The organism is Candidatus Omnitrophota bacterium (assembly GCA_028712255.1).
GTDB lineage: Bacteria > Omnitrophota > Gorgyraeia > Gygaellales > Profunditerraquicolaceae > UBA6249.
This window is the reverse complement of sequence record JAQTQJ010000004.1, coordinates 1-57,671: the sequence shown is the minus strand read 5'-3', so window position 1 is coordinate 57,671 and position 57,671 is coordinate 1. Positions and strand designations below refer to the sequence as shown.

The following is a 57,671-nucleotide window of genomic DNA, read 5'->3' as shown; positions in this document are numbered from 1 at the left end:
GTTTACAAGGAAGTGCTGGAACTTATGCCTTGTTTGCAAAATTAGTGAATATGATAAAGGGCATGAGCCATAATGATCTGCGTGAGAATATTTCTACTATTATTGAAGCATTAATCGCCTCAGATATCACCATCCAAGAGGTTTTTACTCTGCTAAAAGAGATTAAGGGCACAGTAGAAAAGCTCGATAATAAAGAACGAATACTTGCAATTATAGCCAAGGCATTTTCTAGACTAGAAAGACAAAGAGAGGCAGGTAAGTTATTTGAAGATATACTCATTAATGTAGAAAAGTTTCCCAATTCATGGTCTAAGGGAACAGAGTTATTAGATATTACAAATGCATTAGTTGAGTCAAAATTACCAGAAGAAGAAGTTTATGCTTTATTGCAAAGAGCGCAACGTATCGCAGAGAAACTTACTGATCCTGAAGATAAGGCGGAAGCCTTGGCTATTGTAGCCGCCGCCTACTTTAAGATGATCAGAATTGCCGATGCAGAAAACGTGTTTAAGAAAGCGCTCTCGATAACAATCAAAATATCAGATGTTACCCGAAAAGGGCAGGTTTTTGATAGCATACTTAAGAGCTTCGTCGGGACAGATAAATTCTTAGTCCGGCCAGAAAAATTGCAGGAAATATTTGATATTGTGATCAAGCAGTTGGATCTAGGTAGTGTTCTAGAAAGATTATTGTTCCTATCCCATGAAGTTAAGGGATTGATAGAGAATGGGGATATAAAAGAAGCAGGGCGATTATGTAATAGCATACTGGAAGTTTTGGGGCAATTCAATACGGATTCTGTTGTTCGTAAGTCTATCTATCCAGGCTTATTATTTAATATAGCTCAAGGGTTAGCCCAAATAGGTGAAGTAGATGAATCCTTGAAGATAACCAGGAAGATTCCTGAAGACGAAGTTCGGATGAAATGTGAAGCTCTTGTTTCTGTAGCTGAGGCATTTGCTAAGGGAAATAGGATAGCTGAGGCCAAGGCAATCCTTAAAGAAATTCTTGAGCTCATAAATAATAATAATGTTCTGGTGCTAGAAAATTATTATGCCGCTATAGAGGTATTAGCGGAAGTTGAAAAGGTAGAATCTACTGAGGCTGAGCCATTAGCTCATCCGCAAGTGCAGCCAGCTGCGTTATTTAGCGAGACTAAGCCTGCGGATGCGCCGAATTCTATCATAATTACTCCGCAACCCGGCGGAGGTTTTAGCCTTATTAACCGTGAAGATAAAAATCGTGCCGCTCCATTTGCATATGTTCGTGTTCAGCGAATAGGGTCAACCGATGCCTTTATTGTGTATGAATCTAATGATTCTTTCTACATTTATAAGGGAGATCAACAGTTGTTTGACGGACGGCCCATAATAGGAACTACATACTCTGTTGTAGCCATAAAGGGTAATTTGGTGGTTATAGAGAAAATCGATATGTTGCCGTTGGGAACGCCAAATAAGAAGCATTATATTGTGCTCGATACCGCCTCAGGAGTAGAGCAATCGGAATCGTCAGAAGTTTTTCTGTCTGCTTCGGGAAGATTCTCGGTGCATAAACAAGGCAATAACATCCTTACATATAGTGATTATAACACAGCCCCAAATAGGGTGCCGCAAATAATCACGCATGATTCGTTGGGATTTCGCGTAGATGATAAGGCAGATGTGGTTATTCTCCAGGATAAGCAGGGCAAATACAGTTTATTTAGTCTAGGGCAGGGCAGGTTTTTAATCCAAGGCGCTGACCACATTGAAATTGATTCTTCCGGAGAAGTGGCGATATTTAAGGCCGGCAATAAATTGGATTATTTATGGTTAAATGAAAAAGAAGAAAAGAAAGATGAGATGTTTATATCAATGAGAGCTAAACATCGAGATCTTGAAGAAGGAGGTAAAATAAGAGTTACTTCTGACGGAGGCAAAACTTATTTACTGATAGTAAATAAGGATGGGAGACTTAAAGAGTGCGATGTATTTAGTAGAGCCAGCGGATATGCGGCTCCGGGTATATTTATTCATCGAAATATTTTTAAAGTTATTGAGGCAGGGCCGTCAACAGACCCGATATCTCGACGTTACTGGGAAGAATACGATTTAGAGAAGAAAACAATTTGGGATGAAGAGACAAATGGAATTCCAGAATCTTATAAGACGCATTGGGGAGAAGTAATGGCCTCAATTGGTTTTGAATATAATAGAGGTACTCCCATAGAACCATTGGGGAGCATTTTGCTGCAAGGTAATAATTTGATTTTTCGTAATTTTTCTCATTACGAAGGTAGTTTTTATTTACCAACTGGTGATCACGATGTGTGTATTTTAAATTTAGATTCCGGATTATTAACAGATATTAAACAAATACAGCCCTCTGATCGTGTGGTGTCGTTAGAAGGTGGCAAGGTTTGGTATCTTTTAAATGCAGAAAGAGGTTTTGAAGTAGTATATGCGATAACCGATAAGTCAAGGCCTGTTGCTTCGCTTTTTTTTGAGCATCAATTCTTTATAGAGCAAAATAATAACTTTATTCTTGTAGCTACTCATGATGGACGCATTCTTTTGGTTAATAATTTCGGCGAGATTAAGGGTGTTACTAAACAAGTACCTCAAAATTTTATTTGTGCAGACGTTAACGGCGAATATTTTGTGTTTGTTAATCCTCAGACCCAAGAGATAAGGTATCTGGACCCGCGCAAGGTATTTGTTCAAGCGCCTCAACCCGCTCAAGTTCAAGCGCAGGCAGAAGAGGCACAGATTAACGCGCAAGAGGTTATGGCAAAATGGAGAGATAATGTTTTCTCTCAGCGTGACGCTTTTATTGCTAGGGCGCAGGCTGCTTATCAGCCATTCTTAGATTTAATCCCGGAAGAATTCAAGCATCGGTCCGACTTTAGTCTCGGAGAAATGATTAAAGAACTTTATCTAGACCAAGAAGATGAGATTAATCGTAGATTCCGGCAAGCGCTCGAAAATAATCAGCCTTTGAACCTTGAAGAATTGCCCTTTGATATTTTTAGCCGAAGGATGCAGCAATTTTTGCGGGTTTTGCCCGGATTTCTTCAGGAAAGAAAAACTCAGCTTTCTCAAGAGAGAATTGAGGATCAATACGATTTTTATTTTGATTTGTTTTTTAGCCTTATCTGCATTTCTAAGGAGAGAGAGTTAAACATCGAACATCTTGAGATAGATAATCAACTTTTTGAAGCCCTTGCTTATGGCTGGGGTACTTATCAGGAAAAGATAGATATCTTACCCGTAATAATCAAATTCATCGCTGCGCTAAAAGAAGCAACTCCCGGTGAAGTTAAAAGGCTTACATCAATAATAAATTTTCTCTCAGGTGTTTCTCTTCAAGCTGCAAACCACGCCGATGGTGCTCATATCCTTGCCAATCAGATAAATAGGCTATTAGCCTTAAAACCAGAAGCCAGAGATAAATATTTATCTGATTTGTATAGCGCCTTTGAATTATTTGATGACGCAAACGAACGAAGATCATTTCAACTTAAGGATGCTCATAAGCTGGGTAAAGCGCGCCCCTTTGTGGTTTTTTTAACTAATAATGTCGAGCAGTTAAGAGAGAAGGAAAGGACTGAGCCTGAGGGTGTGGATGAATTTAATGCTAGAGGCCCGGAGGAGGCAGTAGCCTTGTCGCAGATTATTAAACTTGAGCAGCAAAGGCCAAAGAACGGGCTCGCGGATAAGGTTATGAGCGTTGAGCAACTTGTAAGAAGTATTTTTAATCTTCCTCAGTCTTCAGCAAAGTTAGAATCGGATATTTTACTTAATGCTACTGTGCAAAGAGAATCTGGCGCCTATACTGCTGAGATTGCCCAAAATTCCCGTGATGCTACGCGTGGTAAACACGGGGAGCTATTAGTAGATTTTTACCTTCAGCAAAACTCTCAAGGCCAAGAAGAGTATGTTGAAGAAGCTCGGGATAATGGGACCGGCGCCCTAGAAGAGGTGGCCTTGCTTATTCCTAAATCTACTAAGGCAGCCGCAGGCCAGATTGAACTCACCGGGTTCTTTGGCACAGGAAAATATACGCTGTTTGAAGGAGTGGACCGGCTTGAGATTATTACTAAAAATAGCCAACGCGCTTATATGTTTGTTTTTGCGGTAATTAGAGATTCTTCGGGGAGGCCAACCGCAGTTAAGTTAACGCGTATACGCAAGATAACTGATCCTAAAGTTGCTCAAGGCGTAACCGTAAGGCGGATCAAGTCATTGGATAATACCATACCCGAGCTGGACCAGATGCTCAGCCAGCGTTCCTGGAAGATCTTTGTTGGCCTGGCGCAGGATGAGCATTTTAAGGTATTTTTTATTGACCATGAAGGTAAAAAGCAGCAGCTCGCTGTAGAGAAAGATATCTTAGCTGAAGTTGAGTTTAAAGCAGTCCGTCCTCAGGAAAAAGATGAGACGAATTTTGGCCCTTTGCGTATTATCAGCGCTAAAGATATGCCCTTACAGATTGTGGATAAAGCAGGTTTAAGGGTTAGTGAAATGAAAGAAGAGTACTTAGCATTAATTCCTTCAGTTTTACGCCGGCATATTCAGGAGTTAGGGATTATCATCCAGATACCTCTACCGCTTATTCGTAATCGCAGCGCCTTTGAGCATGAGAATGAATTTCTTCCTCAGATTCAGCGCTACGTTGCTGTTGCCTTTTTTCAGGCAATCGCCTATAAAGCCCTTTCTCAAAGCAGCCCGCAATTTGTATTTGAAGGGTTTCCTTTAGACTGGGAGACCAATGATAGTTACTGGCAATCAATTAATCCTGCAAGCGATAGATGGATATTAGGGGTAGCCAATGATATAAACGTAGGCAGGATTGAGCGTATTTCAGAAGAAGCCTTAAGAGGATTACTTACAGAACCAGGGAAGTTAGATAAAGAAAAGAAGTTTACTAAACTTATCCTTCTCTTGGAAGTTTTCTCTAATAGGCAAAACTCTGATTCTAAGGTAAGCCTTCTAACGCGGCGCCTGGCGATTCAAGAGGAGACTAATAAGGCAATATTGGGTGCAGCTAAATTGCAAAGAGAATTATTAATGTCAGGAGGTTTCAATCTTGGAAGATTACCTTCTTTAAGCGATATTCCTTTTTCAGGAAATAAAGTTATGCAAGCCCTAGGTATTGCTTTGGGCCATGATCAAATGCAGCGTCCGGAAAGGTATATTCTCAACCCGAATGATTATAATGATAACGAAAGAGAATTAGTAACATTGGCTTGGGGGATAGCCCGTAATTTTGGCATCGAGCAGATAATTTTGTTAAATGATGAAGTGAGATTTGCCGGCGCTTTTAAGATTTATCAAGGTAAACACACGATGTTTCTTGCCCGCTCTATTGCCTCAGAGATTGGCCGAGCCGCTACTAATTCAACCGCGATAGATTCTGCTACTGATACGATTGTTCATGAATTAGGGCATCTGTTAGAGGAATTTATGCGTCAGGATAATGCAGGGCGATTTTGGCAGGAAGGTTATATTGCGCATCTGAGCGATTTTACCCACGATGCAGTAGGCACATTTGCTGAGGCGATGAAATACGCGGCGGCTGTATCTTTGAATAATGGGGACGGTTCTGTTTCTCTGGAAATGGACTCGGGAGAAACAGAACCGTCCCCAAGCTCTCTTAATCCCACTAGTCCCGATACAGGGATCAATCTTGCTTCTGGAACTATGCCTAACGGATTAAATAATACAATATCTCAGGGGGATGGCTCTGTTGAGATACAGGTTTATATTAATAATGGAGAAATTTATTATGAAGTAAGAAAGAACAAAGAATTGGTTAAAACAATAAGGGGCGATGATCCAAAGAAAGCATTCAAAGAAGCAAAACAAGTAGCAGCTGAAGCTCTTGCAGGAAGCAATGAAGCAACAGAACCGTCCCATATAACTTCAGAAGAAAGAGATAAAACATTACGTAGATATGCAGATACTCAGAGAAGCATTGATAAGGATGATGAAGAAAACTTAGGTCTTCCCAATGGCCTTGAGCTTATAATTTCCGGTGAGAGTCCGGAAATCATAAGATTTAAAGAAGAGATATTTAGTATGCTTGCTGAAGTAGGATTTGATCGTAATAATCCAGAACATTTAGAAATACTTAGTCAGGAATACGCTAAAACTCTAAAGGAGTATATTGAGGGAATGCGGCAAGGTGTAAGAACTGCTAAATACTTTGGCCTCGATGCAAAAACATCTTTCTCTCCGGATGAAATTAAAGATGCATGGCGCGATATTACAAAACTCATTGTAGATAAAATTAAAATGAAAATGAAAGCTGAGGCTTTAAGAAAGGTATTTCCTAGAGCGAGTAAAGAAATTTTTAGGGAGTGGGATTCTTACGGCGATATGCTGGGGAAATTGCTTATAGATGATACGCAAGAAGGTATTTTTGCGTTCTATGAGAAAGCGGGTAGGCCGCCAGTGCCTATTGCATGGGCAATGATTAGCAAAGACGTAGAAGGAAGAGTCACAAGGGTTTTATCAGCGCTTGATATTAATAGGAGTCAGAAAGGATATAAATCTTTGAAAGCTTCAATTTTGGCAGATCTTAAAGAATATTTAGAGAATGAGATTGCTAAACCGAAAACTACCGGCCCCATCAACGGCTCAACAAGTTCTTCATCAAATTCTGCTTTTGCTCCCGGCGGCATCGATAGTTCGACTACCCTCACCATCGATTCCCGACAAGGTGAGAAGCTTGGGGGAATCGACTTCCGCTTTCTGCCTATCGTTATCCAGTCTATAGATAGCCTCAAAGCAGGTATAAGGAGTTTGCCTCAAAGCACTCTACAAGGTATCAACCTAACCCAAGAGTGGTCAGATATAGAGCGTTTAGTTAATTCAGGGATCACCCCATCAGCAGAACGCCTAAAAGAGTATCTTGCTGCTAGCTGTTTTAAAGGTAGCCTGGATCAAGATACCAATAGAATAGTCTCTTGTATTGCAGATATCCTCAGGATGGAAGAAGAGAGCTGTTGTTTAACCGATCCAACACTTAAAGATATCCTGGTAGTGTTGGGATCAGGAAGAAGTGGAGAGGAATTAAGAATAGCGTTTAATAAATAGATCCTTCGTCCGCCACTAAAGCATTGGCGGACTCAGGATGACGGATGTAGGTAGATTACCGCTTTCGCGGGAATGACAAGGATTAACGAATCAAAAGGGGCGTTTTCCTTTAAGCCTACCGGCATAAAGGTTCCTCTAAAAAGCGCCCCTTTTTACTAATATTTAACTTCGCTTAAAATTTTTATATGGTAAAATATTAAGCGATGAAAAAAAGCATCTTTTTATCTTTATTATCCGGTTTATTTTTATCCTTTTCATTCTCCAGTTTCAATCTTTGGTTATTTGGCTGGTGTGGCTTGGTTTATCTTTTTATTGCCTTAGAAAATAAATCTCTACGCCAATCATTTATTATCGCTTATCTGTGCGGGATTGTTTTTTGGATTCTAACTATATATTGGCTTATTCATGTTACTTTAATCGGCCAAGCCGTATTGATTTTATACCTGTCTATTTATTTTGGCGTATTTGGCTGCGCAGTTTTTTCGTTACGATCGTTATCTCCTGCAAAACGCCTATTCTGCATACCAATTGCTTGGGTATTATTGGAATATATTCGCAGCTATTTATTTACCGGTTTCCCCTGGTCACTTATTGGCCTCTCCCAATATAAAAATTTACCGGTTATTCAAATTGCCGATATTACCGGTGCCTGGGGAGTTAGTTTCTTGGTAGTTTTGGTGAATACTGCTTTTTATTTAATTTTACGTAAGCAATCAAGAATCAAAACCTCTCTGATCATATCGGTAATTCTTATTTTATCTCTGGCATATGGATTCCATAAATTAAGTTATAAGCCTAATCTTGTAGCCGGTGCAAAACCATTAAAGATTTCCGTAATTCAGGGTAATATCCCACAGGATTTAAAATGGGACAAGCGGGCGGTTAATTTTATTTTGGATGATTATAAAGAATTGACGGCTCAGGCCGCTAACGACGATCCTGATCTGATTATTTGGCCTGAGGCATCAGTGCCTGGGTTTTGGGGGCAGGATGATCTCGAATTTGCCCAAGTTTTTTCCTTAGCCCGCCAGCTAAAAATTAATTTATTGGTGGGTGCTGTCTCACATTTTGAGCCGAATTATTTTAATAGCGCTTTATCTATAGATAAGTCCGGTGTGCCCCTGGCAATTTATAGCAAAATCCATTTGGTTCCCCTCGGGGAATATATACCGTTTAAAAAGAGTTTTCCATTTTTAGAGACGATTGTTCCTATTGGAGATATAGAGCCCGGGCGCGATTATACTATATTTAAGCAGCCTGCTGATTTTAGTGTACTCATCTGTTTTGAGGATCTTTTCCCCGAATTATCGCGCAAGTTTGTGAAGAAGGGAGCGCAATTTCTGGTTAATATCACCAATGACGCCTGGTATAAAGAGGGCAGCGCCCCTTTTCAGCATTTTGCCGCCTCAGTTTTCAGGGCGGTTGAAAATCGCGTATATCTGGCTAGGGCAGCTAACACCGGAATATCCGGTTTTATCGATCCTTTTGGCAGAATTTTGTCAGTAGTGCAAAACAGTCGTGGGTTTGAAATTTTTGTAAAGGGTTATAGCAGTCAAAATATTTATTTAATACCAGGCAAGCCCACTTTTTATAATCGTTATGGAGATCTTTTTGTAATTTTCTGCGCACTGTTTGGAGCTTGTATAGTAATATTTAATTTTTCTGCTAGAAAAAATTAAGTGATTTGAAATGAAAATGTATAAAAGATTAACAATTCAGCGTTTGAAAGTTGTCGACGAGTGTCATTGCGACCCTGAGCGAAGCGAAGGGGAAGCAATCCTTGAGATTGCTTCGTCGCTATCGCTCCTCGCAATGACACGATTATTTCTAAGAGCTGAACTGTTACATAAAATAAAACTATCAATTTTTCTGTCATTTTTATTGCTTAGCGGCTGCGCTAGCGTGGACAAATCTGGGATAATCTGGAAAGGTTCTATCGGCGTATTGGAGCCGTTTAAGAAGGATGAGCGGATTTTAGTCCTGGCTCCGCATCCGGATGATGAAGCAATCGCCTGCGCAGGGATTATTCAAGAGGCGCTCAAAGCGCAAGCCAAAGTCAGGATAGTTTATCTGACTAGCGGCGACCACAATGAGTTATCTTTTATCGTCTATGAAAAGAGGATAACCATGCGCCAGGGGGAATTTGTTTATATGGGGCAGGTGCGCCAGAAGGAGTCAATTAAAGCGATGGAATTTTTAGGCTTGTCTAAGGATGACCTGGTATTTTTAGGATACCCTGATTACGGAACCTTTGAAATTTTTTGTAAGTATTGGCAGGCCAAGAAGCCATTTCGCGACCGCCTGACCCGGATATCCAGCGTGCCATACAAGAACAATCCTTCTTACGGGGCTCAATATTACGGTGAAAGCATATTAAGTGATTTGACTAATCAGATTTTAGATTATAAACCGGATAGGATATTTGTTTCTCATCCTTCCGATGTTAATGTTGACCATAAAGCGTTATATCTATTCCTCCAGGTGGCCTTGAGTGATTTGGAAGGCAAGATTTCAACCCCAGCGGTTTATCCTTATCTTGTGCATTCTGTGGGTTGGCCCAAGCCGCGACATTATCATCCGGAGTTAGAATTATATCCGCCTGATAAATTTATCGGTTCTGAGATTGATTGGCTGCGTTTTGATTTAAGTTTTGAAGAATTGGACAAAAAATACCAGTCTATTCTTTTCTATAAGAGCCAGACGCAGTCGGCGGCGTTTTATTTATTGTCTTTTGCAAGAGAGAACGAACTTTTTGGCGATTATCCGGTTTTGGTATTAGAACCGCAACCTGCATCAGGGAATAAGGTTATTTCTTATTCTGGCGCTTCGGAAATGTTTAAAGAGGCCAGATCTTTGCAGCCTCTTAGAGAAATCGAGGAGTTGGAGGAGGATGGGTCTGTTAGTTATGCCCGGCAGGATGATTATTTTATCGTGCGCGTGGATAAGCCTAAAAAACTTAGCGCAAGGTTTGGTGTAATGCTCTATATTTTTGGGTATAGTAAGGATACTGCTTTTGCTCAGATGCCCAAGATACGCATCATTACCGGATTTGGCAGTTGTAAGGTATTTAATGGTAAAAATAGGGTTGTCGATCATGGAGTGTTGGTAGATTTTGGCAAGAATTTTTTAATTTTAAAAATTCCGCTTAAGCTTTTACAGTATCCGGATTACCTGCTTACTTCACTTAAGGCTTATCACGGTGATTTGCCTATTGATGCGGTGGGTTACCGTAAAATAAAGATTAATAAGTAAGCTATAAGCTATAAGCTATAAGCTATAAGCTATAAGCTATAAGCTATAAGCTTACCGCTTACGGCTTACAGCTTATTTAGGGTTTAAAATTATTCATAATTAACAAGGGGGGGGACACATGTTAGAACTAAAAGTTGTAAAGATAGATAAGCCTCTTGATATGAATTTTATTTTAGGACAGGGGCATTTTATCAAAATAGTAGAGGACCTTTATGAGGCTTTAGTCAACAACGTCCCAGGAATAAAATTTGGTTTGGCATTTGCTGAAGCATCAGGAGTATGTAAGGTAAGGACGCAAGGTAATGATACTTTTCTTGAAGAGTTGGCTGCCAAAAACATACTTGAGCTTGGTAGCGGGCACAGCTTTATTATTTTATTAAAAGACGCCTATCCGATTAATGTTTTAAATGCTATAAAGAATATCCCTGAAGTATGTAATATATATTGCGCTACTAGTAACCCTACGGAGGTAATCGTTGCAGAGAGCCAGAATGGGCGGGGGATATTGGGGGTTATTGATGGCCTCCCTCCTAAAGGCGTAGAGAATGAAACGGATGTTGCCTGGCGTAAGGACTTATTGCGTAAAATCGGCTATAAGCTTTGATTGTCCTTGCAAATTGAAGGTGGTTTGCTATAATTTGAATAACTTATAAATTAATATGGATTCCAAAAAAATTCGCAAATTCACCGGCCGTTTTGCGGCCAGGCTTGGTTTAAATATATGTTCTTTGATAGTCAGGGTTATTCCGACCGGCTGGCTCTATGCCTTTGCCAATAATATCGCCGCTTTAGCTTATATTTTTGCCGTAAAGCAGAGAAATATTGCTTTGGATAGCTTAAATATTGCTTTCGGTAAGGAAAAATCCCGACAGGAAATTGAGGCGATAGCCAAGGATTGTTTTATGTACATGGCTAAAAGCGCAGTTGAACTAATGTCCTTTTTTGATAAGTCCCAGGCTTTAAGAGAACGAATTGAAATTCAGGGACGTCTAAATCTGGATAAAGCATTAGCATCCGGAAAGGGTGTAATTTTAGTAAGTGCGCATTTTGGTAATTTCCCGCTTCTTTTGGGTAAACTGGCACTGGAGGGGTATAAGGCCGCAGGGATTATGCGGCCGATGCGCGACGCCAAAGTTGAAAAGATTTTCTTTGAAAAGAGAAAAAAATTTGGTGTAAGGACAATTTATAGCCAACCGCGTAATGAATGCGTAAATAATACAATTAGCGCTTTACGTAATAATGAATTAGTTTTTATACCCATAGATCAGAATTTCGGTACGGGGGGAGTATTTGTTAATTTTTTCGGAGAGAAGGCTGCTACTGCCACTGGCCCGGTGATTCTGGCGCAAAGGACAAAAGCTGCGCTTATTCCATGTTTTATTATCCGGCAGCCTGATGACAGGCATCTGATAATTTTTGAACCGGAATTAGAATTAAAAACAGGTAAGGATTCTCAAGATACCATATTGATAAATATCCAGAGGCTTACTGATATTATTGAGTCCTACATACGTAAATATCCTGCGGAATGGGGCTGGATTCACCGCAGATGGAAGAGTAAGCCTGGTTAATTCGTCCGCTACTAAATCATTACGGATTCATTAAGGAGGTGTTCCAATGGCGCAAGAGGAGAAGAAATGTTGCGGTACAACAGAAGAAAGTTGCTGTAGCTCTAAAAAAATGGTTTCTACACTTTTTAAAGTTATTCTAGGTTTAGCATTTTTAGTTTTAGGGGGATTGGCAATCCTTAAATATTGGAAAGCACTCCTCTTAATTGTTAAAGGTTGTATTGGCCTGTTCTTGATTTTAGCTGGCGTAATTACTCTAGCTATAGCCAAGGAATAACTAAAGGTTTTAAAAATTGGGGGTGGGCTTTTGATAAAAATGATTACCCTATCGCCTGTCAAAGCAGCTCTTTATTAACTAGTAGGTTTTTTAAGCTTATTTGTTATAAATGAAAAGTCTGTCTTTAAAGCTGCTCTCCTTATTTTTGTTTTCATTCTTTCTTGCCTCTTGTGCTCATTTTTACGGGATGAATGCACAGCAATCACTTTCCATAGGCATATTTTCTGCATCGATTCTGGGTACTCTTTTCTTTTGGGATTTCCGCCTAAGTTTTGCTTTCATCGGCACATCCGTTCTCTTAGTAACTAACACCATTGATTTGGAGCATGTCATTGAATTCTCCTCACTTGAAGTCATCCTTTTTTTAGTAGGGATGATGGTGATTATCGGGTTACTCAAGGATTCCGGAGTCTTTGCCTGGATCGTCAGTCTTATTCTGCGTATCCCCAAATTAACCGGAAAGAAATTTGCCTTTTTTATTGCCATTATTTCATTTCTGCTTGCTTGCACAGTCTCTGAGGTGATTTCGATTATCTTTATTGTAGCGGCCATCCTGGAGATCTGTGATTATTTTGAAACCGATCCGGTTCCTTTTATCATACTTTCCGTTTTAACCACAAATATTGGCTCTGCCGCAACGGTCTTAGGGAATCCTATCGGGATTCTTATTGCTTCTAAATCCGGCTTAACTTTTGAAGATTTTATTATAAAGGCTCTTCCTTTGGCTATATTTTGCTTTATAACCACTATCATTATTTCTTTCTTTTGGTATAGAAAATCTATTAAAACTCTCACTGAACAGATAGGCAAGTTTGAGGCTAATGATATTTTAATTAAGCTGATTTCTATACCGGCGCAGAAGAACTTAAAAATAAGTTTGTGGATATTCGGGGTCATGCTTGTTTTTATCTCCTTACATCACCGCATAGAGTTAGCCCTGAAGTTATCTCCAAATACTGTTTTGTTGGTTGTGCCCCTAATTACCAGTGGATTAGTGATGATCTGGAAGCACCAACGGGCCAGAAAGTTTATTGAAAAGGATGTGGAATGGTGGACGTTGCTTTTCTTTTTACTTTTATTTGTTCAGGCAGGGACATTAAAGTATACTGGAGCAACTGTCTTTATCGCCAAGCACATGCTTGAGGCAACGGGAAACAATATTAATTTTTTGATTTCTTCGATACTCTGGATAAGTACAATAGGCTCAAGTGTCTTGGATAATGTGGTTTTGGTTGCCGCTTTTATTCCTGTTGTGCAGGGATTTCAGAGTCTAAATATAAATCTTCACCCATTGTGGTGGGCGTTACTTTTTGGTGGGTGCTTAGGGGGCAATATTACACTTATCGGTTCAACCGCAAATATTGTGGCAATAGGCATCCTTGAAAAGGAGAAGCGGGTCAAAATAAACTTTTTTACCTGGTTTTGGGTGGGTTTGAGCGTGGGATTGGCCACCACATTTATCGTGATGATAGCGTTAATCTTTCTGCCGTTTTATAGATAGCTTGACAAATAAAAAGATACGTGATAATTTAATAGTAATCTAAAAAGATTCTGTTTCGCTCTCTAAAGCTTAATAGACGATAGAGTTACACAGGAATATTAAAATTCCTTCGAAGCCCCACTAGCTATAACAAGTTAAAGGGCGTAGAAGACAGGAGGATAAGATGAGCCTTAAGAAACTCACATTTTTGTCCGGATTTATTATTTTTTTGATGACTATTACGTTTACCGTTTCTGCCGAAGAACCTGTTGTGGCACCGCTAGATTCTACGGCTATTTCTTCTGACCAGCAGGTTGTGCCCAAGAATACAAACGAGACACAGTGGGCCTGGGGAGAAGTAACTAATTTAGATGTTTTGGCAAAAACACTTACTTTAAAATATCTTGATTATGAAACTGACCAGGAGAAGGAGCTTGTTTTAACCGTTGATGATATGACGGCCTTTGAGAATATTAAAAGCCTTGATGAAATAAAAATAAAAGACACTTTAAGCGTGGATTATATGGTAAGTAGCGATGGTAAGAATATTGCTAAGAATATTAATTTTGAGAAACCGGATTCTTCAACTGCTGCTATTACCCCTGTTGTGGAAAATACCAAACCTGCGGCAATGGCTGAGCCTATTATTACCGATACATCAATGCAGCAGGCAGCTGCTCCTGTGGAGACGCCTATGCAGGCACCTGTAGTTACGCAGCCAGAAGTTCAGCCAGGAATTGTTGCTGAACCATCTGCTCTAATCAGCCAGGCACCAGTACAGGCAGTATTAACACCGGCTCCGGCCACCCAAGAGGGCCAAACTCAGCAATAATTTGTTATAAATATTATTTTAATTAGGCAGGGCTTTTAAAAACCCTGCCTATATTTTATTATGCTAAAACTGATTATTTTTGATTTAGACGGTACATTAGTGGATGCCTATGCGGCGATTAATAGCAGTTTTAATTATGTGATGGGCAAGCTGGGATTAAAACCACAAAGCGCAAACACTATCCGCCTGGCTGTAGGATGGGGAGACGCCAATCTTCTTAAGCCGTATATTCCCAAGAAGCATTTAAAACGCGCTTTAAGCCTATACCGTAATCATCATAAGCACAGCTTACTTAAATACTCGCGCCTGTATCCGCATGTTAAGCTTCTTTTGCGGTATCTTTTAAATAAAGGTTGCAAGCTGGCGGTAGCCAGTAACCGGCCGACTGAATTTTCTCTTATTCTTTTAAGGCATTTAGGCCTGATAAAATTTTTTGATTATGTACTTTGCGCTGATAAATTAAAATATGGTAAGCCCCACCCACAGATTCTAAATACGATAATCAGGAGGTTTGCCTTTAAGAAGTCTCAAGCGCTCTATGTCGGGGATATGGTTATCGACGCGCAAGCCGGCAGGCGCGCGAAAATCAAGACCGTAATTGTTACCGGCGGCTCAAGTAGCAATCTTCAGATTAAGAAGGAGAGGCCTTTTAGGGTTATCCCTTCAATTGAAAGACTTCTAGATCTGTTATAAAAACAAGGGGGACGGTTCTCTTAAAAAAGAGAACCGTCCCCTGGATTCTTCTTGACACTGTAGCTAATCGGTAATATATTAAAAATAAACATGATAAAGAGTCTTAAGTTATTTGGTTGCCTGATTTCCTTACTGTTTTTTGCGGGATGTTTTTCGACAAAACCACATTTTGCGTTAGATAACTCTTTGGCGGGAGAGTCGCTTAGTCCATACGCCGGAGCGCGCGTAAAAATAGCAATTAACGATTTTGAACTAAAAACTTCCGGCCTTGACGCACAGGTTGGATTGGCGTTAAAAGATTATTTTATCAGCATTCTAAATACTACAAAGCGTTTTGTTATAACTACTCCGCAGGAAGCGGATTTAATTGTCAGCGTTGGGGTTATCGAGTTTATTCCGGAGAGCTCGGGCGGCAAGTCGGGATTAGCCGGAGGGGGAAGCGCCGCTGGCGGTTTTATGGGTGGTTTATTAGGGGAGGCCCTAAATAAAGCAAATATGCAATTGAATTTGCGTATTATTGACCGGGTTAGCGCAAACGTAATGAGTAATCGCGATATTCAGAGTCAAGCAGTGGAGAATCCCGGGAGAAAAATAAGAACTCCTCATGATAAAGCCTTTAAGGCCGGTTTAAGCGAATACGCGCAAGGACCGATGGGTAAGGTTATTCATGATTGTTTAATCGAGGCAGCTCGTTTTATCTCACAGAATGTACCACTAAATTATTACAAAAACTAATATGGGAAAAAGAAAACGCAGAGGAAAACTTAACTGGCGTTCCAAAAAAGCTAATAAAGGCAGAAAACCTAATTTAGGGTAGATTCCCGCATATGGTTTTACTTTGGATCTTAGCCAGCACATTTTTAGTCAGCCTCATATCCTTGGTGGGTATTTTTACCCTGACACTTAAAGATAATTTGCTGCATAAGATTCTTTTTTGCCTGATTGGTTTTTCTGCAGGCGCACTTATCGGAGGCGCATTTTTACATATCCTTCCGGAATGTTTAGAAAATAATAAAAGCTCTATAGTATTCTCTTACCTGATTCTGGGAATTATAGTTTTTTTCCTTATGGAAAGGTATCTACATTGGAGGCATTGCCACGAAGAGGGAGGTGCTTGTAAAACTCACGCTTTCACTTACCTGAACTTAGTTGGAGACGGATTCCATAATTTTATCGATGGTATGGTAATTGCCGCAAGTTTCATTGTTTCTTTGAAGCTTGGGTTGGTTACTACTTTGGCAATTATACTGCATGAAATTCCTCAGGAGCTGGGTGATTTTGCCGTCTTGGTTTATGGCGGTTTTACCAAAAGGAAGGCGCTTTTGTTCAATTTCGCTTCGGCGCTTATGGCGATCATCGGGGCGATTGTAGGTTATTTCATAACTGATCTTACTAAAAGCTTTTCGAATTTTATCCTGCCTTTTACGGCTGGCGGCTTCATTTACATCGCAACCAGCGATCTGATTCCTGAGCTTCATAAAGAAAGCGACCTGAAGCGTTCAACCGTTGCTTTTTTTGCATTTTTAATGGGCATAGTATTTATGGCGCTAGCAAAAAATCTCTTACCAGGGTAACCGATTTATTTCCAATGAAAGAAGCCTCTCTTTACGTCCGATTAGACGGTCAAACGGTGCACTGCCAGCTTTGCGCGCATAACTGTAAGATTCAGGAAGGTAAATTTGGTTTTTGCGGGGTAAGGCAGAATATCAAGGGAGTTCTTTATACTCATAATTATGGCAAGTTGGTAGCGGTAAATGTGGATCCAGTTGAAAAAAAACCGCTAAATCATTTTCTTCCTGGTTCTTTAGCTTTCTCTATTGCCAGCGCCGGTTGTAACTTCCGCTGCGGCTTTTGTCAAAACTGGCAAATTTCTCAACTCGATTTCCTTAAAGACCATCCTGGGGAAGACTTTAGCGCTGCTAAGGTTATAGAACTAGCTAAACAGAACAATTGTAAATCAATAGCCTACACATATACCGAGCCGACTATTTTTTTTGAATTTGCATTGGAGACGGCGATACTGGCTAAGCAGGAAGGAATAGCCAATATATTTGTTACTAATGGGTATATGACCGCTAAGGCGATCTCGGTGCTTAAGCCGCATTTGGATACGGCTAATGTTGATCTAAAATTTTTTAAAGAAAGTTCCTATCAAAGGATATGTTCGGCAAAATTAGCCCCTGTTCTTGATTCTATTCGTTTATTATATGATACTGGAGTCTGGGTTGAAATTACGACTTTGCTGATTCCCGGAGAAAACGACTCTCCGGAGGAGTTATCCGGGATTGCAAAATTTATCTCCGGGATAAGTAAAGATATCCCCTGGCATGTCTCTAGTTTTCATGCGGATTATAAATTTACTTCTTATTCAAATACCCCTGAACAGACCCTAAAGGCAGCCTATGATTTGGGTAAAGCCCAAGGATTGCGTTATGTGTATGCCGGTAATGCCTATGGCTGGGGCCAGGATACTTTTTGTATCCAATGCAAAAGAGTCATTATTAAAAGGGAAGGATTTAATATAACCGAATCCAGCCTTGCAGGCAATAAGTGCAAATTTTGTCAGGCAATTTTACCTGGAGTGTTTAGTTAAAAACCAGGGGACGGTTCTCTTTCTTAAGAGAACCGTCCCCTGGTTTTCTACCAATTTCCCATAAAGATTGTATTGACAGCTTACGATGCTAGGTTTAAAATAAAGAATAGAACTTGATTAGGCTTACAGCTACCCCTATGAGACAATAGGGGTATATTTTTACAACTCTTTATATGGAAGATAAGAATAACCAGTTTAACCCTAAAAAATGTATTGTTTTCTTTGATTTTGACAATACCATTGCTACTTGCGATGTGTTTGATAATATGCTTTTGCTTTTTTCCAAGGATGACCGTTGGGTAGAATTGGAGAAAAGATGGAAGAGCGGTAGGATTGGTTCAAAGACCTGCCTTGAAGGGCAACTCAGAGGCATGGATCTAAACAGGGTGTCTTTGGATGCTTATTTGTCCAAGATCAAGCTTGATCCCTATTTTAAGCCGATTTATAAGCTGCTGCAGGCTAAAAAAATCAAGAGTTTCGTCTTAAGCGATAACTACGACTACATACTTAATAAAATTCTGAAGATCAACAGGATAAATAACCTTAAAGTTTACGCAAATAAACTAAGGTTTTCTAAAGGTAAAGTAGTTACAGATTACCCATTCAAGGATAAAGATTGCCAGATTTGCGCGCATTGCAAGACAAAAAATCTTTTAGCTAAAGCGCCAAAAGGGGCTACGATAATCTATGTGGGGGATGGCGAATCAGATGCCTGTCCGGCAAAATACGCCCACGTTGTATTTGCTAAGGATCATCTCCTGCGGCATCTTAAAGAGAGTAAGTTGGATTATATGGCTTTTAATAATTTAAAAGACGTTCTTATCTATTTAAAAAGGAAATTAATATGAGCCCGAAACAATTGGTAAAAACAGCTAAAAATAAAAAATCCCATGACGACCTGCTTGATCTTGAATCAAAATATTGTTCATGGGGGGACACGGTGCATTATGCCGAAAAACTAAACATATTTAAGAGTTCCGAAGGCAGTTACCTTTATGACCAGGAGGGTACACAGTATTTGGATTTACAGATGTGGTATTCGGCAGTCAATTTCGGTTATAGAAATCAGCGTTTGAATGAGACATTAAAGAAACAAATTGATACTTTACCTCAGTTAGCCTGTCAGTATTTGCATGAAGAAAAGATTCGTTTAGCCGCTAAATTAGCGCAGAAGAACCAGTGTGCTTTTGAAGAAAAAGGCAGGATCCATTTTAACGTTGGCGGATCAAGTGCCCTGGAAGATTCATTAAAGCTGGTACGTAATCATACCGGGCGCAGCCTGGTTTTTGCTTTTATGGGTGGTTATCATGGCAGGACCTTAGCTGCATCAGCGATTACTTCAAGTTTTAGATACAGGGAGCGTTTCGGCCATTTCGGAGATCGAGCGATGTTTGTGCCTTATCCTTACTGTTTCAGGTGCCCTTATGATAAAAAAAGGGATTTCTGTGATATGTATTGCCTGAAACAATTCGAGAGGCTTTTTGAAACGGAGTATTATTCTGTTGTAAATAAAAAAAATAACAAATGTGAGTTTGCTGCTTTTTATGTTGAACCCATCCAGGGTACGGGAGGCTACATTGTTCCTCCTCAGGAATATTATTCAGGATTAAAAAATATATTGGATCATTACGGGATCCTTCTTGTTGATGATGAAATACAGATGGGATTTTTCCGCACAGGGAAGTTTTGGGCGATTGAGCATTTTAACATTACTCCAGATATAATTGTTTTTGGCAAGGCTCTGACCAATGGGTTGAATCCCATAAGCGGAGTCTGGGCCAAGGAAAAACTTATTTCTCCCGATGTTTTTCCTCCGGGGTCGACTCATTCCACATTCTCATCCAATCCTTTAGGGACTGCCGTAGGGCTTGAAGTAATGAGGTTAATCGAAGAATCGGATTTTGCTATTTCCATTCCTAAGAAGGGCAGGTATTTTATTGCGCAACTTAAGAAACTGCAGAAGAAATATCCGCAAATTGCAGATGTGGATGGTATTGGTTTAGCTTTGAGGATGGAAATATGCGAGAAGGATGGCTATACTCCAAATAAGGAGCTTACGGATAAGATTGTAAATTTGGGATTAAGCGGGTCCTTAAACGTTAGAGGTAAAAAGCAGGGATTAATTTTGGACGTCGGCGGTTATTATAAGAATGTTTTTACTATTGCACCCTCTTTTTATATTACCGAAGATGAAATCGATTTAGGTGTGGAACTTTTTGAAGAGGCATTGAATAGGGCGTTGAAGAAGTCATAAGAATCGTAATGGTTAAGCTATTGTAAATATTTGTGTCATTGCGAGGAGCCGAAGGCGACGCGGCAATCTAATGCAAGATTGCTTCGTCCGCCACTAAATTAATGGTGGACTCGCAATGACACCAAAGGAAGCTTTTGGTAACTGAATTGTTGACAAAAATACTACCATGCTGGATAAACGCATCCGCGTTTTGAATTTCGATAACAGCATTATTAGCCAATCCAAACTCCTCAGCTATTGTCCTGCAGGGATTATTGATTTTAGCAGCCTGGCTTCTTCTGCCAGACTTTATATGTCAAAAGATTTACGCAAGGAAATTTTTAATTTCCTTGACCCAGCAGAAAAAAAATATCCTACCTTTTTAGGCTCAGGCGATTTTCATCATATCAGTGAGGTATTAACTAGCCAGATTAACGAGCCTTTTTCTTTGATTGTCTTTGATTTTCATCCGGACTGGGATATTTTACCGCCGCATTTTGCCTGTGGTTCATGGATAGCTACTGCGTTAAAAAATAAAAATATTTCTAAATGTATACTTATCGGCGCAGGTTCTTCTGATCTGTCTTTTCCAGCATTGCAGACGGCAAATCTTGGCGCTTTGGTTGGTAATCGTTTGGAGATTTATCCTTACAGGCAAACCCCAAGCCGCGTTTATTTAAGGCGCCTTCCGCAAAACCATTCGATTACCATCACTAAAAGCCTCTTTTTCAATGAAATCTCCTGGCGGGAACTGGAAAAAGAAGATTTAACCGATTTTACCTTGAAGTTAATCAAAAGCCTTCCCACAAAGAAAGTTTATATTTCAATTGATAAAGATTCTCTTAGGAAAGAGTATGCGCTTACTAATTGGGAGGAAGGATTTTTACATTTAGATCAACTTCTAACTATACTTAAGCTGATGCGTCAGAATTTGGATATAATTGGTTTAGATGTGGTAGGTGATTATTCTCCTATTAAGATTTCCGATAGAATCAAAGCAGCTATCTCCCAATTAGACCACCCTAAAGGATTTACCGCCGATAACTGTTCTCTTGATCTGATCCTCTCAGTGAATGAACAGACTAATCTAGTAATTCTTAAAGAGATGCTTGTTTAAGCTATAATAGTTAATTTCTTAGAAGTAGCTGTGTCATTGCGAGGAGCGAAGCGACGAAGCAATCTTTTAAGAGTTTGCTTCGTCGGTAAATTACAAAAGCCGAACTATTATAATTTTTTATATTTTTCAAAAAAAGCTAAAGTTTTCTCCGCAACTTTATCTCTTTCCTGATCTGCGGTAATAATATGGTAAGAATCTTCAAGGAAGATTATCTCTTTTTCCTGTGAACTTATGTGGTCGAGGATATAATAAGAGTTTTTGGGGCTGGTCACATCGTCATCCCTGGCTTGCATTAATTGGATAGGTGAAGTTATCTCTTTGAGTATTGATATTACTTTTTTTGAGAGTAGGTAATTCTGATACATGCAGGCAACCGGGATTACGGGATACCCGTAGAGGTGCACTTTACTGTAATCAAATAATTTCGCATCTTTATAAAAACTTTCTATTTTTTTTCTCAAGCGCTCATTTTTTATTCCATAGGGGTATTCTTCTTTAAAATAAAGCCAGTATTTAAGGAGAGTTTTATAAACCAAAGGGAGGAGAAACCTAGATTTAGGGTTACCCCATCCGTCAAAAAAGAGCGTGGGAGAAAAGCAGTTTAATGCTTTTACTTTTTTAGGGAATTCATGAGCCAGCATGATTCCAATTAAAGCGCCGAAAGATAACCCGGCTACAAATATATTTTCATAGTCGTTAGCGTATTTAATAAATTCATTTCTTACGGATTCATAAAACTCTTGCCAAGAAGTCCGCTTAAGGAGAGAAATAGATTTATCATGATTAGCCATTAGGGGAGCGGCAACGGAAAATCCATTTTTATTCAGGTATTGAGCAATTGAACCCATCTCTTTGGCTGTACCGGTAAGCCCATGAATTAGGAAACTTAGATTTTTATCTCCTGGCATAAAAAATCCGGTATTGGGTATCTCAGTGATTGGGCGCTTATCTTCCTTCAGTGAAAAAATTATCATATTTTCCTTTTTAGATTTTTTTAATTTTCTTGATTATATTTTGTAGGTCAGATTCTTTTAAAAAGCTGCTTGTACTTAAGGTTACTATTCTTTCTGCCAGCAGGCGGCTATTCGGGCAATCTGCATCCGGAATAATACCTCTTAGATATTCGTAATCTGTAATCGCGTACAAATAGACTTGGGATATTCCTAGCCCAGAATTCCTAAAAGTTTGCATGGCCAAATCTCTTTTTTTCTTATCATTAAGAATAATGGCTAGGTATGGGTAGCTGGCTATAGTTTGTGGTGCTTCGGTAATGGGTTTAATAGCGGAAATATCAGCTAGCCCTTTTAAATAAATATCTACTTTTTGCCGCTGCTGATTAATTTTTTCATCTAAATAGGGGAAATTAATATGTCCGATATATTCTCTAAAAGCTGAAACTTTATGAATAGGAAAATCAGAATCAAAATATTCACCCATAGCCTTTATCGGTTTATTACGTATTTGCCAGAATATCTGAGGCAGTTTGAATGCAAACCAGAATAATTCTGGCCGGTAAAAAATACTGTAAGCAAAAAGTTCAGTTATTTTCAAACATTCAGAGGGGGTATCCTGATTTATAAGCTCTACGGCCGTTTCCTTTAAAATCTGGATATACTCAGGTTGATTAGTTACGGCTATACCGCCTTCATAAATAGAAAGGCCTTTTCCCCGGCAGAGGCTAAAAAATGCAAATTCTCCCAGTGTCCCTGTTTTTTGATCATGATATTGTGCACCTAAGCTTTGCGCACAATCTTCAATAATAAAAGCGTTCTGAACTTTGGCAATTTCTTTTAACGTATAAAAATCTATCGGTAAACCACCTAAATGTATGGCTAGAATAGCTAAAATATCACCGTTCTCTTTGCAGATATCTTTAAGTTTATTTATATCAAAGTCAAAGTTATATGCATTAGTATCGCAAATTTTTACTTTAAGGCCAGCTTTTTTTATCGCCAGTGGTATCAGCGGGCAGATAAAAGCCGGGATAATTACGGTTTTCTTATTCGAAATTTTTTTTATAGTTTCTAGGATTAGGTAGAATGCAGCAGTTCCTGAATAGGTGAGCAGGGCATCTGATGCGCCAAGGCACCTTTTAAAATCTTCCTCTAATAATCCTTTGGGATGTTTTTTAAAAGAGGAGGATATTAGGCTTCTGATTGTAAGTGGCCAACCTGCAGTTGGCGGAATTTCTCTAAGGAGGCTCAAAATTTTAATCCTTTTCTATTATCCAATTTATCTATTTTATGTTAAAATAAGAAAAAATACAAGCTAACTCTCAATGGCTCCGGCCCCCTACTAAGATTAATTATAAGATATTCGATAGTATAGACAAGATTGATAAGAAGGACTGGGATGATGTTTTTGGTGATATCCCGGAAAGTTATTCTTTTTATAAGACACTGGAAGATTCTGGGCTTTCAGAGTTTAAATTTTATTATCTGATTATTTATCGCGCTGGCCAGATTGTTCTCATTGCTCCATTGTTTAACACTGATTTTAATCTAGATATTGCCGTAGAAGGGCTGGCTTGCAAGATTATTCGATTTATCCGTAAGGTATTCCCGCGGTTTTTGGTTCTTAAGACTATTTTTTGTGGATCTCCTTTTGGAGAGTATGGGGTTTTGGGAATCAGGGATCAGGCCCAAGTTTATCCTGAGTTGATAACGTTATTATCGGATGGTTTAAATGATTTAACTACTAAAACTGGCTCTAGGCTTGTAATTTTTAAAGATTTTCTAAAACAGAGTAATTTGTTTTTGGATTTCTTGAACCGGTATGAATACTCTAAAATAGAAAGTTTTCCAGCAATATCTTTGAATCTCAATTTTTCTTCATTTGAAGATTATCTTAAAAGCCTGGGTAGGTCTACCCGTAAAAATCTAAACAAAAAGTTAAGACAGGCTTATAGCCTGGCTAATATAGAGGTGAAAGTTGTCCAGGATGTAGAGGGCCAGATTGATCAGGTGGTTGCATTGTATGAAAATACATACCAGGCAGGATTGACTAAATTTGAACATTTAAACAGTAGATTTTTTTTACAAGTCAGCCGCTATTTATATCCGCATACCCGTTTTTTTCTTTATTATGTAGAAGGAAAATTAGTCGCCTTTAACCTCTGTTTTGTTTATTCAGATTTACTCATTGATAAATTTATCGGCTTCGACTATGATATATCTAAGCGTTACAATTTATATTTTGTAAGCTGGGCGTATAACATTAAATGGTGTATAGAAAATTCACTGCATTATTATTATCCAGGCCAGACTGATTATGAGCCCAAGATCAGGTTGGGCGGTAATCTTATTCCTCTTTATGCATATCTAAAACATAAAAATGCCTTATTTAATTTTTTGATTAAACTGCTTATTCCGTTTTTTAAACCGGATAGTTGCGGTAAAGAGGCCAGGACAAAAAAACATGTTTAAGAAAAAAATCACATTTAGATTATTATTATTACTTATTGCCAGTGATATTCTTGAGACTTCAATACACTTCTTTTTTAAGAAAAGCGCCTTAACTCAAAGCGGATTTGAGGTAACTGGTTTAGCCAGCGCGTTAATTTTTCTTAAAGCAATCTTCTTTTCCTGGTTTTTATGGGTAGGATTATTTATAGTAGTTATGGTGTTCATTATTTGGTCTACGATTCTGACCAGGATAGATTTAAGCGTGGCAGTACCGGTTGCCAGTTTCAGTTATATCCTTGTTCCAATAGCCTCAATTATCTTTCTGCATGAGAAAGTTACTTTTTTTAGATGGATTGGTATCTTGCTTATTCTGGGAGGGGTTATTCTGGTTTCTTTAAGCAGTAAGGAAAGGATAGTGCATAACAAATGAGACAAGGGCTTTTAGTCGTGCTTTCTTTAATTGCCTTAACTAGCCTTTGCGATACAGTAAACCAGCTATTCTTGAAATCTGCAATTGATTCCTTAAGTTTTCCTCCTACATTTAATATTATAAAGATTTTTAAGTTTATTTTCCGTTTGTTGATTAAACCCCGTCTCTGGATAGGGTTTATTTTTAGCGTAATATCTTTATGTATTTGGTTGCTTGTACTTTCAAAGGCCGATCTTAATTTTGCTTTTTCTGCCGACAGCATGCATTATATTTTTATTGCTTTTACTTCCTGGTTGATTTTAAAGGAAAAATTTAGCCTTCTGCGTTGGCTGGGCACAGGATTAATTGTTGTAGGGATAGTTATTGTTAGTTTAAGTTAGAAAGAAACATGAACCCAAAAATCGTATCAGTATCAATTTTTATTATCTCCTACATATTGTTTGTGGTGCTTCCTCACAAACGTACATTGGTTGCTTTGGGAGGAGGCCTGTTGCTTATTCTAACTCAGGCCATATCGCCAAAGGATGCTTTATTGGCAATTAACTGGAATGTTATGGGTATCTTCGTAGGTACCTTGATTATTGCTGATGTTTTTATGCAAAGCAGGGTTCCTGCTTATATGGCTGAGATAATTGTTGATAAAGCTAAAAATACTACCTGGGCAATTTTATTTATCTGTTTTTTAACCGGTTTTATCTCTGCTTTTGTAGAAAATGTAGCGACAGTGTTGATTGTTGCTCCTATTGCCTTGGCTTTAGCCAAAAAACTCAAAATAAATCCTACCCAGATGATGATTGCGATTGCTGTCTCAAGCAATCTCCAGGGAACAGCCACTTTAATCGGGGATCCACCGAGTATGTTACTTGGGGGTTTTGCCAAGATGAATTTCGGCGATTTCTTTCTTTACAAAGGCAGGCCGAGTATATTCTTTGCCGTAGAGCTGGGGGCTTTGGTTTCGTTTTTTGTGCTTTATTTTATATTCAGAAAACACAATGAAAAAACGCAACTTATTGCAGTTGAAAAAGTAAGATCTTGGGTGCCGACTATTTTATTGGTAAGCCTAATTGTTTTCTTAGCGCTGTCCTCATTTTTTGATACGGATTTTAATTATATGGCGGGTTTAATTTGTATGGTTTTTGGAATTATTGCTTTGATTTGGGAGAAGTTTATAAACAAAACTTCAATTATATCCGGGCTCAAGGGGCTTGATTGGGATACTACATTTTTTCTTATAGGGATCTTTGTTATCGTAGGAGCGGTTTCGCTTACTGGATGGATTCAGATTCTTGCTAATTATTTAGCTGGCCTTGTCGGTTCAAATATATTCCTTGGCTATACGGCAATAGTATTTCTTTCGGTAATATTATCGGCATTTATTGATAATGTTCCATTTCTGGTAGCTATGTTGCCGGTGGCTATAATCATGGCTAGCAAATTACAAGTTAATCCTGCATTATTTCTTTTTGGTTTGCTTATCGGCGCAAGCCTGGGCGGTAATATTACACCAATCGGAGCATCAGCTAACATCGTTGCCTGTAGCTTGCTTAAAAAAGAGGGCTACCCGGTTAAATTTGGCGATTTCATGAAAATAGGGATTCCTTTTACGTTGGCTGCCGTAACCGCTGCTTATTTATTTATCTGGTTTATCTGGAAGTAATTTGTTAAGATTCTTCAGCCACTCCGTGGCTTCAGAATGACGGGTGACTAATTTTTTTCTTGACAAATGATACTAGTATGGTATCATTATATATATTCCAAAGGGGGTGATTAGTATGGATGTAACGGTTAAATATATGCTCAGGCCGGTGGCACATTGTAAAGAGGGTTGCAGTAGGCTGTCCTGGGCAAGACGATAAACTGCCCGTCCGTTTTTATAAAGAATTAATAGGAGAGTGTATTTATGAAACTTATTACCAGGAATACAGATTATGCACTACGTGCGCTTTGCTATATGTTAAAGCATCAGGATGTTGTATCCGTAGATGAACTTGTTAAGAAACTCAATGTTCCACGGCCGTTTATGCGCAAGATCCTTCAGCAATTAAGTAAAGAAGGTATCTTGGAATCTTGTAAAGGCCAAAAGGGAGGATTTAAGCTTAAGGTTGCTTGTAAAAAAATACATATAATTAAGATAATGCGTATTTTTCAGGGGCAAATGGGCCGGGACGGATGCTTCTTGAAAAAAAACGTTTGTCCGAACAGGCCAAAATGCGTTTTAAGAAAAAAGCTACATCTTATCGAAGATAATATTTTTAGGCAGCTTCAAAAGATTACAGTGGCCTCTTTAATCTAGAAAGAATATATGGCGCAGAGGAAAATTATTAGAATTAATGAAAACAAATGCAATGGATGCGGCCTGTGCATACCCAATTGTCCGGAAGGGGCAATTAGGGTTATCGATAATAAGGCGCGCCTAATCAGCGATTTGTTCTGCGACGGCCTGGGTGCTTGCCTGGGCCATTGTCCACAAGGAGCAATTAGTATCGAGGAAAGAGAAGCTGTTCAATATAATGAGAATAAAGCTAGGGTTAATATTGGTAAACTAAGCTCAGGTTTACTGGGTTTGAAACAATGGCCGATACAGCTGTGCCTTGTGCCTACAAATGCTCCGTATTTTAACGGTGCAGACATTTTGATTGCTGCTGACTGTGTATCGTTTGCGTATGCTAACTTCCATGAGGATTTATTAAAAGGTAAGATTTTATTGATAGGTTGCCCCAAGCTTGATGATGTATCTTTATACCAAGAAAAATTAGAACAGATATTTACACAGAACAATATTAAGTCCGTAACTTACGTTTATATGGAGGTACCTTGTTGTTTTGGGTTGTTACCAGTTATTGAAAAAGCTATTGGGTTATCTGGGAAAGATATTCCATTTGAAAAGGTTATCATTAGTATTAAAGGTGAAAAGATAAAATGAATAACTGTCCGGGGCAGGATAAACGAAAGATAACGCCAGAGCCTATTATTTGCTCCTTTTGTGGATATGAGGCGGAAATATTTTCTGATGAAATTAAGGCAAATTGCCCTAAGTGTCGTCAGATTCTATACCGGGAGGTTTTACCTACTTGTGTTGATTGGTGTAAGTCTGCTAAGGAATGTATCGGAGCAGAGGTGTATGGTAATTATGTGAAAAATAGGTCAGTTTTATTAAAAGAAAGATTACTTGAAGAATTAAGGGAATATTTCGGTACTGATATAAAACGGATAAATCATGCAAGAAAAGTCCTCGATTATGCTGAAGAACTTTTACGCAAAGAAGGCGGGGATTGGAATATTGTTGTTCCTTGCGCAATCTTACATGATGTAGGAATTAAAATAGCCGAACAGAAATACGGTTTAAATTCTGGGCATTTGCAGGAAAAAGAGGGCCCGCTTGCAGCAAGAAAAATTCTGCTAAAGCTTGGGTTTAAAAAAGATGAAATTGAAGAGATCTGCCAGATTATCAGGTATCATCATTCCCCCGGGAAAATTGATTCTTTGAATTTTAACTTAATCCTTGATGCGGATTTATTGGTGAATTTAAGCGAGATCAAGGAAAGGAATAAATTAGAGAAAATTATCAATAATAATTTTAAAACGAAAACCGCAAGAGAGATAGCTAAAAAGGTGTATTTATAAAGAGAGAAACCATGAATACGTCATTCTGAGGGAGCGAAGCGACCGAAGAATCTCATTTTTGATTCTTCGGTCGCCACTGAATCAATGGCGGGCTCAGAATGACAAAACATAGGAGGGGAATAATGTTTTGTTATCAGTGTGAACAGACAGCAGGTGGGACAGGTTGTACCAAATTAGGCGTATGCGGAAAAAATGAGGATATTCAAAGTTTACAGGACACACTCCTATATGGACTAAAAGGAATTGCTGCTTACGCATATCATGCGTGGCAGTTAGGCGCCCATAATGAAGAGGTAGATGCTTTTATGCATGAAGCGCTTTTTAAAACCGTAACCAATGTTAGTTTTGACCTGAATCAATATTTGGAGTTAGTTTTAAAATGCGGCCAGATGAATTATAAAACCATGGAGATGCTGGACAAAGCGCATACGCAGAAGTTTGGTAATCCTGTTCCTACGGAAGTTGAAACTGGTACTTATGCGGGGCCGGGAATCTTAGTCACTGGGCATGATTTATTGGATCTTTATGAGTTGCTTAAGCAGACAGAAGGTTTGGGAATAAATATTTATACACATAGCGAAATGCTCCCTGCGCACGGTTATCCGGAGTTAAAAAAGTTTAAACATTTAGTAGGTAATTATGGTGGAGCTTGGCAGGAGCAGAAAAAGGAGTTTAATACTTTTAGCGGAGCAATACTGGCAACTACTAATTGCGTGTTGATTCCGCCGGAGAATTCCTATCTGAATAGGCTATTTACTATAGGCATAACTGGCGTACCGGGCGCAACGCATTTAAAATCAAGGGATTTTTCGCCCTTAATTGAGAAAGCTAAATCCTTGCCGCCCTTACCGCTTGCGCCAGGTAAGAAAATCTTGACGGGTTTTCATCATACGGCAATTTTGGGTTTAGCGAATAAGATTGTTAGCTTAGTTAAATCCGGTAAAATTAAACATTTCTTTTTGATTGGAGGCTGTGATGGCGCAAAACCCGGGCGTAATTATTACACGGAGTTTGCTGAAAGGGTACCTAAGGATTGTGTGATTCTTACCCTTGCCTGTGGTAAATACCGATTTAACAAATTGGACTTTGGGGATATCGAGGGGATACCCAGATTAATCGATATCGGCCAGTGCAATAATGCTTATTCGGCGATACAGGTGGCAGTGGCTTTGGCTAAGGTATTTGGCTGTGGTGTTAACGATTTGCCGCTAACCTTGGTTTTGTCTTGGTTTGAGCAAAAAGCAGTTGCCATCTTGCTTACTTTGTTGTACCTTAATATCAAAGGTATCTATATTGGCCCAACACCGCCTGCTTTTGTAAGTAAGAATGTTTTTGGCCTCCTGCAGGAGAAATTTGATTTGAGATTGATTTCCACGCCGGATGAAGATTTAAAGAGGATATTGAAAAAATAAGCATAAGTTTAAATAGGAGGGATAAATATGTGCGTATTCAGATTATCGTATTTAATGGCTATTGTACCGATTTCAGTTTTATTGACGGTAAGTTTTTTTGTTTTACTTGTCTTGCGTAAAGTTGAGGGGAAAGCGCTTAAAGCTTTTGGGTATGTGGTAGCTAGCCTTCTTTGGCTGGCAGCGCTGGTTGTTTTTTCCGCAGCAGTTTATAAGATGACCAAGGGTTTTGTTGCAGGTAACGGTATGATGCAGCAGAATACAAGATCTTGTTTTATGTCACAAATGATGCAGAAGGATAATTTACCGGCTATGGTTATGCCGGAAAAGGGCCCTTTTCCTAAGGACAGGAAACGTCCTGAAAATTCTAAGTGCGGTGAAAATAAAGGATTCATGATGTAAAGAAGGAAAAATTTTTGCGTCTCTATGCTATAGATAGGAGGAGAATAAAATGAGTAAATATAAATGTTTGGTCTGCGGATATATTTATGATCCTGCTGTTGGAGATCCCAATAACGGAGTTACTCCCGGAACAAGTTTCGAAAATTTACCGGCCAACTGGGTTTGTCCTGAATGTGGCGTAGGTAAAGATCAGTTTGAAAAAATAGTTTGATTGGTATCTAAAGCCACTCTAGCCAAGAATGCCTGTAGAGATTAAAGCTAAGATAAAAGAAGTTATCCAGCGAAACTATAATGTAAAGAGCTTTCGTTTGGATATTCCCGGAGATTCTAATTTTAAAGCCGGGCAATTTCTATCGGTTAAGCTTGGAAATAACCCAAAATTAAAAAGATACCTTTCTATTTCTAGCTCCCCGACTGAAAAATGTTATCTGGAGTTTACGAAAAAATTAACCCAAAGCGATTTTTCCAAAGCGCTTGATAATTTAAAAGCCAGTGACCAGGTTATTATCGAATACCCTTTTGGAAAATTCATCTTGGATGAGTTTTTCCCCAAGATTGCTTTTTTATCTGGCGGCATAGGGATTACGCCTATCCGCAGTATTTGTAAATACGCGGTTGATAAGAATTTAGGCACGGATATAGTTTTGGTTTACTCCAATCGTTCTGTACGTGATATAGTTTTTAAGGATGATTTTGATGCTATGGTTAAAAGCTATCCGTTGCTACGGGTAGCGCATGTGTTGTGTGAGACGGAACCCGGATTTAAGTGCACGGTTGGTTTAATTAATGGCGGAATTATAAAAAACGAAATTCCGGATTACCTAGAGAGAAAATTTTATCTCTGCGGGCCGCCGCAGATGGTTGAGGCGATGCGTAAAATATTGACCGAGGAAATAGCTTTGCCAAGTGATAAAATTATTATGGAGAATTTCCAGGGTTATTAGCACCCAACGTTTATAAGGTGCCCGGCGCGATAGGTGGGCGCCGGCATGCGCTTGTGCGCTAATTGCGCGGGTGTGCCCTGGTGGATAATACCTTGCGCTTATAAGGTATTGCGCAAGTATGCCCTGGTGGGCAAGGAGGAGCCAATGGCTGCGATAAAAATATTACCGGATATATATTCTGTGGGGGTAGTGGATTGGAATGTGCGTAATTTTCACGGGCATACTTATACTACTAAAAGGGGCTCAACTTATAACGCCTATCTTATTATAGATGAAAAGATCACCCTTGTTGATACTGTTCTGGGGACATTCTCGCAGGAATTAATTGATAATATCAGAGAGATTGTCCCGCTTGAAAAAATAGATTATATTATTGCCAATCACGTTGAGACAGATCATTCCGGCGCTCTGCCTGCAATCATGTCATTATGCCCGGAGGCCAAGATTTTAGGTACTGCTAAATGTAAGGAGGGCCTTTACAAGCATTATTACAAAGACTGGAATTTTCAAATTGTTAAAACCGGCGATCAGTTGAAGTTAGGTAAACGTACGCTTAGCTTTATCGAAGCCCCGATGATTCATTGGCCCGACAGCATGTTTACTTATTGCCTTCAGGATGAACTGCTTTTATCCAATGATGCATTTGGCCAACATTTTGCAACAAGTGAGCGTTTTGATGATCAAACTGATCAATGTGCCTTAATGGAGGAGGCAGAGTCTTATTACGCCAATATCCTTTGGCCTTTTGGGAGCGTGATTTTAAATAAAATTCGAGAGATTCAGAAATTAAATATACCCATTAAGATGATTGCGCCTAGCCATGGGATTATCTGGCGCAAGGATCCGGCTAAAATAATCGATGCCTATATTTCTTGGGCGAGCGGCAAAACGAAAAACAAGATAGTAATTGTTTATGAGACTATGTGGGGCTCAACTGCTAAGATAGCCTCCCGGATTGCCCAGGGTATAACTGGCAGGGGGATAGATTTTAAGATTTATGATATAGCGCAGAGTGATCGTACGGAGGTGATTACGCAAATGTTAACAGCCAAAGGTTTTCTTTTTGGCTCATCTACCCACGATAATGATATGCTGCCTAATATTGCTGCGTTTCTTGAAATAGTTAAAGGTTTAAAGCTCAAAGGCAGGCAGGTTAGTTTCTTTGGCTCTTATGGTTGGGCTGGTGGAGCAGTTAAGGAGATGCAAGAGGTATTTAAAGATAACGGCGCAGATCTTAGTCTTCCAGGGATATCCTTTAAGTATAGCCCTGATGAAGCTGAATTAAAAAACTGCTTTGAATTTGGCAGTAAATTTGCCGAGCTTTTAAAATGAAAAAGATCCACACCAAAATTGCTGATTTTTTACGCACTCAAAGTTTCGTGACAGTTTCTTCTTTAGATAAAGATGGTTTTCCTCATACTTCATACAAAGACATAGTCAAAATTGAACCCGAAGGCAAAGTTTATTTAGTTGATGTTTATCATGGAATTACCGCTGAGAATATAGTGCGTAATCCTAAGGTAAGTATCAGCGCAGTTGATGAGCACAAATTTATAGGGTATTGCCTTAAAGGGAAGGCTAAGATAATGCCTGAAGATATTAGCGGAGAGATTATTAAAACTTGGGAGGATAAGATTACTTCCCGTTTGGCAAAAAGATTACTGAAGAATTTGGCTGGAGATAAAAGCCATGGATATCATCCTGAAGCAAGCCTGCCGTTTCCTAAGCATATTATTCTGATCGAAATAGAGGAGATAGTTGATCTTGCTCCGTTTAACTTAAGAAAGTGAGATTAATATGGCCAAAAGTGTAATAGTTTATAGTACTCCGACTTGCCCCTGGTGTATTCGAGTAAAACAGTTTTTGAAAGAGAACAACATACTATTTTTAGAATGGGATGTTTCCGTTGATAAAGTTGCCGCGGATGAGATGGTTAAAAAAAGTGGGCAGATGGGGGTACCGGTTCTGGATATTGACGGCCAGATTGTCATAGGATTTGATAAGGATAAAATTAAACAACTATTAGGATTGTAAATTATAATATGGAAATTTATGATTTGATTATTATTGGAGGTGGGCCTGCGGGAATTACTGCTAGCGTCTATGCGGCTAGAAAGAAACTGAAATTTCTCTTAATTAGCCTTGATATCGGCGGACAGACTGCCTGGAGTGGGGATATCGAGAATTACACAGGATATCAATTTATTACTGGGCCGGAGTTAACGCTGAAATTTGAAGAGCATATGCGTAAATACGGTATTGCCTTAAAAGAAAATGAGGAGGTACTGGAAGTTGAGAAATCAGGCCAGGTGTGTTTAGTCAAGACTAATAAGGCAGATTATCAATCCAGGGCGGTAATTATTGCCTCTGGAAAAAAATCAAGAGAGCTGGGAGTGCCTGGTGAAAAAGAATTTAAGAATCATGGTTTAACATATTGCGCTATTTGTGACGGCCCGCTTTTTGCAGGTAAAGTGGTTTCGGTAATCGGCGGAGGAAACTCTGCAATGGATGCTACCTTGCAGTTGATCAGGATCGCTAAGCATATTTATATTATAAATATTGCAGATCAGTTGGCCGGAGACCAGATTATGCTCCAGAAAGTCAAGAATGCAGAAAATGTTACAATTTTGAATAATTACCAGGTCAGCGCAGTATTGGGGGATAAGTTTGTGCGTGCCATTAGAATAAGAAATAAGGACGGGGAGAAAGAGTTAGCTGTGGAAGGGGTTTTCGTAGAGATTGGGCTTACTCCAAATTCTGCGTTTGCCAAAAATGTGCAAAAGAACTCTAAAGACGAAATAGTCATTGATTTATTTAACCAAACCAATATTCCGGGAATATTTGCCGCAGGAGACGTAACAAATGTTTTGGAGAAGCAGATTATTATTGCCGCTGGAGAAGGTTCAAAAGCCGCATTAAGCGCTTCTCATTACCTGGACCAGAAAGAATTTTAGGAAATAGGTTGCGGGTAAATTTTTGAGGTGGTACAATAAACCAAAATCAATAGGAGGAAAATAAGATGAGAGAAAAAATTGAAAAAGCACTCGATAAGGTAAGGCCTATGTTAGCTGCAGATGGTGGTGATGTTGAATTAGTCGATGTAACAGCCGACGGTGTTGTCAAGTTAAAATTAAAAGGAAGCTGCGGATGTTGCCCGATGAGTTCGATGACTTTGAAGATGGGGATTGAAAGAATCCTGAGGCAGGAAGTTCCCGAAATAAAAGAAGTTATTGCTCTATAGGTAGAATAAATTTTATAATGATTCTTCAGGATAAACTTGCCCGCCTTAAACGCAAAATTTACGGGTATAAATCTTGTTTGGTGGCATTCTCCGGAGGCCAGGATAGCGCGTTTTTGCTCAAAATTTGTTCTTCTGTACTTAAGTCTGAAAAACTTCTGGCAGTTACGGCAGTCTCGGCCACTTATCCTAAGGCAGAGCTTGAAAAGGCCAGGATATTAGCTAAGGAGATAGGGGTAAGGCTTAAAATAATCAGAACAGCTGAACTAAGCAATAAAAGATTCTCTGCTAATCCGGCTAAACGTTGCTATTTCTGTAAAAAAGAGCTCTTTACAAAATTAATCAAGATTGCCAAAGAGCATAAATTAAATTTTGTCTTGGATGCAAGTAACCTTTCGGATAAATTAGATTACCGTCCGGGAAACGTTGCTAAGGAAGAGCTTAAAGTAGAATCACCTTTAGCGCAGGTAGGTTTTAGCAAAAAAGATATCCGGAATGCGAGCAAAAAATTAGGCCTCTCTAGTTGGAATAAGCCAAGCCTGGCCTGTCTTGCTTCACGTATACCGTACGGCACTAGAATTACTGCTGGTTTGCTAAAGCGTATTGACCAGGCAGAAGAGTATTTAAATGGCCTTGGTTTTAAACAAGTACGCTTGCGCCACTATAACGGGCTTTGCAGGATTGAAGTTGATAAAAATGATATGATTCGTCTGTTGAAGAGGCATCAGCAGGTAGTTGAGCGTTTAAAAGATTTAGGTTATAATTATATAACGCTGGATTTAGAAGGGTATCGGACAGGTAGCTTAAATGAGGTAATTAACAAATGAACCCCGCACCTTCTAACTATTCAACTATTGAAACCGTACGGTTTAATGAATTAAATAAGAAAGAAGGTGCGGGGTGAAAAAGGTATATCTAGATTACGCGGCAACTACTCCGGTTGATCCGCAGGTTCTAGGGGCAATGGAGCCGTATTTTTTTGAGAAATTCGGTAATGCCTCTAGCCTCCATGCTTACGGGCAGGAGGCAAAGAAGGGCCTTGAAGACAGCCGCCAGATGCTGGCTGATTCTATCGGCGCAAAACCGGAAGAGATTGTTTTTACTTCCGGAGGTACGGAATCAGATAATTTTGCTCTTTTAGGAATTGCGTATGCATTAGAAAAAAAAGGCAATCATATTATTACTTCTACCATTGAGCATCATGCGATTAGCGAACCGGCAAAATTCTTAGAAAAAAAAGGTTTTAAAGTCACTTATCTTGGCGTGGATAAGGATGGCTTGGTCTCTTGTGATGATTTAAAGAAAGCAATTACGGATAAAACCATACTTGTTAGCATTATGCATGCTAATAATGAAATTGGCTCAATACAACCGATTGCGCGATTATCAGAAATCGCCAAAGAAAAAGGGATTTGTTTTCATACTGACGCAGTACAGACCTTTGGGCATATTCCTATAAATGTAAATGAGCTCAATGTTGACCTGTTGTCACTCTCTGCTCATAAGTTTTACGGACCAAAAGGAGTAGGGGCTTTGTATGTTAGAAAAGGCACACGTTTAGAGACATTTATGCGCGGAGGAGATCAGGAGAGAGGTAGGCGTGCATCCACGCATAATGTTGCCGGGATAGTTGGTACTGCTGCGGCAATTGCGCTTTGCCAAGAGAAGATGGAAAGTGAGATTAAATTTCAAAGCGCTTTGCGCGATAAGCTTATTCAAGAGATTCCTTTAAGGATTCCGGAAGTCAGGCTCAATGGCCACCCTACCAAGCGCCTGCCGAATAATGTAAATTTTTCCATTAAATACATAGAAGGTGAGTCAATGCTTTTAAGCTTGGATATGCTGGGAATTGCCTGCTCCACCGGCTCAGCCTGTACCTCGAGTTCTCTTGAACCCTCGCATGTTTTATTGGCAATCGGCCTGAATCATGAGACTGCCCACGGTTCTCTGCGGGTTACCTTGGGACGTTGGACTAAAGAGAGTGATATCGATTATCTTTTGGAAAAATTACCTCCAGTTGTGCAAAAGCTGCGCGCCATGAGCCCGCTTTATGAACTTGACCCTTCCAAGAAAGTAAAGTAAAAAAAGAGGGAAAAGCCGGATGAAAGAAAAAATACTTGATTATTTAAATAAAGAGTATGATTATCTCTCTGGAGACCAAATCAGTAAACACTTGGGTATCAGCCGCCAGGGTTTATGGAAGCATATCCAGGAGTTAAAAGATTCCGGGTATGAGATAGTTGCTGTTCCCCATTTAGGATACCGTCTTGAGTCTTGCCCGGATCGGCTTTTTCCTTTAGAGATTACCCGTAACCTTAATACTAAATTTATCGGTAAAAAAATCCACTATTTCGATCATTTATCCTCAACTATGGATTTAGCTATGCAGTTGGGTATACGGGGGGAGCCTAATGGTGCGCTGGTATTGACTGAATCTCAGACAAAGGGGCGCGGCAGATTAGGGAGGAACTGGTTTTCTCCGAAATACAAAGGGATATATCTTTCCTTAATTTTAAGGCCAAAGATTCTCCCGGCAGTTTCTCCGGTATTAACATTAATGAGTGCGGTAAGTATTTGTGAAGCTGTAAAGAATGTTAGCGGAGTGGACGTACAGATTAAATGGCCAAATGACATATTTATCCATAATAAGAAGGTTGCCGGCATTCTAACTGAAATGAACGCCGAAGTTGATAAAGTTAATTTTGTAGTTATCGGCATTGGTTTAAATGTTAATAACGATAAAAAATCTTTAATTTCCCAGGCTACTTCATTAAAAGAGTTGCAGGGAAAGCCAATCAGCCGTATTCTCTTGTTGCAGGAACTTTTACGCCGGATAGAGAATAACTATTTTATCCTGGAAGACAAGGGAAGCCGGGCAATAATCGATAAATGGCGCACCTTTAGCCTTACTTTGGGAAGCCGGGTTAAGGTGTATTGCCAAAATAAGCATATTGAAGGATGCGCCGTAAACATCGATAATGACGGAAGCCTGCTTATCCGTAAGGATTCTGGTCTTATCCAGAAGATCTCAAGCGGCGATGTAATGCATTGCCGGTAATGTAAACCATTAAATAGAATCGAGTTGACAATATCCCGACTCCTGATTATACTAAATTTATGGAGTTGGGATTTTTTTGAAAGGATATGCATAATGGAGAAGAAGGAGATTAAAAAACTTTTAACACTACCTTTACCTGAGCTTATTGTAAGGGCAAATAAGATACGCAAGCAGTTTGCCAAAGATGGTGTTGAATTGTGTAATATACTCAACGCTAAATCGGGAATGTGTTCTCAAGATTGTAAGTTTTGCGCGCAATCTGCAAGACATAAGACCGGCGTAGAGGCTTATCCTCTGAAAAGCAAGGTTGAAATGCTGGAGGCAGCCAGGCGTGCCAAAGAAATAGGAGCAGAGAGGTTTGATATTGTGACCAGCGGGGACAAATTATCAAAAGAAGATTTTTATAAGATTGTAGATGCAATTCGTGAAATAACCAAGAAGATTAAAATTAAGATGTGCGCTTCACTAGGGAGTATGGGGGATAGAGAGTTCTCTTTACTTAAAGAGGCTGGATTAACACGTTACCATCATAATATTGAAACTTCACCCAGGTTTTTCAAAAAAATAGTTTCTACGCATACTTTTGAAGATAGATTAAAGACGATTAAAGCTGCCAAATGTGCTGGTTTAGAGGTTTGTTCCGGGGGCATAATTGGCATGGGTGAGACCATGGATGACCGGATTCAGATGGCGTTGATATTGAAAAAGCTCAAAGTTGATTCTGTTCCGCTTAATATTTTAGTTTCGATACCAGGAACTCCGTTGGGAGAGAGGCCAATTTTGTCCTGTGAGGAAGCAATTAAGACTATTGCGATTTTCAGGATTATTTTGAAAGATAAAATAATAAAAATTGCTGCTGGCCGAGAATCAGTATTAAAAGATTTTCAGGCTCTTGGGTTTATGGCAGGAGCAAATGGTATGCTCATTGGTGGATATCTGACGATTAAAGGAAGATCTGTGGAAGAGGATCTTAAATTGGTTGATCAAGTAAAAAAATTATGGAAGGCATAGAGGAATTCTTAAAAGAGAGGCAAAGCCAAGGGTTATTAAGGAAATTAAAGCCTGCATCTTTACGGCGTGGCGGTAAAATCTATTTTGAAAATAAAGAATACATAGATTTTTCTTCTAATGATTATCTTGGTTTATCCGGGCATCCGGCGCTTAAAGAGGCGGCAATTGTTGCAATAGATAAATTCGGCTTAGGCGCTTGCGCTTCGCGCCTATTAAGCGGTGATGCGGAAATCTTTCATCAATTGGAAGAGGCAGTAGCAAAATTTAAAAATAAAGAAGCAGCATTGGTTTTTAATTCTGGATATCAAGCAAATGTCGGCATCATCAGTTCTCTTTTCACAAAAAATGACTGTATTTTTTCCGATCGTCTTAATCATGCCAGTATTATTGATGGGATGCTTTTGTCTAGAGCTAAAATTTTTCGTTTTCAGCATAATGATTGCCAACATCTAGAATCACTTTTAAAGGAAGAAAGGACTAACTTTAAAAACGCTCTGATTATTACCGAATCAATTTTTAGTATGGACGGCGATATGGCGCCTCTAGAAGAATTAGTCAAATTAAAGGAAAAATATAATTGCCAGATTATGGTTGATGAGGCGCATGCGACAGGGGTTTTTGGAGAAAATGGGAGTGGTTTGGTTGAAGAGCAAGGTTTAAGTGAGAGGATAGATTTAATTATGGGCACATTTAGCAAGGCCTTAGCCAGTTTTGGCGCCTATCTTGTTACTTCCAGAGCAATAGTTGATTATTTGGTGAATACCTGTAGAAGTCTTATCTATTCTACTGGTTTGCCTCTTGCTGTGATTGCCTGTAATTTAGCCAGCCTGGAGTTGATTAAGGATGAGCCGCAGAGGCGTAAAACGCTTTTGTCTGGGGCTAAAATGTTGCGGGATAAATTGCAAGAAGAAGGTTTTTGCGTTAAAGGCGCATCGCAGATTATTCCGATAATCGTGGGGGATAATTTAAGGGCGCTTGAATTTGCTAAAAAAATTCAAGAGAAGGGATATTGGATTATGCCGATAAGGCCGCCTACCGTGCCCGCAGGACAGGCGCGTTTGAGGTTTTCTTTGAGTTATTATCATAACCAAGAAACTCTAAATAAACTAATCGATGATATCTGCGAAATCAGAATTTGAATTTCGTAACCGGAGCTTTAAAGATGTTTTAGTTTTGATCCCCGGCTGGGCAACTGACTGGCGGATATTTGACGGGTTAGAATTAGATTATAATTACCTTCTTGTAACCAAGCTATATGCTGCTGATTTTAATCGTAAGCTGTTAAGTCAAATGGAACAGCTCAAAATAAACAAGGTTTCTTTGTTTGGTGTTTCGCTGGGAGGATGCTTAGCAGCTGAGTTTGCTTCTGATTATCCTGAAAAGATAACTAAACTTATACTTTTGGGAATACGCAGGTGTTATGATCGGCAGTTACTAGAAAATGTAAAACGCGAAATTAGCACAGATCCGCGGCCATGGCTTTATAAATTTTATCTTAATTGTTTTTCTAAAGCTGATCGGCAAAGCTTGGCCTGGTTTAGAAAAAATCTGTTAAGAGAATATCTGGACAAGTTAAATTCCGATGGACTCATTCGGGGGCTTGATTATTTAGCCAGCCACGCTTTATCTCCGGAAGGCCTGAGGCGGGTGGCAGATATCAGGATATTCCACGGTAGCTGTGATATAATTGCTCCTCTTAAGGAGGTTCTAGAGATTAAGCCTGATTTACCGCAGGCGAAATTTACCCTGCTTAAAGATAAAGGCCACCTGTTTTGTTTAGGGAATGATTTTAGGGAGAGGTTTTATTGTGAATAAATTAAACATTACTAACAATTTTTCCCGTTATGCCCATCTTTATGATAAATACGCTGATGTGCAGAATAAAGCTGCCTTTGAGCTGATAAATTCTTTAAAAAGGAATAGTTTTTCCAGGATCTTAGAGTTAGGCTGTGGGACAGGCAATTACACACTTATGCTGCGGGATAGGTTTAAAGAAGCAAAAATTAAAGCGTTGGATATTTCAGAGGAGATGATTAACGTAGCACAAAATAAATTGAAGAATAAAGATGTGGAGTTTACGGTTAACGACGCAGAAAGGATAACTGTGGATGAGGATTTTGATCTGATTACCTCCAACGCCTGTTTTCAGTGGTTAAATGATTTGGGGAAAGCTTTGCAAAGATACGCTAAATCTCTGCAAAGAGGCGGGATGGTTTATTTTTCGACATTCGGCCCGCAAACTTTTTGTGAATTGAATACTACCTTAAAAAGCATTTTGAAAGAGAGCAGCGTGATTTCAGCTTATTTTTGTAATAGCGCTAGCCTTAAAATAATGCTTAAAGATAATCTTAAATCTGTAAAGATAAATGAGGTTTGTTATCAAGAGAATTTTACCAGCCTTAAAGGCTTATTGGAGAAAATAAAATACTCAGGGATAAGGGGTAATGGTTTGGACAAAAAAGTTTATTTTAGCCGTACGCTTCTGGAAAAATTAGAAAAGGCTTATCTTGATAGGTTTGGGGCAATTTGTGTTACTTATCAGGTATTTTTTTGCCAGGGAGAAAAACGATGAAAGGGATAACAGTTCAGTTTCCAGAAGTATCCTTAGGTGCCATTGCGAGCCAGCAATTATTACAGTGGCGGGCGAAGCAATCTAAAGAGATTGCTTCGTCGTCCGCCACTGAATCAATGGTGGACTCCTCGCAATGACACAAACATTTTCGCGAGCTAAACTATTACCGAGAGGAATATTTGTTACCGGCACCGATACCGGAGTCGGCAAATCAATAGTTACTGGCTTATTGGCAAAATATTTGCGGGAAAAAGGTTACGGGGTTATAACTCAGAAATGGGTGCAGACAGGCAGCCGTTCTAGCGCGGATATTAATTTGCACTTAAAAATTATGGGGATATCCCAAGGCTCAATCAAGGAACATTTTGATTGTGTTTGCCCATACATATTTAAACTACCTGCCTCGCCGCATTTAGCCGCTAAAGCCCAAAAGAAAGAAATTAATATTGCCAAGATCAAGAAAAGCTTTAAATTCTTATCCTCAAAGTTTGATTTTGTGATTGTCGAAGGGGTAGGGGGAGCATTGGTTCCAGTTAATGAAAAATATTTGTTGATTGATATAGCCAGACAGCTTGGTTTACCGGTATTATTAGTGGCACAAAATAAATTGGGTGCAATTAACCAGGTACTTATGACTGTGGAAGTTTTAAAAAATAGAAAAATGAATTTTTTGGGTATATTATTTAACAGTTGTAAGGGGGAGAATAAATTGGTTCTTAAAGATAATCCGGATATTATAGGTAAAATTACCAAACAAAAAATATTGGGCACACTACCTTGGAATAAGAGGGTTGATCTATTATATAAAAAGTTTTTACCGCTGGCTAAGAAAATAATCTTATGAAAAATTGGCTCAAGACCGATTTAAAATATATCTGGCATCCTTATACTCAAATGAAGGAAGCCATTAATTTGCCGCCTGTTTTAATCGAGAGGGCAAAAGGGATAAAGCTTTATGACTCAAAGGGCAAGTTTTACTATGATACTATTTCAAGCTGGTGGTGTAATGTCCACGGGCATAGCCATCCGCGGATAAAAGAGGCGATTAAGAAACAGGTTGATGTTTTAGAGCATGTGTTATTTGCCGGTTTCACCCATAAACCGGCTATTGAACTGTCTAGCGAGCTGATCGCACTTACGAAAAATAAATTTAACCGGGTATTTTTTTCGGATAATGGTTCAACCAGTGTGGAAGTGGCATTAAAAATGTCATTTCAATATTGGCATAATATAGGGGAAGAAAGAAAAACAAAGTTTGTTGCTTTGGATCATGGCTATCATGGAGATACAATCGGTGCAATGGGTGTAAGTGGCCTAGACCTTTTTAACGCGGTATTTTCTCCGCTATTGTTTTCATCATATAAAGTACCGTCTCCTTATTGCTACCGTTGCCCGGTAAAAAAAGAGAGGGCCACTTGTGCGATTGATTGCATAAAACCTTTGGAAAAGTTGCTCAAGGAGAAACATCAGGAAATCTGTGCATTGATTATCGAGCCTCTGGTGATGGGGGCAGCAGGAATGGTTATTTATCCTAAAGAATATTTAGCAAAAGTTGCGGCTTTAACCAAAAAATATAAAGTTCATCTTATCTTAGATGAGGTGGCGGTAGGTTTTGGCCGTACAGGCAGAATGTTTGCTTATGAACATGTGCCCGAGATCAAGGCGGATTTTCTTTGTCTTTCTAAAGGCATAACTTCAGGATATCTTCCACTTGCTGTAACCTTGACTACGCAAAAAATATGTGATGCTTTTTACGGGGATTATGAATTAAGAAAGACATTTTTCCACGGCCATACTTATACTGCTAATCCGATTTCCTGCTCTGCTGGTTTGGCAAGCCTAAAAATATTTAAAGAAGAAAAAACATTACAGAAGACTAGAAAGTTAATGCCTTTTTTTCATCGGGAACTTGATAAATTCAGGAATTTAGACCTAGTTGGAGATGTAAGGTATATCGGTTTTATCGGCGCAATAGAATTAGTTAAGGATAAAAAAACAAAGGAAGGTTTTGGCCTTAAAAGAAGGTTGGGTTTAGAGGTTTATAAGAGGGGGCTAAAATACAATCTTGTTTTGAGGCCCTTAGGTGATATAATCTACCTGTTTTTACCTCTTTGCACATCTAAAGCGGAAATTGATGATATTTTAAAGAGGACTTATTCAGTAATTGAATCTTTGTCTTAAAAAGGGTAATAGTTTAGTTATTGGAAGGTATCAGTAAGGTGTCATTGCGAGCGAGTGAAACGAGCGAAGCAATCTAAAACCAAGATTGCTTCGTCGGGCTTCGCCCTCCTCGCAATGACACAGTTATTTCTGGAAGCTGAATTATTACAAAAAACGAGGAATTATGTTTATTCACAGTGTATTATTTGAGATTGTGCCTAAGGAAGTTGGTAAATACCGTAAAGATAGCTTAATGTGGGCTAGGCATACCAAGAAGGCCAAGGGTTTTCTTGCCTACCATACGATGAAGCGTTATGGGTTTAAAAATCAGTATGCTTCGGTCTACGAGTGGGGCAAAAAGGCTGACCATGACCGCTTTATGCGTAAATACCATGATTGGTTGGTAAGTAAATCTAGCGCCAAAGTGAAAGTATTAGGTTACTATAATCTTAAGGCAGTAGATAAAATATAGTTGACAAACAGTAAAAATATTGTATACTTTTTACCGTAGTGAGCAAGGGAGTAGAAGTCTTGAACCGTAAGGAGAAAGAATGACACACCTTACGGTTTTTTTATTTTGTGCTTCTTTTGCTTGGTATAATTTTAGTGGAAAGGAGGAAGTAAAGAAAATGGCAAAGGGTAAAGTAAAGTGGTTTTCCAATCAAAAGGGATATGGTTTTATTACTCCTGAGAATGGCGCTGATGTGTTTGTGCATCACACCGCGATCCAGGGTGAAGGCTATAAGACCTTAGAGGAGGGCCAGGAGGTCGAGTTTGAGATTGAAAAAGGTCCTAAAGGTGAACAAGCTACTAAAGTAGTGAAGTTATAACCTAGAAGGAATAAATCAAGGGGACGGTTCTATTTTTAAATTAAATCTAAAAAAATAGAACCGTCCCCTTTATTCTTTGCTATAATAAAAATTATGAAAAAGTTTGTAGCAGTAGCCATGAGTGGTGGGGTAGATTCTTCGGTAGCGGCAGCTTTGCTAAAGAAGCAAGGCCACGAAGTAGTTGGCCTGACTATGTGTTTTTCCGCCGCAGGCGGACCCGCCTTCGGCGGTAACTCTTTTGAGTTAGAGACCAAGAAACCCAGTTGTTGCGGTTTAACCGGGATTGAGGATGCCCGGCGGGTTTGTCAAAAGCTGGGGATTAGGCATTATGTTATAAATTTAGATAAAGATTTCTCTCGCGATGTAATCCAGGATTTTTATCAGGAATATTTAAATGGCAGGACCCCTAATCCCTGCGTTAGATGCAATCAGTTTATAAAATTCGGTATTTTACTTAAGAAAGCGCTTAACCTGGGGGCCAAATTTTTAGCCACCGGCCATTATGCCAGGATCACAAAATCAAAACAGGGCTATTTGCTTAAAAAAGCCAAAGATCTTAAAAAAGACCAATCCTATTTTTTATATCGGTTAAGTCAAGATCAGCTTAAACACATAATTTTTCCTCTGGGCAATTTTACTAAATCTAAAGTACGCGATATTGCAGCTGATTTTGAGCTCAATGTGGCAGAAAAACAGGATAGCCAGGAGATTTGTTTTTTACCTGAAGGAAAACCCGGAGATTTGATTAAATCTAAAGGTTTCAATAATGTTAAGCCGGGTGATTTGGTGGATAAGGATGGTAATATTCTTGGATTACATCAGGGAATACCATTTTATACCGTAGGCCAACGACAGGGATTGGGGATTGCCAAGGGGTATCCTTTATATGTAACGCAAATTAATGCTAAAAATAACCGGGTTACCGTAGGAGAGCGTCAGGATGCTTATGGAAACGAATTTATCATTAAAGAATGGAATTTTTTAGGTAAGCCTTTTAAAAAGAAGGTTGAGATAAAGGTAAGGATACGCTATAATCATAAAGAAATCCCGGCAGTTGTCTATCCGGTCAAAGATAAGTTTAAGATAATTTTTAGAAAACCGCAGTTTGCCATAACGCCCGGCCAATCTGCAGTTTTCTATGACAAAGATACAATTTTAGGCGGGGGGATAATCCAAAAGGTTATTAAATAGATGATTAAAGAAGACAGGGAATTAGTTGCAAAGATCAAGGAATTAAAGAAAAAGCGCGATGCTATAATTCTTGCTCATAACTATCAGCTGCCTGAAGTGCAGGATATTGCGGATTTCCGCGGAGACTCTCTAGAGCTTTCCCGTATGGCCGCAAAAACAGAAGCCAAAGTAATTGTTTTTTGTGGAGTTTATTTTATGGCCGAAACCGCTTTTATCCTTTCACCAGATAAATTAGTGATTATGCCGGACATATCCGCAGGTTGTCCGATGGCCAACATGATGAGCGCTGAGGATTTAAGGAAACTTAAAAGCCAACATCCCCAGGCAGTGGTCGTAGGTTATGTAAATACTTCAGCTGCGGTCAAAGCGGAGTTGGACTATTGTTGTACCTCAACCAACGCAGTAACAGTAGTGAATGCGCTTGCCGATAAAAAAGAAATAATTTTTGTTCCCGATAAATATTTAGCTGACTATGTTTCCAAAAAAAGCGGCAGAAAATTAATTACCTGGCATGGTTTCTGTCCTACACATATTAAAATTCTCCCTGAGGATTTAAAAAGAGAGAAAAAATTCCATCCTAAGGCAAAGGTTATGGTGCATCCGGAGTGCCTGCCATCCGTGGTTGCTATGGCCGATGTAGTATTATCTACCAGCCAGATGGCTAAATTTGCCAAGGAGAGTCCAGCCAAAGAGTTTATTGTGGGTACAGAGGCGGGGTTGGTTTATCGGCTAAAGCAGGACAATCCGAATAAAGAATTCTATTTGGCTAGCGAACGCGCGGTATGTCCAAATATGAAACGTACTACACAAGAAAAAGTGCTTTGGGCACTGGAAGAACTTAGAGAAGAGGTTAGGGTGCCGCAAGATATCAGAGAGAAAGCACGCCTGGCTATTGAGCGCATGCTTAAAATTGCCTAATGAATATTCCGATCGTCTTTGAGGATGATTGGCTGCTTGTGGTTGATAAGCCTGCTGGATTATTAAGTGTTCCAACGCCGAAAAATGAATCGCGCACTTTGACAAGTATTTTAAACCAGGACGCGCAGGAAAGAAAATTAGGGGTTAATCTTTATCCCTGTCATCGTCTTGACCGGGAGACTTCGGGGCTAGTGATTTATGCCAAAACCAAAACAATTGAGCAGAAAATGGCAGATGCTTTTAGGGATAGGAAGGTGAGCAAGAAATACATCGCTTTTGTGCATGGGAAATTATCACATCCGCAAGGTAGTATAAGTTCTGCTATTGAAGGCAAAAGTGCGCTGACAAAATATAAGGTTATGCAGGAGAAAAGTAATTATAGTGTGGTTGAGGTGGTGCCTGCTACCGGAAGGACTAATCAGATCCGCATTCACTTTAAGAATATTGCGCATCCTTTGGTAGGAGAGGATAAATTTGCTTTTCGTAAGGATTTTAATTTACGTTTTAAGCGCCTTTGTCTACACGCGCAAGAGCTTGAATTTTTACATCCGGTAACGCAGAAGTCACTTTCTTTACGTTTAGAATTGCCGCTTGATTTGAAGAAATTTTTAGAAGAGCATGCATAATATTACTGATTTGATTTTTATCTTCGGTGCAAAATATCTGTTCTTGTTTGTGGTTGCCATCGGTTTTGCCTGGTTTTTAACCCAACCTAAATCCAAAAAGAAAGAAATCTTGATTTTTGCCTGTATTAGCCTACCGTTAATTTTTATTATTTTCAAGATCGCCGGGTATCTTTATCACAATCCACGTCCTTTTATTGAGGGGCATTTTAAGCCTTTAATTTATCATAAGGCGGATAATGGTTTTCCTTCACAACATGAATTGTTAGTTTCAGCTATTTCAGCGATAATTTTTGTCTTTAGCCGGCGTATGGGTTTTGTATTAGGAATTTTGGCATTATTTGTAGGTTTTTCTAGAGTATATGTCGGCGTGCATCATATGATTGATATTGTTGGGAGTATAATAATTTCAATTGTTGCGGTAAGCTTGGTTTATTTTATTCGGCACCTATTATTGCGAGCTCGCACTGACACCCCGCGCTTATAAGGTATTGCGCGGGTGTGCCCCTGTGGGCAGGAGGAGTAAAATTGAGTATAATTGTTTTGGGAACAGTGGCATTGGATAGTGTAAAAACCCCTTTTGGAAAACGTAAAGAATTGCTTGGTGGATCTGCTGCGCATTTCTCCATGACCGCCCGGCTTTTTACCAAGGTTAATTTGATCGCCATTGTTGGAGGAGATTTCCCAACAAAACACATTGCTTTCTTAAAGAGCAAAGGGATTAATTTGAGTTCTTTGATTATGGAAAGCGGAAAAACATTTAGGTGGGAGGGCGAATATAAGGGTGATTTAAATTCAGCCCTTACCATAAATACAGAATTAGGCGTACTTTCGGTATTTAAACCTCAGGTTTCCGAAGAGCAGCGTAAAATCGAAAATATATTTTTAGCCAATGTTGACCCGGATATCCAGGAGCATCTCTTGCGTAAGATGCATTCTCCGAAATTAGTCGGCTTAGACAGCATGAACTATTGGATTAATACTAAACGCAAAGAACTGATTAAGTTGCTTAAGTTTATAGATATTTATGTGGCTAATGATCAAGAAGCCAGGGATTTATCGGGTGAAAGTAATCTGATTAAGGCGGCAAGGTGTTTGTCTTCTTTTGGCCCCAAGATGGTACTTATTAAAAAGGGTGAGCATGGTGTTTTATTTTATAGCCGCACTTTGCATGCCGCAAGCAGGCTTGTTTTTTCGCTTCCTGCGTATCCGGTTGAGAAAGTAGTTGACCCTACGGGAGCAGGGGATACCTTTGCCGGCGGGTTTATGGGGTATTTAGCAAAGAGCGGCAAAATAAACTCTTCGACGATAAAGAAGGCCTTAGCTTATGGGACGGTGGCAGCTTCTTTTAATGTGGAAGATTTCGGTTTATATAGGACAAGGAAGCTTACCTTGGGAAATTTAGAGAGGCGCCTGATTAAATTTAAAGATTGTTTCTTGTTCTAATTTTAAAAGTCGACCTGAAAATAAAAAATAAGTAAAAACTATGGATACGCCATCCTGAATCCGCCATTGATTTTAGTGGCGGACGAAGAATCTAGATCCTTCGCTTGCCACTGATCCGATGGCGGGCTCAGGATGACTTAATCGGGAGGATAATTATGTTAGCAGAAAAAATTTTTAATGATTATAAGGAAGCAATGAAGTCGCGGGATGCTTTGAAGAGTTCAGTTTTAAGTTTTTTACGGGCGGATATGCTAAATCTTGCAACTGCTAAGAAAAAAGATAAACTTGATGATACGGAAATTATTACCGTAATCAAGAAACAGATAAAACAGCGTCAGGATTCTATTGAGCAGTTTACCAAGGGTGGCAGATTGGAAGCGGCAGAAAAAGAGAAAAAAGAATCGGAAATCTTAAAAAGTTATCTGCCCGCAGAAATGCCGCCTGAGGAGATTAAGCGTCTGATCGAAGAGGCAGTTATTGCAACAGGTGCAAGTAGTATGAAGGATATGGGCCGCTTGATGAAAGAGTTAACTGTAAAAATATCCGGAGGAGCTGATGGTAAATTGGTCAGCGACTTGGTAAGGCAGAGATTAAGTAATCCTTCCTAAATACATATGTTTTCCTCGTTAAAGGTTAGGTACTTTCGTATATATTGGCTGGGTATGTTTGTATCTTTGATAGGCACCTGGATACAAAGCGTTGCCCAGAGCTGGCTGATTTTTCAGCTGACCAACTCCGCATTTCTTTTGGGGGTGGTTGGTTTTTTGGGTTCGATACCTATGTTTGTACTTTCTTTGTTTGGAGGTGTTTTGGCCGACAGGGTAAATAAAAGAAATATTTTGATTTTTACTCAAGGGGCTTTTATGCTGCTGGCTTTTTTACTAGCGGTTTTAACCCAGTTTAAACTTATTACACCGGTACAAATTATGTTCATTGCCTTGTTTAACGGCATAATTATGGCCTTTGATGCGCCAGCCAGGCAATCGATAGTAGTGGAGTTGGTGGGTAAAAAGCATCTTTTTAATGCCATTACTTTAAATTCAGTAGCTTTTAATTCTTCACGTATTATGGGCCCTGCGATTGCCGGCGTGTTGATTTCGATAATCGGGATGAGTGGGTGTTTTTATTTAAATGGGATTAGTTTTTTGGCGGTAATTATCGCGCTTTTTTGTATTAAATTCGGTAAAAGTACGGCTCGCAATAGTAACTCTGCCTTAAGGGACCTTAAAGAAGGATTGATTTTTATCAGAGGTAATCGTCTTATCTTAGCTTTAGTAAGCATGGTTGCGGCGGTGAGTATGTTTGGTGTTTCTTATGTTATCCTTATGCCGGTTTTTGCTAGTAATGTACTTCATACAGGTGCAAGTGGTTTAGGGGTGTTAATGTCTAGTATTGGTATTGGAGCTTTGATCGGATCTTTGGGCTTAGCCAGCCTCGGTGATTTTAAATCTAAGGGCAGGCTTTTAATAGGATCGGTATTTTTATTTTCTTTCTCTCTGATAGCCTTCTCATTATCTAAAAATTATGTACTATCTGCCTTTACTTTAATTTTCGTGGGTTGTTCAAGTTTTATTCCGGTTGCTTTAATTAATACCTTATTGCAAATTAATGTGCCAGATGAATTTCGCGGCAGGGTGATGGGCCTTTTTATGATTACTTTTGCCGGAATTATGCCTTTTGGGAACTTGATTTCCGGAAGCCTTGCGCAATCATTGGGAGTATCAACGGCTCTTCTTTTCTGCGGCTTTACTTGTTTGATATTATTTGCTTTAATTAGTTTTTTATTTCCGGGATTAAAGGATTTATAATAGATTTTATTTGATTTATTCATATATTTTGCTAGAATTATTATTGATAAGCTTGCCGGCAGGGAGGTGAACAGGCTCCGGCAATTTCAAAATAATTAAACGTCATAATATTAAATTTAATAAATTAGAGAGGAGCGTAAGTATGAGGAGGTTGTTAAGTTTAGGGGTAGTGGTTTTAGTGTTAGCGGCATTATCCGGTTGTGGTAAGAAACAGGAAACAGAGGAGTGGCAGCCTATTACAATGGAATCTTTAAGCGCGCCCAGTGGTTCTGTTCAACAAGCCCCAGTTTTACCGGAAACAAAGAGTGTAGAAAGTAAAGTTTTACCTTCTAGTGCATCTGTCTCGACTAAAGAAATAGTGCCTTTACCACCTCAGGGGCCGTATAAGCCAACAAATATTGAGATTCAGACAGCTTTAAAGAATGTCGGTTTTTATACCGGTAAGATTGACGGAAGCCTTGGTCCGAAAACCAAGAAGGCAATTGAAAGTTTTCAGAGCGCAAATGGCCTGAAAGCTGATGGAAAGGTTGGCCCGAAGACCTGGGAAGTACTGAGTAAACATTTGAGTGCTGTAGTAGAGCCTGTTAAGAGATAGTTAAAAAGTTTCACCTGTAAATTTTGTTTAAAATCAAAGGGACCGTTTCTATTTTTTCTTCATTGGGATTTTCTTTTAAAAATAGAAACGGTCCCGTTATTTTCATTGGGATTTTCTTTTTTACGGTGGTATAATATAACTCTATATGAAGAAATTTCCGCAAAACTTTCTTTGGGGTGCTTCAACCAGCGCGCATCAAGTCGAAGGCCAAAATATCCATAATGACTGGTGGGCGGCTGAACAAAACCATGCTCTTAAAGAACCTTCAGGTCAAGCCTGCCGGCATTATGAGCTTTATGCCCAAGATTTTGCAATAGCCAAGGAGCTCAACCATAATTGTCATCGTTTTTCCATAGAGTGGAGCCGTATTGAACCTAAAGAAGGCCAATTTGATCTTGTGGAGATCGAGCATTACCGTAAAGTTATTTCTGAATTAAAAAACCAAGGGATCCAGCCAATAGTTACCTTGCATCATTTTACCAACCCCATTTGGTTTAGCCAGAAGGGGGCTTGGTTCAATTCTAATTCTAAGAAATATTTTTTACGTTTTGTAGATAGGATAGTTAAAGAGTTTGCCAGTCAGGTAAAATTTTGGATAACCATAAATGAGCCCCTGATTTATTCTTCGCACTCCTATCTGTTGGGTGTTTGGCCTCCAAAAGAGTGTTCGCTGATTAAAACGGTAATTGTAACTTTAAATATGGCTAAAGCCCACATAGAAGCCTACCGGATTATACATAAAATTTATCAGGACAATGCTTTAGAAAAACCCATGGTTAGTGTTGCGGCTAATTTACAGGCATTTGAAATTTGTCAGCCGACATTAAAAAATAGATTAGCCCAATATTTGCGGCATAAATTATATAACCTTTATTTTATAGAGGAGCTCCTGCGTAAAAAATCCTTAGATTACATCGGGATAAATTATTACAGCAGGAGTCTGGTGGATGTACGTAGTTGGAAGATAAGGGCTCTGTTGCTAGATACCTGCAGATATAACCATGATCCTTTACCTAAGAACTCTTTAGGATGGGATATTTATCCACAAGGGCTCTATAAGCTTTTAATAGCCCTTAAGAAATATAATCTTCCTGTTTTAATTACTGAAAATGGTATATGTACTGAAGATGATAATTTAAGGTGGGATTATATCCGGGGGCATCTGGAGCAGCTGCATAGAGCTATTGGCCAGGGAGTTAAGGCGTTAGGTTACATCTATTGGTCGCTGATAGATAATTTTGAATGGGATAAAGGATTTGAAGCGCGTTTTGGCTTGGTGCATGTAGATTATCAAAATCAAAAACGTACAATTAAAGCAAGCGCAAAAAAGCTTGCGCAAGTTACCTATAGTGGGGAAATTTAAATGGACATTAAGGATAAAGAATCCATTATAAAAGAATTATCGTGTTTTGCCGGCTTTAATAAGGCAGAACTTGCGGCAATTGAGTTAAAGAGCCAAATTGTTGAATACCGTAAGGGGCAAATTATTTATGAAGAGGGTACACCTCCATGCGCCTTTTATTGCATTATTTCAGGCCGAGTACAAATTTATACTAAGGATAAAGAAGGCAAGCAGACAATTTTAGAGTATTTGCACCGCGGTAAATATTTCGGTATCATTTCTTTACTTACTAATGAAGCGCATTCGGTTACGGCCCAAACGATAAATGATTGTATTATTCTTGTAGTTAAGAAAGATGATTTTAATTCTGTTTTGGAAAATACTCCGAAGCTGGCTATTGATTTAAGCCGTTCATTGAGCCGCCGGCTTAAACGTAAAGATATACATCAGAAAAAAATATTTGAAAGTACAGTTATTTCAGTTTTTAGTTCTTATGCGCAAGCAGGAAAAACTATCTATGCTTTGAATCTGGCTCTAAGTTTGAAGCATGAAACGCATAAATCAGTGATTATTTTGGACATCTTGCCGAGAGAAAAAATACATACTTTACCAATTAAACTAGAAATCCAGCAATCTCCTATATTTGACTTATCTTCCGGTACTGATATTTATACCTTACCAAATGATTTTATTATAAAAAGTAGCTTTGGCATAGATTTGTTCTGTTTCTATTACCAAGAAGATAATGATCTCTGTCTTAAGCGGTTAATCGAGATATTAAGTATTCTGGTTAATGATTATCATTATATTCTGTTGGATCTACCGGCGGCCATGGATCGTTCGATTATCAGCATGCTTAATCAGTCGGATTTTATCCATATATTAAGCAGCCCGGATCCTGTGGATTTAAAACGCACTAATAATCTGAACAACCGCCTTAAGACGGATTTTAATTTTGATCCTGTTAAAATCAAGACGATTGTTAATGAATATAAATTATCTAAGATTAATTATAGTGAAGAGTTGGAGATTTTAGGCCAGGATATTTTTGCTACTATTCCTAAGATTGAATTTGATGCTCCTGCGCGCCTGATTATCGATGAACCTGATTGTGAGTATTCTAAAGCAGTCAGGAGAATCGCCCGGCAACTGGGAGATTGTTTAGTTGGCCTGGTTTTAGGGGTGGGAGTAGGCTATGGTTTTTGCCATGTGGGAGTATTAAAGGTAATTGAGGAAGAAAAAATTCCAATCGATGTTATTGTAGGTTCTAGTATTGGCTCCTTAATTGCTAGCCTTTGGGCTATTGGTAAAAGCAGCAGTGAAATTCTCGAGATTACAAGTGAGTTCAGAGAGCCAAAACATATTTGGGGATTAATTGATATAACTTTTCCCCGGTTTAGTTTTATTAAAGGTAATAAATTATACCGTTTTTTAAAGAAACACCTGGGGGACAAAACTTTTTATGATGTGAAACTCCCTCTGAGGATAATTGCCAGTAACGTGCATAAAAAAGAGGCCAAGATTTTAGATAAAGGATCTCTGGTTGATGCTATAATGGCAAGCTGTTCGATGCCGGGTATTTTTGCGCCTTTTAAATTCAAGGAAGAGGTTCTTTTCGATGGGGGAGTAACCTATCCTTTGCCTACTGAGCCTTTAATGCAAATGGGAGTTAAAAAGATTATCGCGGTGAATGTTACTCCTTCCCGGGAAGATATTCTAAAGCAATTAAAGAAGCTAAAAGAGGTGGTTCCTTCCGGAAATGTTGTTGGTACTCAAAAGAATAAGCACCTAAGTTTTTTTGCCAGGTTTAAAAGCATTTTTAACCTCAATATTGTAAATATTATTTTTAGTAGTGTCGAAGTTTTACAATCTGAGGTAGCCAGGCGAGAAGGGGAATTGGCTGACATTGTTTTACATCCGGACACATCAGGTTTATTTTGGTTGGAATTGCATAAAGCAAGTGAATTCGCCAAGCGCGGGGAAGAAGAGGCACGCAAGCATCTGGATGAGATCCGGCAACTGATTAATGAATAATAAAGCCATTCCTTTATAGTTATGGGATGGCTTACCCCTCTGGGGTAAAAAGGAGTTGTAAATGAATAAATATTTTGTTTCAGTTAGCGCATTTTATTTAGCAGCAGTGTTTCTCTCAGGATGCTCTACGGTTAAAGAGATGGGCAAGGGTTTTATTGGGGTATCTACACAGGTTCTGGAGGATAAGCGTAAAGATGCGGTGAAAAAATCTTTTGCCTTAGGTTATAACGATTGTTATACCAAGGTTAAGGATATATTAGCCCAAGGGAATATTCCACCGTATATATATTCGGAGGATCCCAAAAAGAAGATGATTGCTATTTACCTGTCTCAGGCAGATACTACTCCGGTGGGAATATTTTTTACCGAGGAAGCAGGAGTCAATACTTTGGTTGAGATATCAAGCCCCAGTACTTACGCAAAAGAAGAAATTGCCAACAGAATATTTACTGGTATTAATATATTACTTGAGCCTAAAGTTCAGCCACAGGGTGGTAATTTGATTAGTAATAACCAAAGCCAGCAAGAGGAGAAGAAAGCTAATGTTGAAAAAAAACCTAGCAATTAAGGATTTGATTAAAGAGTGCCATCGTGTTGCTAAATCTAAAGGCTGGTGGGAGGATAGCCGTAACGACGGGGAGCTGATTGCACTTATGCATTCTGAGCTATCCGAGGCCCTGGAGGCAATGCGTAGTCACGATAAAGAGAATAATCTGGCGGAAGAGTTGGCAGATTGTTGTATTCGCATATTTGATTATTGTGGTTCAAGAAAAATAGACCTGGAGAAAGCATTATTAAAGAAGATTGAATATAATAAAACCCGGCCTTATCGGCACGGTAAGAAGTTTTAGAGAAGATAAAAATAATGAACGAAACAGTTTCCGCTTTAGCCTGGAAACTGTTTCGAGCCTAATCGGGAAATGGGGTTAGAGTCTAACAGGAGGATAAAAATGCCATACGATAGCAGCTTGGATACGCAGGTTTTTACCCGTTTTTGGGAAAATGATTCTGGAAAAATTGCGGTTAGTGTTTATTCTTATAACAACGGCCCTAAAAAGATCCAGATTAGCAGGGAGATAAAAGATAAAAATGGCGAATATGCTTTTGCCAAACTCGGGAGGTTGACAAAAGAAGAGGCGCAAGGTGTGTTGCCGTTGCTTCAGGAAGCACTGAATAATATGTAAAAAGTTATGGCACAATTAAAGAAAAGAGATAGTTGGGGATCACGGCTAGGAATTATTATGGCGGTGGCTGGTTCAGCCATCGGTCTTGGTAATTTTTTACGTTTTCCGGCCAAGGCTGCGGCAAATGGCGGTGGGGCTTTTATGATTCCCTATTTTATTTCCTTGCTTCTTTTAGGTATTCCTCTTATGTGGATTGAATGGACCCTGGGACGTTACGGAGGAGGTTTTGAACATGGCACTGCTCCTGGGATATTCCACAGCCTTTGGCAGAAAAACCGTTTCATCAAATATTTCGGAATAATTGGGATATTCGGGCCGCTGGTTATTTTTATTTATTATACTTTTATTGAATCCTGGACTCTTGCCTATAGTTTTTTTGCTTTAACCGGTAAATACGCTTCTTTAACCAATCAATTTACCATGCGTAGTTTTTTAACAGGTTTTCAGGGCCTAGAAAAGAATCAGTATTTCAGCGGCATAGGTGTTGCTTATACATTCTTTCTGATAACCTTTCTGCTGAATATTTGGGTGATTTATTATGGGATTAAGGGCGGTATAGAAAAATTATGTAAATGGGCAATGCCGGTTCTGTTTATTTTTGGCATAGCGTTGATGCTTAGGGTTTTGACATTGGGTACTCCGGATTTGGCTCATCCTGATTGGAATGTTTCGGGTGGTTTTGGTTTTCTATGGAATCCGGATTTCTCTGCTTTAAAATCAGCAAAGGTCTGGCTTGAAGCTGCCGGGCAAATATTTTTTACTTTAAGCGTAGGGATAGGTGTAATTCTTACTTATGCTAGTTACTTAAAAAAAGCTGATGATGTTGTGCTTTCAGGAACAACCGCTTCAATGACTAATGAATTTGCCGAGATTATTCTAGGAGGAAGTATTGTAATACCTGCGGCTTTTGTATTTTTTGGCCCGGTAGATATTAAATCTATTGCTCAATCAGGGGTTTTTAATCTGGGTTTTGTAACCATGCCATTGGTTTTAAACAAGCTTCCGATGGCGGCAATATTTGGTTTTTTTTGGTTCTTCTTGTTATTTTTATCCGGGATAACCTCTGCGGTATCTTTGGCCCAGCCGGCTGTAGCATTCTTAGAGGATGAATTTAATATCAACCGTAAACGGGCAGTTTCTATATTTGGGATAGTTTCATTTATATTATGCCAGCCGGCGATAATTTTCTTAGGCCACGGGGTGGTCGATGAGCTGGATTTTTGGGGCGGTACATTTTTCCTGGTAGTATTTGCTACGATTGAGACGATACTTTTTGCCTGGGTGTTTGGTATGGATCGTGCTTGGGAGGAGATACATAGGGGAGCGGATATGTCTATTCCGAGGGTTTATAAATTCATCATTAAGTATATTACGCCCCTGTTTTTATTTATTATACTAGGAATGTGGTTTGCCCAAGAGTGGCTGCCGATAATTTTGATGAAGAATGTATCTGGCATAGATAAACCTTTTATTTTAGGTACGCGTTTGGTTCTGTTGTTTATATTTATAATTTTAGCTGTTCTAGTAAAAATAGCCTGGCGCAATAGAAAGTTAAAACAGAGGAGTTAAAAGGTGAAATTTTCAGGATGGATATTTTTAATTTTTTCATGGGGGGTGATTATTAGTCTGGCGGCTTTTTGTTTTTTAAAAGTCTTCTCAAAAAAGGAGATAAGATGAGGGGGTCTTTTTTGTTTGTTTTGTTTTCGTATTTATTAATTTCAATCTGCGGGTGTGCGCCTTTAATTATCGGAGCAGCCGCAGGTGGTTTAGGTGCATATGCGGTAAGTAGGGATACTGTACAGGGAGATACGGATAAGAATTACGAGGCGCTTTGGGATTCAGCTTTAAATGTCGCCAGAGCCCGTGGTTTAATTCAGCAAGAGGATACGAATACTGGCTACATTGAGTTAGGCGCAGAGTCCAGTAAAGTGTGGATAAAATTAGTCCGCTTGACTCAGGCTACTACTCGCCTTAAGGTCTCTGCCCGTAAATACCATTTCCCGAATATGGAGCTGGCCCAGGATATTTTTGTTAAGATTATGACCGGGGTAAAATAGAAAGCCATAAAATATTTCCCCTTTTCTTTTTGGGAAATTTGTGTACAATATATCAAAAGTATGGAAGTATTCTAGCCGAGATAGCTCTCCGCCACAAAGCGTTGGCGGATTCGCTAAGGCATAAAAGTTCGCCGAGATAGCTCAGTGGTAGAGCGCGGCCCTGAAAAGGCCGGCGTGGGGGGTCCGATTCCCTCTCTCGGCATTTTAGTTTTTTTCTTCAGCGTATAAATAAAAAAAAGGGGGGGGTATAACCTCTCTTTTTTT

General features: G+C 39.1%; 59 protein-coding genes and 1 tRNA gene (1 of these 60 running past the window's edge). 58 read left to right on the top strand and 2 right to left on the bottom strand.

All coding sequences use genetic code 11. The features are described from left to right. The 15 genes from PHC29_03110 to PHC29_03040 all read left to right on the top strand — a co-directional run. Positions 1-7,082, top strand: partial view of a M48 family metalloprotease gene (locus PHC29_03110; GenBank protein MDD5108482.1) — the end only. 9,703 nt of this gene lie to the left of the window's left edge; the window shows 7,082 of its 16,785 coding nt (coding positions 9,704-16,785); its start codon lies off the left edge, out of view; it ends in the stop codon at positions 7,080-7,082. 203 nt (positions 7,083-7,285) lie between these two features. Then, complete coding sequence (gene lnt, locus PHC29_03105) at positions 7,286-8,761, top strand: apolipoprotein N-acyltransferase (GenBank protein ID MDD5108481.1); 1,476 nt, start codon at positions 7,286-7,288, stop codon at positions 8,759-8,761. 10 nt (positions 8,762-8,771) lie between these two features. Continuing rightward, complete coding sequence (locus tag PHC29_03100; protein MDD5108480.1) at positions 8,772-10,334, top strand: PIG-L family deacetylase; 1,563 nt, start codon at positions 8,772-8,774, stop codon at positions 10,332-10,334. A 118-nt stretch (positions 10,335-10,452) separates the two neighbouring features. Beyond that, positions 10,453-10,938 (top strand): adenosine-specific kinase, encoded by a 486-nt coding sequence (locus PHC29_03095; GenBank protein ID MDD5108479.1) that lies wholly within the window; start codon positions 10,453-10,455, stop codon positions 10,936-10,938. A 55-nt stretch (positions 10,939-10,993) separates the two neighbouring features. Continuing rightward, a complete protein-coding gene (locus tag PHC29_03090) occupies positions 10,994-11,905 on the top strand; it encodes a lysophospholipid acyltransferase family protein (GenBank protein MDD5108478.1) in 912 nt (303 codons plus the stop codon). A gap of 46 nt (positions 11,906-11,951) precedes the next feature. Then, positions 11,952-12,179 carry a hypothetical protein gene (locus PHC29_03085; protein MDD5108477.1) on the top strand — a complete coding sequence of 76 codons (228 nt, stop codon included), beginning with the start codon at positions 11,952-11,954 and terminating at the stop codon, positions 12,177-12,179. A gap of 145 nt (positions 12,180-12,324) precedes the next feature. Further along, entirely contained in the window at positions 12,325-13,680 is a 1,356-nt protein-coding gene (locus tag PHC29_03080; GenBank protein MDD5108476.1) for an SLC13 family permease, read from the top strand. A gap of 163 nt (positions 13,681-13,843) precedes the next feature. Continuing rightward, positions 13,844-14,491: a hypothetical protein gene (locus PHC29_03075; protein MDD5108475.1), complete on the top strand. Its 648-nt coding sequence runs from the start codon at positions 13,844-13,846 to the stop codon at positions 14,489-14,491. A 60-nt stretch (positions 14,492-14,551) separates the two neighbouring features. Continuing rightward, positions 14,552-15,184: an HAD-IA family hydrolase gene (locus PHC29_03070; GenBank protein ID MDD5108474.1), complete on the top strand. Its 633-nt coding sequence runs from the start codon at positions 14,552-14,554 to the stop codon at positions 15,182-15,184. A gap of 90 nt (positions 15,185-15,274) precedes the next feature. After that, entirely contained in the window at positions 15,275-15,919 is a 645-nt protein-coding gene (locus PHC29_03065; protein MDD5108473.1) for a CsgG/HfaB family protein, read from the top strand. Positions 15,920-16,011: 92 nt separating this feature from the next. Further along, positions 16,012-16,758: a ZIP family metal transporter gene (locus PHC29_03060; protein ID MDD5108472.1), complete on the top strand. Its 747-nt coding sequence runs from the start codon at positions 16,012-16,014 to the stop codon at positions 16,756-16,758. 14 nt (positions 16,759-16,772) lie between these two features. After that, positions 16,773-17,777 carry an AmmeMemoRadiSam system radical SAM enzyme gene (gene amrS, locus PHC29_03055; protein MDD5108471.1) on the top strand — a complete coding sequence of 335 codons (1,005 nt, stop codon included), beginning with the start codon at positions 16,773-16,775 and terminating at the stop codon, positions 17,775-17,777. Between the two features lie 173 nt (positions 17,778-17,950). Then, complete coding sequence (locus PHC29_03050) at positions 17,951-18,625, top strand: MtnX-like HAD-IB family phosphatase (protein MDD5108470.1); 675 nt, start codon at positions 17,951-17,953, stop codon at positions 18,623-18,625. Further along, positions 18,622-20,031, top strand: coding sequence for an aminotransferase class III-fold pyridoxal phosphate-dependent enzyme (locus tag PHC29_03045; protein MDD5108469.1), 1,410 nt, complete (start codon positions 18,622-18,624; stop codon positions 20,029-20,031). The genes PHC29_03050 and PHC29_03045 overlap by 4 nt, the downstream gene beginning before the upstream one ends. Positions 20,032-20,197: 166 nt before the next feature. Further along, positions 20,198-21,127 carry a hypothetical protein gene (locus PHC29_03040; protein ID MDD5108468.1) on the top strand — a complete coding sequence of 310 codons (930 nt, stop codon included), beginning with the start codon at positions 20,198-20,200 and terminating at the stop codon, positions 21,125-21,127. 107 nt (positions 21,128-21,234) lie between these two features. On the opposite strand, the gene PHC29_03035 is transcribed toward PHC29_03040, so the two are convergent. Next, positions 21,235-22,101 carry an alpha/beta fold hydrolase gene (locus PHC29_03035; GenBank protein MDD5108467.1) on the bottom strand — a complete coding sequence of 289 codons (867 nt, stop codon included), beginning with the start codon at positions 22,099-22,101 and terminating at the stop codon, positions 21,235-21,237. Between the two features lie 10 nt (positions 22,102-22,111). Then, complete coding sequence (locus PHC29_03030; GenBank protein MDD5108466.1) at positions 22,112-23,332, bottom strand: DegT/DnrJ/EryC1/StrS family aminotransferase; 1,221 nt, start codon at positions 23,330-23,332, stop codon at positions 22,112-22,114. Positions 23,333-23,607: 275 nt separating this feature from the next. Between PHC29_03030 and PHC29_03025 the strand changes: the two genes are divergently transcribed. From PHC29_03025 to PHC29_02815, 43 genes are all read left to right on the top strand, one after another. Beyond that, positions 23,608-24,552, top strand: a complete 945-nt coding sequence (locus tag PHC29_03025; protein ID MDD5108465.1) for a GNAT family N-acetyltransferase — start codon at positions 23,608-23,610, stop codon at positions 24,550-24,552. Then, a complete protein-coding gene (locus PHC29_03020) occupies positions 24,545-24,961 on the top strand; it encodes an EamA family transporter (protein ID MDD5108464.1) in 417 nt (138 codons plus the stop codon). The genes PHC29_03025 and PHC29_03020 overlap by 8 nt, the downstream gene beginning before the upstream one ends. Then, positions 24,958-25,341 carry an EamA family transporter gene (locus tag PHC29_03015; GenBank protein MDD5108463.1) on the top strand — a complete coding sequence of 128 codons (384 nt, stop codon included), beginning with the start codon at positions 24,958-24,960 and terminating at the stop codon, positions 25,339-25,341. The genes PHC29_03020 and PHC29_03015 overlap by 4 nt, the downstream gene beginning before the upstream one ends. Positions 25,342-25,349: 8 nt before the next feature. Beyond that, a complete protein-coding gene (locus tag PHC29_03010) occupies positions 25,350-26,618 on the top strand; it encodes an SLC13 family permease (GenBank protein MDD5108462.1) in 1,269 nt (422 codons plus the stop codon). Positions 26,619-26,861: 243 nt separating this feature from the next. After that, positions 26,862-27,254, top strand: a complete 393-nt coding sequence (locus PHC29_03005) for an Rrf2 family transcriptional regulator (protein MDD5108461.1) — start codon at positions 26,862-26,864, stop codon at positions 27,252-27,254. A gap of 9 nt (positions 27,255-27,263) precedes the next feature. Further along, complete coding sequence (locus PHC29_03000; GenBank protein MDD5108460.1) at positions 27,264-27,884, top strand: 4Fe-4S binding protein; 621 nt, start codon at positions 27,264-27,266, stop codon at positions 27,882-27,884. Beyond that, positions 27,881-28,585 carry an HD domain-containing protein gene (locus PHC29_02995; protein ID MDD5108459.1) on the top strand — a complete coding sequence of 235 codons (705 nt, stop codon included), beginning with the start codon at positions 27,881-27,883 and terminating at the stop codon, positions 28,583-28,585. The genes PHC29_03000 and PHC29_02995 overlap by 4 nt, the downstream gene beginning before the upstream one ends. A gap of 122 nt (positions 28,586-28,707) precedes the next feature. After that, positions 28,708-29,997 carry a hydroxylamine reductase gene (gene hcp / locus PHC29_02990; GenBank protein MDD5108458.1) on the top strand — a complete coding sequence of 430 codons (1,290 nt, stop codon included), beginning with the start codon at positions 28,708-28,710 and terminating at the stop codon, positions 29,995-29,997. 27 nt (positions 29,998-30,024) lie between these two features. Beyond that, entirely contained in the window at positions 30,025-30,396 is a 372-nt protein-coding gene (locus PHC29_02985; protein ID MDD5108457.1) for a hypothetical protein, read from the top strand. 49 nt (positions 30,397-30,445) lie between these two features. Continuing rightward, positions 30,446-30,607 carry a rubredoxin gene (locus tag PHC29_02980; protein MDD5108456.1) on the top strand — a complete coding sequence of 54 codons (162 nt, stop codon included), beginning with the start codon at positions 30,446-30,448 and terminating at the stop codon, positions 30,605-30,607. Between the two features lie 28 nt (positions 30,608-30,635). Continuing rightward, the gene (locus tag PHC29_02975; protein MDD5108455.1) at positions 30,636-31,340 is read left to right on the top strand and encodes an FAD-dependent oxidoreductase; all 705 of its coding nucleotides are present in this window, start codon (positions 30,636-30,638) and stop codon (positions 31,338-31,340) included. Positions 31,341-31,484: 144 nt separating this feature from the next. Beyond that, on the top strand, positions 31,485-32,672 hold the full coding sequence (locus PHC29_02970; GenBank protein ID MDD5108454.1) for a flavodoxin domain-containing protein: 1,188 nt from the start codon (positions 31,485-31,487) through the stop codon (positions 32,670-32,672). Beyond that, positions 32,669-33,130, top strand: coding sequence for a pyridoxamine 5'-phosphate oxidase family protein (locus PHC29_02965; protein ID MDD5108453.1), 462 nt, complete (start codon positions 32,669-32,671; stop codon positions 33,128-33,130). The genes PHC29_02970 and PHC29_02965 overlap by 4 nt, the downstream gene beginning before the upstream one ends. Before the next feature lie 7 nt (positions 33,131-33,137). Then, on the top strand, positions 33,138-33,374 hold the full coding sequence (locus PHC29_02960; GenBank protein ID MDD5108452.1) for a glutaredoxin domain-containing protein: 237 nt from the start codon (positions 33,138-33,140) through the stop codon (positions 33,372-33,374). 8 nt (positions 33,375-33,382) lie between these two features. After that, entirely contained in the window at positions 33,383-34,294 is a 912-nt protein-coding gene (locus PHC29_02955) for an FAD-dependent oxidoreductase (GenBank protein ID MDD5108451.1), read from the top strand. A 65-nt stretch (positions 34,295-34,359) separates the two neighbouring features. Next, positions 34,360-34,581 (top strand): NifU family protein, encoded by a 222-nt coding sequence (locus tag PHC29_02950; GenBank protein ID MDD5108450.1) that lies wholly within the window; start codon positions 34,360-34,362, stop codon positions 34,579-34,581. A 17-nt stretch (positions 34,582-34,598) separates the two neighbouring features. Beyond that, positions 34,599-35,405 (top strand): ATP-dependent sacrificial sulfur transferase LarE, encoded by an 807-nt coding sequence (gene larE / locus PHC29_02945; GenBank protein ID MDD5108449.1) that lies wholly within the window; start codon positions 34,599-34,601, stop codon positions 35,403-35,405. 73 nt (positions 35,406-35,478) lie between these two features. Continuing rightward, complete coding sequence (nifS, locus tag PHC29_02940) at positions 35,479-36,660, top strand: cysteine desulfurase NifS (GenBank protein ID MDD5108448.1); 1,182 nt, start codon at positions 35,479-35,481, stop codon at positions 36,658-36,660. 19 nt (positions 36,661-36,679) lie between these two features. Next, positions 36,680-37,636: a biotin--[acetyl-CoA-carboxylase] ligase gene (locus PHC29_02935; GenBank protein ID MDD5108447.1), complete on the top strand. Its 957-nt coding sequence runs from the start codon at positions 36,680-36,682 to the stop codon at positions 37,634-37,636. Positions 37,637-37,729: 93 nt separating this feature from the next. Next, the gene (bioB, locus tag PHC29_02930; GenBank protein ID MDD5108446.1) at positions 37,730-38,647 is read left to right on the top strand and encodes a biotin synthase BioB; all 918 of its coding nucleotides are present in this window, start codon (positions 37,730-37,732) and stop codon (positions 38,645-38,647) included. Next, positions 38,635-39,786: an 8-amino-7-oxononanoate synthase gene (bioF, locus tag PHC29_02925; protein MDD5108445.1), complete on the top strand. Its 1,152-nt coding sequence runs from the start codon at positions 38,635-38,637 to the stop codon at positions 39,784-39,786. Before bioB ends, bioF begins: the two co-directional genes overlap by 13 nt. Next, positions 39,761-40,462 (top strand): alpha/beta hydrolase, encoded by a 702-nt coding sequence (locus tag PHC29_02920; GenBank protein ID MDD5108444.1) that lies wholly within the window; start codon positions 39,761-39,763, stop codon positions 40,460-40,462. The genes bioF and PHC29_02920 overlap by 26 nt, the downstream gene beginning before the upstream one ends. Beyond that, positions 40,455-41,219: a malonyl-ACP O-methyltransferase BioC gene (gene bioC / locus PHC29_02915; GenBank protein ID MDD5108443.1), complete on the top strand. Its 765-nt coding sequence runs from the start codon at positions 40,455-40,457 to the stop codon at positions 41,217-41,219. Before PHC29_02920 ends, bioC begins: the two co-directional genes overlap by 8 nt. A 133-nt stretch (positions 41,220-41,352) precedes the next feature. After that, complete coding sequence (bioD, locus tag PHC29_02910) at positions 41,353-42,063, top strand: dethiobiotin synthase (protein ID MDD5108442.1); 711 nt, start codon at positions 41,353-41,355, stop codon at positions 42,061-42,063. Further along, on the top strand, positions 42,060-43,400 hold the full coding sequence (gene bioA / locus PHC29_02905) for an adenosylmethionine--8-amino-7-oxononanoate transaminase (protein MDD5108441.1): 1,341 nt from the start codon (positions 42,060-42,062) through the stop codon (positions 43,398-43,400). Before bioD ends, bioA begins: the two co-directional genes overlap by 4 nt. 163 nt (positions 43,401-43,563) lie before the next feature. Then, complete coding sequence (locus PHC29_02900; GenBank protein MDD5108440.1) at positions 43,564-43,851, top strand: hypothetical protein; 288 nt, start codon at positions 43,564-43,566, stop codon at positions 43,849-43,851. Between the two features lie 157 nt (positions 43,852-44,008). Beyond that, a complete protein-coding gene (locus PHC29_02895; protein MDD5108439.1) occupies positions 44,009-44,209 on the top strand; it encodes a cold-shock protein in 201 nt (66 codons plus the stop codon). A gap of 93 nt (positions 44,210-44,302) precedes the next feature. Continuing rightward, a complete protein-coding gene (mnmA, locus tag PHC29_02890; GenBank protein ID MDD5108438.1) occupies positions 44,303-45,400 on the top strand; it encodes a tRNA 2-thiouridine(34) synthase MnmA in 1,098 nt (365 codons plus the stop codon). Then, complete coding sequence (gene nadA / locus PHC29_02885) at positions 45,401-46,318, top strand: quinolinate synthase NadA (GenBank protein ID MDD5108437.1); 918 nt, start codon at positions 45,401-45,403, stop codon at positions 46,316-46,318. Continuing rightward, positions 46,318-46,944: an RluA family pseudouridine synthase gene (locus PHC29_02880; GenBank protein MDD5108436.1), complete on the top strand. Its 627-nt coding sequence runs from the start codon at positions 46,318-46,320 to the stop codon at positions 46,942-46,944. Before nadA ends, PHC29_02880 begins: the two co-directional genes overlap by 1 nt. Beyond that, a complete protein-coding gene (locus tag PHC29_02875) occupies positions 46,937-47,428 on the top strand; it encodes a phosphatase PAP2 family protein (protein ID MDD5108435.1) in 492 nt (163 codons plus the stop codon). Before PHC29_02880 ends, PHC29_02875 begins: the two co-directional genes overlap by 8 nt. Positions 47,429-47,469: 41 nt before the next feature. Then, a complete protein-coding gene (locus tag PHC29_02870) occupies positions 47,470-48,387 on the top strand; it encodes a PfkB family carbohydrate kinase (protein MDD5108434.1) in 918 nt (305 codons plus the stop codon). Positions 48,388-48,542: 155 nt separating this feature from the next. Beyond that, complete coding sequence (locus PHC29_02865; GenBank protein ID MDD5108433.1) at positions 48,543-48,995, top strand: GatB/YqeY domain-containing protein; 453 nt, start codon at positions 48,543-48,545, stop codon at positions 48,993-48,995. A gap of 6 nt (positions 48,996-49,001) precedes the next feature. Continuing rightward, on the top strand, positions 49,002-50,195 hold the full coding sequence (locus tag PHC29_02860; protein MDD5108432.1) for an MFS transporter: 1,194 nt from the start codon (positions 49,002-49,004) through the stop codon (positions 50,193-50,195). A gap of 142 nt (positions 50,196-50,337) precedes the next feature. Beyond that, complete coding sequence (locus PHC29_02855) at positions 50,338-50,790, top strand: peptidoglycan-binding domain-containing protein (GenBank protein ID MDD5108431.1); 453 nt, start codon at positions 50,338-50,340, stop codon at positions 50,788-50,790. Positions 50,791-50,935: 145 nt separating this feature from the next. Further along, a complete protein-coding gene (locus PHC29_02850) occupies positions 50,936-52,153 on the top strand; it encodes a glycoside hydrolase family 1 protein (GenBank protein ID MDD5108430.1) in 1,218 nt (405 codons plus the stop codon). After that, positions 52,154-54,166 (top strand): cyclic nucleotide-binding domain-containing protein, encoded by a 2,013-nt coding sequence (locus PHC29_02845; GenBank protein ID MDD5108429.1) that lies wholly within the window; start codon positions 52,154-52,156, stop codon positions 54,164-54,166. Between the two features lie 61 nt (positions 54,167-54,227). After that, entirely contained in the window at positions 54,228-54,734 is a 507-nt protein-coding gene (locus tag PHC29_02840) for a hypothetical protein (protein ID MDD5108428.1), read from the top strand. Beyond that, a complete protein-coding gene (locus tag PHC29_02835; GenBank protein MDD5108427.1) occupies positions 54,709-55,017 on the top strand; it encodes a MazG nucleotide pyrophosphohydrolase domain-containing protein in 309 nt (102 codons plus the stop codon). The genes PHC29_02840 and PHC29_02835 overlap by 26 nt, the downstream gene beginning before the upstream one ends. Positions 55,018-55,116: 99 nt before the next feature. After that, a complete protein-coding gene (locus PHC29_02830; protein MDD5108426.1) occupies positions 55,117-55,350 on the top strand; it encodes a hypothetical protein in 234 nt (77 codons plus the stop codon). Between the two features lie 6 nt (positions 55,351-55,356). Next, positions 55,357-56,919 carry a sodium-dependent transporter gene (locus PHC29_02825; GenBank protein ID MDD5108425.1) on the top strand — a complete coding sequence of 521 codons (1,563 nt, stop codon included), beginning with the start codon at positions 55,357-55,359 and terminating at the stop codon, positions 56,917-56,919. Between the two features lie 104 nt (positions 56,920-57,023). Beyond that, complete coding sequence (locus tag PHC29_02820; protein MDD5108424.1) at positions 57,024-57,407, top strand: DUF3568 family protein; 384 nt, start codon at positions 57,024-57,026, stop codon at positions 57,405-57,407. 130 nt (positions 57,408-57,537) lie between these two features. Further along, positions 57,538-57,609: transfer RNA gene (locus tag PHC29_02815), tRNA-Phe, on the top strand. The last annotated feature ends 62 nt before the right edge of the window (positions 57,610-57,671 follow it).

Bases quoted from the DNA above. Each gene is read 5' to 3' on its own strand.
- lnt (MDD5108481.1), top strand. From the start codon at position 7,286: ATGAAAAAAAGCATCTTTTTATCTTTATTATCCGGTTTATTTTTATCC.
- PHC29_03100 (MDD5108480.1), top strand. From the start codon at position 8,772: ATGAAAATGTATAAAAGATTAACAATTCAGCGTTTGAAAGTTGTCGAC.
- PHC29_03095 (MDD5108479.1), top strand. From the start codon at position 10,453: ATGTTAGAACTAAAAGTTGTAAAGATAGATAAGCCTCTTGATATGAAT.
- PHC29_03090 (MDD5108478.1), top strand. From the start codon at position 10,994: ATGGATTCCAAAAAAATTCGCAAATTCACCGGCCGTTTTGCGGCCAGG.
- PHC29_03085 (MDD5108477.1), top strand. From the start codon at position 11,952: ATGGCGCAAGAGGAGAAGAAATGTTGCGGTACAACAGAAGAAAGTTGC.
- PHC29_03075 (MDD5108475.1), top strand. From the start codon at position 13,844: ATGAGCCTTAAGAAACTCACATTTTTGTCCGGATTTATTATTTTTTTG.
- PHC29_03070 (MDD5108474.1), top strand. From the start codon at position 14,552: ATGCTAAAACTGATTATTTTTGATTTAGACGGTACATTAGTGGATGCC.
- PHC29_03065 (MDD5108473.1), top strand. From the start codon at position 15,275: ATGATAAAGAGTCTTAAGTTATTTGGTTGCCTGATTTCCTTACTGTTT.
- PHC29_03060 (MDD5108472.1), top strand. From the start codon at position 16,012: ATGGTTTTACTTTGGATCTTAGCCAGCACATTTTTAGTCAGCCTCATA.
- amrS (MDD5108471.1), top strand. From the start codon at position 16,773: ATGAAAGAAGCCTCTCTTTACGTCCGATTAGACGGTCAAACGGTGCAC.
- PHC29_03050 (MDD5108470.1), top strand. From the start codon at position 17,951: ATGGAAGATAAGAATAACCAGTTTAACCCTAAAAAATGTATTGTTTTC.
- PHC29_03045 (MDD5108469.1), top strand. From the start codon at position 18,622: ATGAGCCCGAAACAATTGGTAAAAACAGCTAAAAATAAAAAATCCCAT.
- PHC29_03040 (MDD5108468.1), top strand. From the start codon at position 20,198: ATGCTGGATAAACGCATCCGCGTTTTGAATTTCGATAACAGCATTATT.
- PHC29_03035 (MDD5108467.1), bottom strand. From the start codon at position 22,101: ATGATAATTTTTTCACTGAAGGAAGATAAGCGCCCAATCACTGAGATA.
- PHC29_03020 (MDD5108464.1), top strand. From the start codon at position 24,545: ATGTTTAAGAAAAAAATCACATTTAGATTATTATTATTACTTATTGCC.
- PHC29_03015 (MDD5108463.1), top strand. From the start codon at position 24,958: ATGAGACAAGGGCTTTTAGTCGTGCTTTCTTTAATTGCCTTAACTAGC.
- PHC29_03010 (MDD5108462.1), top strand. From the start codon at position 25,350: ATGAACCCAAAAATCGTATCAGTATCAATTTTTATTATCTCCTACATA.
- PHC29_03005 (MDD5108461.1), top strand. From the start codon at position 26,862: ATGAAACTTATTACCAGGAATACAGATTATGCACTACGTGCGCTTTGC.
- PHC29_03000 (MDD5108460.1), top strand. From the start codon at position 27,264: ATGGCGCAGAGGAAAATTATTAGAATTAATGAAAACAAATGCAATGGA.
- PHC29_02995 (MDD5108459.1), top strand. From the start codon at position 27,881: ATGAATAACTGTCCGGGGCAGGATAAACGAAAGATAACGCCAGAGCCT.
- hcp (MDD5108458.1), top strand. From the start codon at position 28,708: ATGTTTTGTTATCAGTGTGAACAGACAGCAGGTGGGACAGGTTGTACC.
- PHC29_02985 (MDD5108457.1), top strand. From the start codon at position 30,025: ATGTGCGTATTCAGATTATCGTATTTAATGGCTATTGTACCGATTTCA.
- PHC29_02980 (MDD5108456.1), top strand. From the start codon at position 30,446: ATGAGTAAATATAAATGTTTGGTCTGCGGATATATTTATGATCCTGCT.
- PHC29_02975 (MDD5108455.1), top strand. From the start codon at position 30,636: ATGCCTGTAGAGATTAAAGCTAAGATAAAAGAAGTTATCCAGCGAAAC.
- PHC29_02970 (MDD5108454.1), top strand. From the start codon at position 31,485: ATGGCTGCGATAAAAATATTACCGGATATATATTCTGTGGGGGTAGTG.
- PHC29_02965 (MDD5108453.1), top strand. From the start codon at position 32,669: ATGAAAAAGATCCACACCAAAATTGCTGATTTTTTACGCACTCAAAGT.
- PHC29_02960 (MDD5108452.1), top strand. From the start codon at position 33,138: ATGGCCAAAAGTGTAATAGTTTATAGTACTCCGACTTGCCCCTGGTGT.
- PHC29_02955 (MDD5108451.1), top strand. From the start codon at position 33,383: ATGGAAATTTATGATTTGATTATTATTGGAGGTGGGCCTGCGGGAATT.
- PHC29_02950 (MDD5108450.1), top strand. From the start codon at position 34,360: ATGAGAGAAAAAATTGAAAAAGCACTCGATAAGGTAAGGCCTATGTTA.
- larE (MDD5108449.1), top strand. From the start codon at position 34,599: ATGATTCTTCAGGATAAACTTGCCCGCCTTAAACGCAAAATTTACGGG.
- PHC29_02935 (MDD5108447.1), top strand. From the start codon at position 36,680: ATGAAAGAAAAAATACTTGATTATTTAAATAAAGAGTATGATTATCTC.
- bioB (MDD5108446.1), top strand. From the start codon at position 37,730: ATGGAGAAGAAGGAGATTAAAAAACTTTTAACACTACCTTTACCTGAG.
- bioF (MDD5108445.1), top strand. From the start codon at position 38,635: ATGGAAGGCATAGAGGAATTCTTAAAAGAGAGGCAAAGCCAAGGGTTA.
- PHC29_02920 (MDD5108444.1), top strand. From the start codon at position 39,761: ATGATATCTGCGAAATCAGAATTTGAATTTCGTAACCGGAGCTTTAAA.
- bioD (MDD5108442.1), top strand. From the start codon at position 41,353: ATGACACAAACATTTTCGCGAGCTAAACTATTACCGAGAGGAATATTT.
- bioA (MDD5108441.1), top strand. From the start codon at position 42,060: ATGAAAAATTGGCTCAAGACCGATTTAAAATATATCTGGCATCCTTAT.
- PHC29_02900 (MDD5108440.1), top strand. From the start codon at position 43,564: ATGTTTATTCACAGTGTATTATTTGAGATTGTGCCTAAGGAAGTTGGT.
- PHC29_02895 (MDD5108439.1), top strand. From the start codon at position 44,009: ATGGCAAAGGGTAAAGTAAAGTGGTTTTCCAATCAAAAGGGATATGGT.
- mnmA (MDD5108438.1), top strand. From the start codon at position 44,303: ATGAAAAAGTTTGTAGCAGTAGCCATGAGTGGTGGGGTAGATTCTTCG.
- nadA (MDD5108437.1), top strand. From the start codon at position 45,401: ATGATTAAAGAAGACAGGGAATTAGTTGCAAAGATCAAGGAATTAAAG.
- PHC29_02880 (MDD5108436.1), top strand. From the start codon at position 46,318: ATGAATATTCCGATCGTCTTTGAGGATGATTGGCTGCTTGTGGTTGAT.
- PHC29_02875 (MDD5108435.1), top strand. From the start codon at position 46,937: ATGCATAATATTACTGATTTGATTTTTATCTTCGGTGCAAAATATCTG.
- PHC29_02865 (MDD5108433.1), top strand. From the start codon at position 48,543: ATGTTAGCAGAAAAAATTTTTAATGATTATAAGGAAGCAATGAAGTCG.
- PHC29_02860 (MDD5108432.1), top strand. From the start codon at position 49,002: ATGTTTTCCTCGTTAAAGGTTAGGTACTTTCGTATATATTGGCTGGGT.
- PHC29_02855 (MDD5108431.1), top strand. From the start codon at position 50,338: ATGAGGAGGTTGTTAAGTTTAGGGGTAGTGGTTTTAGTGTTAGCGGCA.
- PHC29_02850 (MDD5108430.1), top strand. From the start codon at position 50,936: ATGAAGAAATTTCCGCAAAACTTTCTTTGGGGTGCTTCAACCAGCGCG.
- PHC29_02845 (MDD5108429.1), top strand. From the start codon at position 52,154: ATGGACATTAAGGATAAAGAATCCATTATAAAAGAATTATCGTGTTTT.
- PHC29_02840 (MDD5108428.1), top strand. From the start codon at position 54,228: ATGAATAAATATTTTGTTTCAGTTAGCGCATTTTATTTAGCAGCAGTG.
- PHC29_02835 (MDD5108427.1), top strand. From the start codon at position 54,709: ATGTTGAAAAAAAACCTAGCAATTAAGGATTTGATTAAAGAGTGCCAT.
- PHC29_02830 (MDD5108426.1), top strand. From the start codon at position 55,117: ATGCCATACGATAGCAGCTTGGATACGCAGGTTTTTACCCGTTTTTGG.
- PHC29_02825 (MDD5108425.1), top strand. From the start codon at position 55,357: ATGGCACAATTAAAGAAAAGAGATAGTTGGGGATCACGGCTAGGAATT.
- PHC29_02820 (MDD5108424.1), top strand. From the start codon at position 57,024: ATGAGGGGGTCTTTTTTGTTTGTTTTGTTTTCGTATTTATTAATTTCA.